The 56776-nt window shown below is 61.7% G+C and carries 52 protein-coding genes (2 of these 52 cut by a window edge); 26 read left to right on the plus strand and 26 right to left on the minus strand.

Annotated elements, in window-relative coordinates:
• The 5 genes from NR126_RS07975 to NR126_RS07995 all read left to right on the plus strand — a co-directional run.
• Positions 1-1448, plus strand: partial view of a PepSY domain-containing protein gene (locus NR126_RS07975; RefSeq protein ID WP_027618592.1) — the 3' portion only. The gene continues 133 nt to the left of window position 1, outside the view; 1448 of the gene's 1581 nt are visible here — the last part of the coding sequence; its start codon lies off the left edge, out of view; its stop codon occupies positions 1446-1448.
• Entirely contained in the window at positions 1449-1766 is a 318-nt protein-coding gene (locus tag NR126_RS07980; protein WP_027618593.1) for a DUF3325 domain-containing protein, read from the plus strand. It begins immediately after the preceding gene.
• 16 nt (positions 1767-1782) lie between these two features.
• A complete protein-coding gene (locus tag NR126_RS07985) occupies positions 1783-2355 on the plus strand; it encodes an RNA polymerase sigma factor (protein ID WP_027618594.1) in 573 nt (190 codons plus the stop codon).
• Positions 2352-3338 carry a FecR family protein gene (locus NR126_RS07990; RefSeq protein WP_256829986.1) on the plus strand — a complete coding sequence of 329 codons (987 nt, stop codon included), beginning with the start codon at positions 2352-2354 and terminating at the stop codon, positions 3336-3338. Before NR126_RS07985 ends, NR126_RS07990 begins: the two co-directional genes overlap by 4 nt.
• Before the next feature lie 248 nt (positions 3339-3586).
• On the plus strand, positions 3587-6019 hold the full coding sequence (locus NR126_RS07995) for a TonB-dependent receptor (RefSeq protein WP_256829987.1): 2433 nt from the start codon (positions 3587-3589) through the stop codon (positions 6017-6019).
• A gap of 9 nt (positions 6020-6028) precedes the next feature.
• On the opposite strand, the gene NR126_RS08000 is transcribed toward NR126_RS07995, so the two are convergent.
• Complete coding sequence (locus NR126_RS08000) at positions 6029-6904, minus strand: helix-turn-helix domain-containing protein (RefSeq protein ID WP_027618597.1); 876 nt, start codon at positions 6902-6904, stop codon at positions 6029-6031.
• A 137-nt stretch (positions 6905-7041) separates the two neighbouring features.
• Here NR126_RS08000 and NR126_RS08005 point away from each other — a divergent pair, with 137 nt between their 5' ends.
• Positions 7042-7944, plus strand: coding sequence for a DMT family transporter (locus NR126_RS08005; RefSeq protein ID WP_027618598.1), 903 nt, complete (start codon positions 7042-7044; stop codon positions 7942-7944).
• Between the two features lie 6 nt (positions 7945-7950).
• On the opposite strand, the gene NR126_RS08010 is transcribed toward NR126_RS08005, so the two are convergent.
• From NR126_RS08010 to NR126_RS08020, 3 genes are all read right to left on the minus strand, one after another.
• Positions 7951-8460: a DUF2165 domain-containing protein gene (locus tag NR126_RS08010; protein ID WP_027618599.1), complete on the minus strand. Its 510-nt coding sequence runs from the start codon at positions 8458-8460 to the stop codon at positions 7951-7953.
• Positions 8461-8652: 192 nt separating this feature from the next.
• Positions 8653-9627, minus strand: coding sequence for a D-glycerate dehydrogenase (locus tag NR126_RS08015; protein ID WP_027618600.1), 975 nt, complete (start codon positions 9625-9627; stop codon positions 8653-8655).
• Between the two features lie 96 nt (positions 9628-9723).
• Positions 9724-10692: a LysR family transcriptional regulator gene (locus NR126_RS08020; protein WP_027618601.1), complete on the minus strand. Its 969-nt coding sequence runs from the start codon at positions 10690-10692 to the stop codon at positions 9724-9726.
• Between the two features lie 176 nt (positions 10693-10868).
• Between NR126_RS08020 and NR126_RS08025 the strand changes: the two genes are divergently transcribed.
• From NR126_RS08025 to NR126_RS08040, 4 genes are read left to right on the plus strand one after another with little or no spacing between them, the layout of a single operon-like run.
• Positions 10869-12380 (plus strand): efflux transporter outer membrane subunit, encoded by a 1512-nt coding sequence (locus NR126_RS08025; RefSeq protein WP_256829988.1) that lies wholly within the window; start codon positions 10869-10871, stop codon positions 12378-12380.
• 10 nt (positions 12381-12390) lie between these two features.
• Positions 12391-14577 carry an FUSC family protein gene (locus tag NR126_RS08030; RefSeq protein WP_256829989.1) on the plus strand — a complete coding sequence of 729 codons (2187 nt, stop codon included), beginning with the start codon at positions 12391-12393 and terminating at the stop codon, positions 14575-14577.
• Positions 14567-14767 (plus strand): DUF1656 domain-containing protein, encoded by a 201-nt coding sequence (locus NR126_RS08035; RefSeq protein ID WP_027618604.1) that lies wholly within the window; start codon positions 14567-14569, stop codon positions 14765-14767. The genes NR126_RS08030 and NR126_RS08035 overlap by 11 nt, the downstream gene beginning before the upstream one ends.
• A gap of 10 nt (positions 14768-14777) precedes the next feature.
• Positions 14778-15629: an HlyD family secretion protein gene (locus tag NR126_RS08040; protein WP_256829990.1), complete on the plus strand. Its 852-nt coding sequence runs from the start codon at positions 14778-14780 to the stop codon at positions 15627-15629.
• 38 nt (positions 15630-15667) lie between these two features.
• Here NR126_RS08040 and NR126_RS08045 read toward each other — a convergent pair whose 3' ends face one another.
• Complete coding sequence (locus NR126_RS08045; protein WP_256829991.1) at positions 15668-16051, minus strand: DUF4440 domain-containing protein; 384 nt, start codon at positions 16049-16051, stop codon at positions 15668-15670.
• Positions 16048-17265, minus strand: a complete 1218-nt coding sequence (locus NR126_RS08050) for an MFS transporter (protein WP_027618607.1) — start codon at positions 17263-17265, stop codon at positions 16048-16050. The genes NR126_RS08045 and NR126_RS08050 overlap by 4 nt, the downstream gene beginning before the upstream one ends.
• Before the next feature lie 110 nt (positions 17266-17375).
• Here NR126_RS08050 and NR126_RS08055 point away from each other — a divergent pair, with 110 nt between their 5' ends.
• Complete coding sequence (locus NR126_RS08055) at positions 17376-18257, plus strand: LysR family transcriptional regulator (protein ID WP_105755105.1); 882 nt, start codon at positions 17376-17378, stop codon at positions 18255-18257.
• 3 nt (positions 18258-18260) lie between these two features.
• Here the strand turns inward: NR126_RS08055 and NR126_RS08060 are convergent, their stop codons facing one another.
• The 15 genes from NR126_RS08060 to yaaA form a co-directional block, all read right to left on the minus strand.
• Positions 18261-19085, minus strand: a complete 825-nt coding sequence (locus NR126_RS08060; RefSeq protein ID WP_105755106.1) for an SDR family oxidoreductase — start codon at positions 19083-19085, stop codon at positions 18261-18263.
• 30 nt (positions 19086-19115) lie between these two features.
• Positions 19116-19580 carry a multidrug transporter gene (locus tag NR126_RS08065; RefSeq protein ID WP_256829992.1) on the minus strand — a complete coding sequence of 155 codons (465 nt, stop codon included), beginning with the start codon at positions 19578-19580 and terminating at the stop codon, positions 19116-19118.
• 171 nt (positions 19581-19751) lie between these two features.
• Positions 19752-21203, minus strand: coding sequence for a mannose-1-phosphate guanylyltransferase/mannose-6-phosphate isomerase (locus tag NR126_RS08070; protein WP_027618611.1), 1452 nt, complete (start codon positions 21201-21203; stop codon positions 19752-19754).
• 168 nt (positions 21204-21371) lie between these two features.
• Entirely contained in the window at positions 21372-22025 is a 654-nt protein-coding gene (locus NR126_RS08075; RefSeq protein ID WP_105755107.1) for an alginate O-acetyltransferase AlgF, read from the minus strand.
• A gap of 14 nt (positions 22026-22039) precedes the next feature.
• The gene (locus NR126_RS08080; protein ID WP_256829993.1) at positions 22040-23218 is read right to left on the minus strand and encodes an alginate O-acetyltransferase; all 1179 of its coding nucleotides are present in this window, start codon (positions 23216-23218) and stop codon (positions 22040-22042) included.
• A gap of 11 nt (positions 23219-23229) precedes the next feature.
• A complete protein-coding gene (locus NR126_RS08085; protein ID WP_256829994.1) occupies positions 23230-24708 on the minus strand; it encodes an MBOAT family protein in 1479 nt (492 codons plus the stop codon).
• Between the two features lie 191 nt (positions 24709-24899).
• Positions 24900-26015, minus strand: coding sequence for a mannuronate-specific alginate lyase (locus tag NR126_RS08090; protein ID WP_256829995.1), 1116 nt, complete (start codon positions 26013-26015; stop codon positions 24900-24902).
• An 8-nt stretch (positions 26016-26023) separates the two neighbouring features.
• A complete protein-coding gene (locus tag NR126_RS08095) occupies positions 26024-27472 on the minus strand; it encodes an alginate O-acetyltransferase (RefSeq protein WP_105755111.1) in 1449 nt (482 codons plus the stop codon).
• Between the two features lie 11 nt (positions 27473-27483).
• Positions 27484-29046: a mannuronan 5-epimerase AlgG gene (gene algG / locus NR126_RS08100; protein WP_256829996.1), complete on the minus strand. Its 1563-nt coding sequence runs from the start codon at positions 29044-29046 to the stop codon at positions 27484-27486.
• A 26-nt stretch (positions 29047-29072) separates the two neighbouring features.
• Entirely contained in the window at positions 29073-30560 is a 1488-nt protein-coding gene (locus NR126_RS08105; RefSeq protein ID WP_256829997.1) for an alginate export family protein, read from the minus strand.
• Entirely contained in the window at positions 30557-32050 is a 1494-nt protein-coding gene (algK, locus tag NR126_RS08110) for an alginate biosynthesis TPR repeat lipoprotein AlgK (RefSeq protein ID WP_256829998.1), read from the minus strand. The genes NR126_RS08105 and algK overlap by 4 nt, the downstream gene beginning before the upstream one ends.
• A 15-nt stretch (positions 32051-32065) precedes the next feature.
• Positions 32066-33235, minus strand: a complete 1170-nt coding sequence (locus NR126_RS08115; RefSeq protein ID WP_027618620.1) for an alginate biosynthesis protein Alg44 — start codon at positions 33233-33235, stop codon at positions 32066-32068.
• A 36-nt stretch (positions 33236-33271) separates the two neighbouring features.
• On the minus strand, positions 33272-34753 hold the full coding sequence (alg8, locus tag NR126_RS08120; protein WP_371321429.1) for a mannuronan synthase: 1482 nt from the start codon (positions 34751-34753) through the stop codon (positions 33272-33274).
• A gap of 174 nt (positions 34754-34927) precedes the next feature.
• The gene (locus NR126_RS08125) at positions 34928-36244 is read right to left on the minus strand and encodes a nucleotide sugar dehydrogenase (RefSeq protein ID WP_027618622.1); all 1317 of its coding nucleotides are present in this window, start codon (positions 36242-36244) and stop codon (positions 34928-34930) included.
• Between the two features lie 756 nt (positions 36245-37000).
• On the minus strand, positions 37001-37780 hold the full coding sequence (yaaA, locus tag NR126_RS08130; protein WP_027618623.1) for a peroxide stress protein YaaA: 780 nt from the start codon (positions 37778-37780) through the stop codon (positions 37001-37003).
• A 153-nt stretch (positions 37781-37933) separates the two neighbouring features.
• On the opposite strand from yaaA, the gene NR126_RS08135 reads away from it, so the two are divergent.
• The 6 genes from NR126_RS08135 to NR126_RS08160 all read left to right on the plus strand — a co-directional run bounded on the left by NR126_RS08135 (position 37934) and on the right by NR126_RS08160 (position 43154).
• A complete protein-coding gene (locus NR126_RS08135; RefSeq protein WP_372826035.1) occupies positions 37934-39058 on the plus strand; it encodes a polysaccharide deacetylase family protein in 1125 nt (374 codons plus the stop codon).
• A 334-nt stretch (positions 39059-39392) separates the two neighbouring features.
• Positions 39393-40787, plus strand: a complete 1395-nt coding sequence (locus NR126_RS08140; protein WP_027618625.1) for a PhoH family protein — start codon at positions 39393-39395, stop codon at positions 40785-40787.
• 129 nt (positions 40788-40916) lie between these two features.
• The gene (moaC, locus tag NR126_RS08145; protein ID WP_027618626.1) at positions 40917-41390 is read left to right on the plus strand and encodes a cyclic pyranopterin monophosphate synthase MoaC; all 474 of its coding nucleotides are present in this window, start codon (positions 40917-40919) and stop codon (positions 41388-41390) included.
• The gene (gene moaD / locus NR126_RS08150; protein ID WP_027618627.1) at positions 41387-41629 is read left to right on the plus strand and encodes a molybdopterin converting factor subunit 1; all 243 of its coding nucleotides are present in this window, start codon (positions 41387-41389) and stop codon (positions 41627-41629) included. Before moaC ends, moaD begins: the two co-directional genes overlap by 4 nt.
• A 3-nt stretch (positions 41630-41632) precedes the next feature.
• Entirely contained in the window at positions 41633-42085 is a 453-nt protein-coding gene (moaE, locus tag NR126_RS08155) for a molybdopterin synthase catalytic subunit MoaE (protein ID WP_027618628.1), read from the plus strand.
• Positions 42086-42377: 292 nt separating this feature from the next.
• Positions 42378-43154: an ABC transporter substrate-binding protein gene (locus tag NR126_RS08160; RefSeq protein ID WP_027618629.1), complete on the plus strand. Its 777-nt coding sequence runs from the start codon at positions 42378-42380 to the stop codon at positions 43152-43154.
• A gap of 75 nt (positions 43155-43229) precedes the next feature.
• Here the strand turns inward: NR126_RS08160 and NR126_RS08165 are convergent, their stop codons facing one another.
• From NR126_RS08165 to NR126_RS08185, 5 genes are all read right to left on the minus strand, one after another.
• On the minus strand, positions 43230-43856 hold the full coding sequence (locus NR126_RS08165) for a transcriptional regulator (protein ID WP_027618630.1): 627 nt from the start codon (positions 43854-43856) through the stop codon (positions 43230-43232).
• A 72-nt stretch (positions 43857-43928) separates the two neighbouring features.
• The gene (locus NR126_RS08170) at positions 43929-45056 is read right to left on the minus strand and encodes an FAD-binding oxidoreductase (RefSeq protein WP_256829999.1); all 1128 of its coding nucleotides are present in this window, start codon (positions 45054-45056) and stop codon (positions 43929-43931) included.
• Positions 45057-45068: 12 nt separating this feature from the next.
• A complete protein-coding gene (locus NR126_RS08175; RefSeq protein WP_256830000.1) occupies positions 45069-46013 on the minus strand; it encodes an ornithine cyclodeaminase family protein in 945 nt (314 codons plus the stop codon).
• Between the two features lie 129 nt (positions 46014-46142).
• Positions 46143-47609 carry an ATP-dependent RNA helicase RhlB gene (rhlB, locus tag NR126_RS08180; RefSeq protein WP_027618633.1) on the minus strand — a complete coding sequence of 489 codons (1467 nt, stop codon included), beginning with the start codon at positions 47607-47609 and terminating at the stop codon, positions 46143-46145.
• A 97-nt stretch (positions 47610-47706) separates the two neighbouring features.
• Positions 47707-48363 (minus strand): alpha/beta hydrolase, encoded by a 657-nt coding sequence (locus NR126_RS08185; RefSeq protein WP_256830001.1) that lies wholly within the window; start codon positions 48361-48363, stop codon positions 47707-47709.
• A 468-nt stretch (positions 48364-48831) separates the two neighbouring features.
• On the opposite strand from NR126_RS08185, the gene NR126_RS08190 reads away from it, so the two are divergent.
• From NR126_RS08190 to NR126_RS08230, 9 genes are all read left to right on the plus strand, one after another.
• On the plus strand, positions 48832-49863 hold the full coding sequence (locus NR126_RS08190; RefSeq protein WP_027618635.1) for an amino acid ABC transporter substrate-binding protein: 1032 nt from the start codon (positions 48832-48834) through the stop codon (positions 49861-49863).
• 65 nt (positions 49864-49928) lie between these two features.
• Positions 49929-51110 carry an amino acid ABC transporter permease gene (locus NR126_RS08195; protein WP_027618636.1) on the plus strand — a complete coding sequence of 394 codons (1182 nt, stop codon included), beginning with the start codon at positions 49929-49931 and terminating at the stop codon, positions 51108-51110.
• A gap of 10 nt (positions 51111-51120) precedes the next feature.
• The gene (locus NR126_RS08200) at positions 51121-52218 is read left to right on the plus strand and encodes an amino acid ABC transporter permease (RefSeq protein WP_027618637.1); all 1098 of its coding nucleotides are present in this window, start codon (positions 51121-51123) and stop codon (positions 52216-52218) included.
• Positions 52219-52248: 30 nt separating this feature from the next.
• Complete coding sequence (locus NR126_RS08205) at positions 52249-53013, plus strand: amino acid ABC transporter ATP-binding protein (protein WP_027618638.1); 765 nt, start codon at positions 52249-52251, stop codon at positions 53011-53013.
• A gap of 142 nt (positions 53014-53155) precedes the next feature.
• The gene (locus NR126_RS08210) at positions 53156-53815 is read left to right on the plus strand and encodes a FadR/GntR family transcriptional regulator (protein ID WP_027618639.1); all 660 of its coding nucleotides are present in this window, start codon (positions 53156-53158) and stop codon (positions 53813-53815) included.
• Positions 53805-55109 carry a CynX/NimT family MFS transporter gene (locus NR126_RS08215; RefSeq protein ID WP_256830002.1) on the plus strand — a complete coding sequence of 435 codons (1305 nt, stop codon included), beginning with the start codon at positions 53805-53807 and terminating at the stop codon, positions 55107-55109. The genes NR126_RS08210 and NR126_RS08215 overlap by 11 nt, the downstream gene beginning before the upstream one ends.
• A gap of 99 nt (positions 55110-55208) precedes the next feature.
• Positions 55209-55679: a nuclear transport factor 2 family protein gene (locus NR126_RS08220; protein WP_256830003.1), complete on the plus strand. Its 471-nt coding sequence runs from the start codon at positions 55209-55211 to the stop codon at positions 55677-55679.
• A 39-nt stretch (positions 55680-55718) separates the two neighbouring features.
• Entirely contained in the window at positions 55719-56030 is a 312-nt protein-coding gene (locus NR126_RS08225; RefSeq protein ID WP_027618642.1) for a GIY-YIG nuclease family protein, read from the plus strand.
• Positions 56031-56118: 88 nt separating this feature from the next.
• A protein-coding gene (locus NR126_RS08230) for a glutathione S-transferase family protein (RefSeq protein ID WP_256830004.1) crosses the window boundary here: on the plus strand, positions 56119-56776 show its 5' portion. 275 nt of this gene lie beyond the right edge of the window; the window shows 658 of its 933 coding nt (coding positions 1-658); the start codon lies at positions 56119-56121; its stop codon lies beyond the right edge, outside the window.

Here is a 56776-nt window from a genome sequence, read left to right on the forward strand (position 1 = left end):
AGCCGGAAGTGCCGCTGCGCTCGGTCAGCAGTGAGGCCAGCCTGACGTTGGCCCAGCACTATCTACAGCAACACGCCGCCGATGCCGGGCGTTGGGTGATCAGCCTGCCGAGCGCGCGCGATCCGGGGCTGTCGGTGTCCTGGCAGATGCCCGGTAACGAGGGCCGGCGTGGCCCACGGGAGAATCGCCAACTCGACCCGCTGAGCGGCGAAGAGATTCAGGTCCGCGATACCCGTGCCGGCGATTTCTTTTACCGCTTCCACTACCAGTTGCAGATGCCTCATCCCTGGGGACGCTGGTTGGCCACAAGTGCCGCGATGCTGATGCTGGTGGCGCTGATCACCGGGATCATTACCCATAAGAAGATCTTCAAGGACTTCTTCACCTTCCGTCCGCGCAAGGGCCAGCGCTCCTGGCTCGACGGGCACAACGCGGTGGGGGTACTGGTGTTGCCGTTTCACTTGATGATCACCTACAGCAGCCTGGTGATCTTCATGTACATGGTGATGCCGGCGAGCATTCTGGTGGCCTACAAGGGCGACACCGACAGTTTTTTCAGCGAACTGTTTCCGGCGTCCACCGATGCGCCAGCGGCGGCGGGTCAGCCCGGTCAATTGCTGGCGCTGGCGCCGTTCATTGAAAAGGCCCAGGCGCATTGGGGCGGTGGACAGGTCAGCCTGGTGACCGTGAGCCAACCGGGCGACCTCAAGGCCACAGTGAATCTCATGCGCAGCAGCGCCGACCGGGTGGCCTACGAGTTTGGCAGCGCGGTGGCGTTCGATGGAGTCAACGGCCAGTTCCTCGGCGCCGACCCGCAACGTTCGGCACCGATGGTGCTGGCCGGCAGTGTTTACGGTCTGCATCTGGGGCACTTTGCCGGTACGGCTCTGCGCTGGCTGTACTTCATCTGTGGCCTGGCCGGCACCGCGATGATCGGCACCGGGCTGGTGATCTGGCTCGGCAAGCGCCAGTTGAAGCATGCAAAAAGCGCGGTGATGCCGTTTGAGTTGCGCCTGGTGGAAGTGGCGAATATCGCCAGCATGTCCGGTCTGGTGATTGCCGTGGCCGTTTACTTCTGGGCCAACCGTCTGTTGCCAGTGGGCTTTGCCGAGCGCGCCGGCTGGGAGGTGAACAGCTTTTTCATCGCCTGGGGGCTGAGCCTGGTGCATGCGGCCCTGCGTCCGGGGCGCGCTGCCTGGGTTGAGCAATTGACGCTGGCGGCGCTGTTGTTCTGCGGCGTGCCGCTGCTCAACGCCCTGACCACCGCGAATGGCCTGATCATCTCGTTGATCCTGGGCGATCGAGCCATGCTCGGCTTTGACCTGACGTGCCTGGGCAGCGGCCTGTTCCTGGCCTGGGCTGCGTGGAAAATGCAGCGTGCCACGGCGCTTGCGCCTAAAGGTGCCGAGCGTGCGCGAAAAGTCCCCCTTGCGCAGAAGGTGATCTGAATGTTGCTCGCCCTGTTGCTGTGTTACGGCGGTTTCAGCGCCCTGTGTGTGTCGATGGATCGGCACCACCGCGACTTGTTGGGACGCACACCGACCACGCGCCAGCGTCATCTGCTCAAAGCCTTGGGCTGGAGCTTGCTGGCGTTGTCGATGTGGCCGGCAGTAGTGGCGGCTGGCTGGAGCCTGGGGCTGGTGGACTGGTGTGCAGCGCTGATGGCCAGCGCGCTGCTGCTGGTCTGGTTGCTGCCGTATCGGCCGCGCCTGGCGCTGTCTCTGGCGGTCGCCGGGCTGCTCGGCAGTCCGCTGGCGCTGTTGTAGTCGAGTCGAATCTGCAATGAACCTCACGCCTCCTGAATCGCAGACCACTGACGTCCCGGACAACCCGGGTGGCCGGGCGCATTTCCTGCAGGTGTTTTTGTCCCAGCGTTCGCAGATGGAGGCGCTGGTCAATCGGCGGGTGGGCTGTCGGGCGACGGCGGCCGATCTGGTGCAGGACCTGTTCCTGCGCTTCTGGCGCCGGCCACTGGTTCAGGTGGAAGAGCTCAGCACGTATTTGCTGCGCTGTGCCGGCAATATCGCCATCGATCATTTGCGCAGCGAAGACGCGCGCGGACGGCTGAGTGAGGCCTGGTTGCCGGAGCAACAGGATCAGTTCGGCGTGGAGCCGCAAGCGGCGCTGGAAGCCGGTAATGATCTGCGCCATGTAGAGGCGGCCTTGCGCAGTCTGCCCGAGCGCAGCCGACAGATTTTCCTGCTCAATCGCATCCACGGTCGCACCTACGCGGACATCGCCAGGGCCATGGGGCTTTCCCAGAGTGCCGTGGAAAAACATATGATGCGTGCGCTCGAAGCCTGTAAGGCCAGCCTGCGAGACCCCCAACCGCGCACGCCAGGGAAAGCCCCGTGAACCCCAGTACCCCCCTCAGTCCGACGCCCGCCCAGGAACAGGCCGCGCTGGCCTGGTTGAGCCTGTTGCACGACCAGCCCAGCAGCGGCGATCAGGCGACCTTCAGCCAGTGGCTGCTGGCCGATCCGGCCCATGCCCAGGCTTATGCCCAGGCCCAGGTGCTCTGGGAGTTGAGTGAGGGGCCGGCGCGAGTCCTCGCTGCTGAGGAGGCGCTGGCGTTGCAAGGTTATCTGGATGCCATGGAGCGCTCCCGTTATTCCCGCGTGCGGCGCTGGTCGGCGGGGTTGGCGATGGCCGCTTGTCTGCTGTTGATGGTCTCGATGGGCGCGGGCTGGCAGCCGGCGCGCTGGTTCAACGACCTCGGCGCCGATTACGTCTCGGCGCCCGGTCAGGTGCGCAGCGTGACCCTGGCCGACCAGTCGCAGGTGACGCTGGATGCCGACAGTGCGATTGCGGTGGATTTCAGCGGCGGCGAGCGGCACGTCGAAGTGCGCCGCGGCGCGGCGTTTTTCAGTGTGACTCACACTGGCGAACCGTTCGTGGTCGAGGCCGAACAGGGGCGGGCGCGGGTACTGGGGACGCAGTTCGAGGTGCGGTTGCAACCGCAGGGGGCGCAGGTGACCGTGCTGTCGGGACGAGTCGGGGTGACCGCGCAGGCGGGTGCCGAACAGCAGGTGCTGGGCGCGGGCCAACAAGTGGCGTATCACGCCGGCCGTGCCGAGCCGCTGCACGCTGTCGACAGTGAGGCGCAACTGGCCTGGCGCCAGGGTTGGCTCAACTACGCCAGGGCACCCCTGGCCGATGTGATCGCCGATCTGCAGCGCTATTACCCCGGACGGATCATTCTGCTCAACGATGAACTGGCCGCCCGCCGCATCAGTGGCAGCTTTCCCAGCAAAGACCCGCGTGCGGTGCTGGCTTCATTGCAAGGCGTGCTGGGGTTTGAGCAGCATGAGTTGGGTAGTCTGATTTTTGTGCGGTGAGTCGAAGGTGCGGTGTCAGGTGGACCGCTGCTGTATCTCCCATCGCCTGCGCCGGCAAGGATTGTGGCAGGCCGCACATAGCGCGAACACCGCAGATTCCCGGTACACCCAGGCTACTTGAAATCAAAAAAATCCCCCCTTTGAAAATTATTTGCAAATCCCCATGAGGTAAACCCGCCCCCCATCCGTGTAGTTGATGAAAGTGCGATTGATTCGCATCGGTGCGTTACTCCACACGGGTCCAAGCAATGAAGTCCAGGTCAGGTTCGGTAGTGTTCAAGCAGCAGTGGTTCGGTGTTTCAGTGTTGGCCGTGTCGGCGTTGGCACTGTTGCCGCAAAGTGTCGCCCAGGCCGCTCAGGTCGGTGCGCAGCACAGCACGCAGTTCAGTTTCAGTATCGCCGCCAAACCCTTGTCTCAGGCCCTGAGCGATTTCAGCCGGGTCACCGGCCTCAGCGTGGTCTACACCGATGAAGCCCCTTACGGCCTGACCGCGCCGGCGATTAACGGCCAGATGAGCGCCGAGCAGGCCATGCAGCGGTTGTTGAGCCAGTCGGGACTGACCTTCCGCCAGACCGATGCCCACACGCTGGCCCTTGAACCGCTGCCGACCACGGGCGCCTTGAACCTCGGCGCGACCACCATCACCTCGACGCTTGATCAGTCGACCAGCTACCAGCCGCCTTCCACCACCTCGATTGCCCGCTCCTCGGCCTCGCTGCAGGAAATTCCCCAGACCATCAACGTGGTCGCCGCTCAGGTCCTGCGCGATCAGGCGCCGCGCAATCTTGACGATGCCTTGGCGAACGTCAGCGGCATCACCCAGGGCAACACCCTGGGCGGAACCCAGGACTCGGTGATGACCCGAGGCTTCGGCGACAACCGCAATGGTTCGATCATGCGCGACGGCATGCCGATCGTGCAGGGCCGGGGCCTGAACGCCTCGGTGGAGCGGGTGGAAGTGCTCAAGGGGCCAGCGTCTCTGCTGTACGGCATCCAGGATCCGGGCGGGGTGGTCAACATGGTCAGCAAGAAACCCCAGTTGCAGAGCTATAACGCCCTGACGGCGCGCGGCTCGACCTATGGTGACGGCAAGAACGGCAGCGGTGGCAGCCTCGACAGCACCGGTGCCCTGGGCGAATCCGGGCTGGCTTACCGGCTGGTGTTGGACCACGAGGACGAAGACTACTGGCGCAATTTCGGCACCCACCGCGAAACCCTGATCGCACCGTCGCTGGCCTGGTACGGCGACAGTACCTCGCTGTTGTTTGCGTACGAGCACCGTGAATTCCTCTCGCCCTTTGATCGTGGCACGGCGATCAATCCGCGGACCTATCACCCGCTGGATATTCCCGCCTCGCGGCGCCTCGACGAGCCGTTCAACAACATGGAAGGGCGCTCGGACCTTTACCACTTCGAAGCCGACCATCAGCTCGACGACAACTGGAACGCCCACTTCGGCTACAGCTGGAACCGCGAAACCTACGATGCCAGCCAGGTGCGCATCACCGCCATCGATCCTGTGAAGGGCACCCTGACCCGCAACATGGACGGTACCCAAGACGCGCTGACGACCGATCGCTTCACCACCCTCAGCCTCGAAGGCAAGGTTGAGCTGGCAGGTATGCAGCATGATTTGGTGATGGGTGTGGACGACGAGTACCGCAAGATTTACCGCGCCGATCTGATCCGCCAGAAGAGCCTGTCACCGAGCTTCAGCTACCTCGATCCGGTGTACGGCCGTGAAGTGGCCGGCACTACAGTGAGCGCCCCGGACAGCGAACAGACCGACCTGCTGCGCAGCGACTCGGTGTTCCTCCAGGATTCGATTCACCTCACCGATCAATGGATCCTGGTGGCTGGTGCACGTTTCCAGGAGTACGACCAGTACGCCGGGAAGGGCCGTCCATTCAAGGCCAATACCGACAGCAACGGACAGAAATGGGTGCCCCGCGCTGGCCTGGTGTATCGCTACACCGATGAACTGTCGTTCTACGGCAGCTACACCGAATCCTTCAAACCCAACTCGACCATCGCCCCGCTGAGCGGCAGCAGCACGGTGCTCGATGGCAGCGTGGCACCCGAAGAAGCCAAGTCGTGGGAATTGGGGGCCAAGCTGGATATGCCGGGCCGGATCACCGGCAACATCGCCCTGTTCGACATCAAGAAGCGCAACGTGCTGGTGGCCAACTCCGAAGGTCCGGTGACGATTTACAGTGCGGCGGGCGAGGTGCGCTCGCGCGGATTGGAAGTCGACCTCAGCGGTCAGTTGAGCGAGCGCTGGAACCTGATCGGCAGCTACGCCTATACCGATGCCGAGGTCACTGAAGACCCGACTTACCAGGGCAAGAAACTGCAAAACGTGGCGCGCAACAGCGGCTCGTTGTCGGCGGTTTATGACTTTGGCAGCCTGATCGGCGGTGACCAGTTGCGGGTCGGCGCGGGGGCGCGTTATGTCGGCGAACGGGCCGGTAACGCGGTGAACGACTTTGACTTGCCGGCCTACACCGTGGCCGATGCCTTCGCCACCTACGACACTCGCCTGGACGGGCAAAAGGTCAAGTTCCAGCTCAACGTCAAGAACCTGTTCGACCAGACCTACTACACCTCGGCGGCGAGCCGGTTCTTCGTGTCGATGGGCGATGCGCGGCAGCTGTCGTTGTCCAGTACCCTGGAGTTCTGACGACTGCGCTCAGGCGCAGAACGCCTGGCGGAATTCGCCGGGCGTGCCGTGCATGGTTTGCCGAAAGCGGTTGGTGAAATGACTGGCGCTGGCAAACCCACAGGCCAGGGCTACTTCGCCGAGGGGCAGGGTGGTGTTGCGCAGCAGGTGCCGAGCATGGGCCAGGCGCCGCGCCAGCAGGTACTGATGGGGCGGCAGGCCGAAGCTTTGGCGAAACATCCGGGCGAAGTGGTACTCCGACAGTGCGCACATCGCCGCGAGTTGTCCCAGGCTGATGGGCTGTTCCAGATGCTGGTCGATGTACTCCACCAGTTGCCGGCGCTGGTAGGCAGCCAAGCCACCTTTGAGGCGCAAGCCCTGGCGCAGGCCGACCTGGTTGAGCAGGGTGTGGCTGAGCATTTCGTGGGCCAGGCTGCTGGTCAGCAGGCGTTCGCCGGGCTCCTTCCAGTTCAGTTCGGTCAACTGGCGAAAGCGTTGAGCCTGCAGCGGGTCGTCGAGAAAGGTGCTCTCCTGCAACTCCACGGCGCGCGGTTCGCGGTCGAGCAGGGTGATGCAGCCGAGGGCGAATTGGTCGGGGCTGAAATACAGGTGGGCGAGGCGGATTTCGCCGTTGATCACCCAGGCTGACTGGTGTTCGGCGGGGAGGATGCAGAGTTTGTTCGGGCCGCCGGTGGTGCCGGGCTGTCCACGACGAAAGGTCCCGGTGCCGCCGGCCAGGTAGCAGGACAGGGTGTGATGCCCGGGCGCCTCGTAGTCCTGAGAGTCGTGATGGTTGTTCCACAGGGCTGCAGCCATGCCGTCACCGAGCTCGGCACTGTGCTCCAGACGAGCATGGGGCGAGCGGTTGAGGGCTTGAAAGACTTGCAGGGTTTCGAGTGCGGGCATGATCGTTTCTCCAACGCCTTGCATCCTACTCCCTCGCCATGGTCGTGCCAGCCCGGCAGCCGACAAAAGCGCAAGTTTATGCAAGCGCGCTTGATCATCACGCCACAGACTGAAGGCCATCTTCAGGAGTGAGCGTGATGAACCTTTCGTTGTATGTGCTGACCGTGCTGATCTGGGGCACCACCTGGATTGCCCTGAAACTGCAACTTGGGGTGGTCGCCATTCCGGTGTCGATCGTCTATCGCTTTGGCCTGGCGGCGTTGGTGCTGTTCGTGATGCTGCTGCTCAGCCGCAAGCTGCAGGTGATGAACCGCCGTGGCCATCTGATCTGCCTGGCTCAGGGGTTGTGCCTGTTTTGTATCAACTTCATGTGCTTTCTCAGCGCCAGTCAGTGGATCCCCAGTGGCTTGGTTGCGGTGGTGTTTTCCACGGCGACCTTGTGGAACGCGCTCAATGCACGGGTGTTCTTCCGGCAGAAAATTGCTCGTAACGTACTGCTGGGCGGCGGGTTGGGTTTAGCGGGACTGGGCCTGTTGTTCTGGCCCGAGCTGGTCGGTCACAGCGCCAGCCCGCAAACCTTGCTCGGCCTGGGTCTGGCGCTGTTGGGCACCCTGTGTTTCTCGGCCGGTAACCTGCTCTCGAGCCTGCAGCAGAAGGCCGGGCTGAGGCCTCTGACCACCAATGCCTGGGGCATGGCCTATGGCGCGGCGATGCTCTCGTTGTATTGCGTATTCAAGGGCATTCCCTTCGATATGGAGTGGAATACCCGTTACGTCGGTTCGCTGCTGTACCTGGTGATTCCGGGTTCGGTCATCGGTTTCACCGCGTACCTGACCCTGGTCGGGCGCATGGGGCCCGAACGTGCGGCCTATTGCACGGTGCTGTTCCCGGTGGTGGCGCTGAACGTTTCGGCCCTGGTCGAGGGTTATCAGTGGACCGCGCCGGCGTTGGCCGGGTTGGTGCTGGTGATGCTGGGTAACGTGCTGGTGTTTCGCAAACCTTCGGCACGCAGCAAAGCGCTGAAGGCCGACCTCGCGTGAGGGTGATCAGTGTTCGTTTTTCAGGGAGACATAGATCAGCGCAGGAAACATGTACGCGAGATTACTGCGGGCCCAATCAAAGGCATTGCGCTTGGTCGAGTATTCGACATCAAACCATTCATTAATGATGACTACATAGAGGATGTAGTAGACAAAGATCGCTGTTGTCAGGCCGATAATGGCGAACTTCTTGGCGCTCTGGAACTCCTTGCGGGGTGCCTCGATAGTTCGGTAGAGCTGATAAGTCCCGATCAGGCAACATATCGTGAAGATGGTCTCGAACGTAATGATCGCCCAATAGAAGCGATGATGAAAATAGCTTGAGGTGACGGCGCGGTAGCGACGTGAATCGTTGCCTTCAGTGGTGGTCATGCTGAGGATCTCGCCAATGTATTCGTAATAGGCGGTGTAGTCCGTGAAGTTGTTGACGAGGGTGACGCAACCAAAGGTGGCTGCCATCAAGACAATCAATATTTTGCTGCGCCTGACTGCGCAAGTGGTCGTGAGTTTCATCATGCGCGATATTCTCCTGATATAGAGCCTGTTATTGAAGTTCTCTAGGCGATTGGCGGAGTCTATAGCGCGTGACTGCAATCAGGTTGTGAGTTGCCGTGCAAGTTTTGTCGCTTGATATTAAGCGTTAGTCTGCAACTAAATAGTAATAAGCGGATTGTCAGCGGCACGTCCGGCAAACGTGCCGCCACTGAATCAGCCTTTCCACACCTGCGGGTTGACCAGATCCTGCGGCCGCTCACCCAACAGGGCGCTGCGCAGGTTGGCCAGGGCGCGATTGGACATGGCATCGCGGGTTTCGTGGGTGGCGGAGCCGATGTGCGGCAAGGTCACTGCATTCTGCAATTGGAACAGCGGCGACTCGGCCAGCGGTTCCTTTTCATAGACATCCAGCCCGGCGCCGCGAATCCGCTTGTTCTGCAACGCTTCGATCAACGCCGGTTCATCCACCACCGGTCCACGAGAAATGTTCACCAGGATCGCCTCAGGCTTCATCAGCGCCAGTTCGCGGTGGCTGATCAGGTGCCGGGTTTTCTCGCTCAGCGGTACCACCAGGCAGACGAAGTCGGCTTCGGCCAGCAATTGGTCGAGCGTACGGAACTGCGCGCCCAATTCTTGCTCAAGCGCCGTCTTGCGACTGTTACCGCTGTACAGGATCGGCATGTTGAAGCCCAGGCGGCCGCGACGAGCGATGGCCGCACCGATGTTGCCCATGCCGACGATGCCCAGGGTCTTGCCGTGCACGTCACAGCCAAACAACGGCGCGCCGACGCTGGCTTGCCACTGGCCGGCCTTGGTCCAGGCGTCCAGTTCGGCGACGCGGCGGGCGCTGCTCATCAGCAACGCAAAGGCCAGGTCGGCGGTGCTTTCAGTCAGCACATCCGGGGTGTTGGTGAGCATAATCCCGCGTTCGTTAAAGTAGGCCAGGTCATAGTTGTCGTAACCCACCGAGACGCTGGACACCACTTCCAGGCGGCTGGCGTTTTCCAGTTGTGCCCGGCCCAGCTTGCGCCCGACACCGATCAAGCCATGGGCATGGGGCAGGGCTTCATTGAACTGTGCATTGATATCGCCCTGCTTGGGATTGGGCACGATCACCTCGAAATCCTGTTGCAGGTACTCGACCATGGCAGGCGAGACACGGCTGAAAGCAAGTACAGTCTTTTTCATCGCGGGAAAGCTCATCGGGCGGAGGACAATGCCAAGCAAGCTATCATTCTTGGCAGGGTCAGCGCGAGTCCCATGGACAAGAACCGCGTATCCGCTTCAATTGGTCAAGCGCGCGCCGCCCAGGGTGCCACTCAACTCATAGGCCGCCAATTCTGCCTGGTGGGCCGAAAGAATTTCCGGCAGCGAGCCGCGCAGGTATTCGACCCAGGTCTTGATCTTGGCGTCCAGGTATTGGCGCGAAGGATAGATCGCGTACAGGTTCAGTTCCTGCGAGCGGTAGTTGGGCATCACCCGCACCAGACTGCCGTTGCGCAAGCCGTCGATCGCCGCATACAGCGGCAGCACGCCAACGCCCATGCCGCTGGTGATCGCGGTTTTCATCGCATCGGCAGAGTTCACCAGGAACGGTGAGCTGTTGATGGTGACCATTTCCTGGCCATCGGGACCGTCGAACAGCCACTTCTCCAGCGGAATCACCGGGCTGACCAGACGCAGGCAGGCGTGGTTCAGCAGGTCGCTGGGCTTGGTCGGGCAGCCGTGCGCCTTGACGTAGGCTGGCGAGGCGCAGGCGATGCTGTAGGTGATGCCCAGGCGCTGGGAGACGAAACCGGAGTCCGGCAGTTCGCTGGCAAGCACGATGGACACGTCGTAGCCCTCGTCGAGCAAATCCGGGACACGGTTGGCCAAGGTCAGGTCGAAGGTCACATCCGGATGACTCTTGCGATAGCGGGCGATGGCATCGATGACGAAATGCTGGCCGATCCCGGTCATGGTGTGCACTTTCAACTGCCCGGCGGGCCGTGCATGGGCATCGCTGGCCTCGGCTTCGGCTTCTTCTACATACGCGAGGATCTGTTCGCAGCGCAGCAGGTAGCGCTTGCCTGCCTCGGTCAGGGCGATGCGGCGGGTGGTGCGGTTGAGCAGACGGGTTTGCAGGTGGGCTTCCAGATTGGAGACCGCGCGCGAGACGTTGGCTGTGGTGGTATCGAGCTGCACGGCGGCGGCAGTGAAGCTGCCAGCCTCGGCGACACAGCTGAAGGCGCGCATGTTTTGCAAGGTGTCCATGGGGTGCTCTCAAGGGAGATGGCAAATTGTGACATGAAGTTACGAGGCAAAGCATTCAACCAAGGGATTATCTCGTTAACGGTAACAAAGATTCACAGGATTCCCAGCTTATCGCCGTACGGCCCCAGCCCTAGAATCATCGCGGTCAAACACCTTTCCCTCAGGAATCTGCAGCAGTGCCGCGTCGCATCAACAGAGAGCTCAAGGCTCTCAGTATTTTGGCTTTATCCCTGGCAATCAGCGGCTGCATCGGAACCGGAGGTATTGCCCCACAGGGCAAGGCACTCGATGTCAATACATTGGCCACGGACGAGGCCATCCAGAGCGCTGCACAGGACGCTCATTGGCCCGTCGCACAATGGTGGCGCGCCTATGGCGATCGCCAACTGGACGCCTGGGTCGAACTCGCCGTGCAGGGCAGTCCAAGCCTGGCCATGGCTGCGGCGCGGGTGCGGCAGGCCAAGGCCATGGCGGGCGTGGTGGAATCGGCGGAGTCATTGCAGATCAATGCCGATACCACCCTCAAGCGCCACAACTGGCCCACCGATCAGTTCTACGGACCTGGCGACCTGGCCAACTCCACCACCTGGGACAACAACGCGGCGCTGGGTTTCAGCTATGCCCTCGACCTCTGGGGCCGCGAAAGCAATGCCAGCGAACGTGCCGTCGACCTGGCGCACATGAGCGCCGCCGAAGCGCGCATGGCCCAGCTGGAATTACAGAACAATGTGGTGCGTGCCTACATCCAACTGTCGTTGCATTACGCCCAGCGCGATATCGTCGCCGCCACTCTGGCCCAGCAACAACAGATTCTCGACCTCGCGCAAAAGCGCCTGGACGGTGGCATCGGCACCCATTTCGAGGTCAGCCAGGCGCAGACGCCGTTGCCCGAAACCCATCGCCAACTGGACGCGCTGGACGAGGAAATCGCCCTCAGTCGCAACCAGCTCGCGGCCCTGGCTGGCAAAGGTCCGGGCGAGGGCGCGCGGCTGCAACGTCCGACCCTGGCCTTGGGTGCCGCACTGAAGTTGCCCTCGAGCCTGCCGGCGCAATTGCTTGGGCAGCGTCCGGACGTGGTTGCCAGTCGCTGGCAGGTGGCTGCCGAGGCACGCGGAATCGACGTCGCCCACGCCGGCTTCTACCCCAATGTCGATCTGGTTGGCAGTCTGGGTTACATGGCCACCGGTGGTGGTGCGCTGGAGTTCCTGACCGGAAAAAAGCTCAATTACAGCGTCGGCCCGGCAATCTCCCTGCCGATCTTCGACGGCGGGCGTCTGCGCTCGGAACTGGGTTCGGCCTCGGCCGGTTACGACCTGGCGGTGGCCAGGTACAACCAAACCCTGATCAATGCACTCAAGGGCATTTCCGATCAGTTGATCCGTCGCGAGTCGATGGACAAGCAGCAGGACTTCGCCGCCGAGTCGGTGGCCGCGGCGCAGAAAACCTATGACATCGCGATGATCGCCTACCAGCGTGGCCTGACTGATTACCTCAATGTGCTGAACGCGCAAACCCTGCTGTTCAAACAGCAGCAGGTGCAACAGCAGGTCCAGGCGGCACGCTTGAGTGCCCACGCCGAACTGGTCACCGCCCTTGGCGGCGGTCTCGGCGCGGGCGACGACGTGCCGGCCGACAGCAAAATCCAGGCACCGAAACCCCCGGCCATTCTCTCCGCCCTCGATCATTGAGCAGGACACCATGACTCCCTTGCCTGCACCGCTGCGCTGGCTTTATAGCCTTGAGTGGCGCCGTGGATTTTTCGACTGGGCACGCAGCGATGGCGTGACCTGGGTCTACATCTTCAAGGTGTTGATCGCGGCCTTCCTGACCCTGTGGCTGGCCATGCGCCTGGAATTGCCGCAACCGCGCACGGCGATGATCACCGTGTTCATCGTCATGCAACCGCAAAGCGGCCAGGTGTTCGCCAAGAGCTTCTATCGCTTCCTCGGCACCCTGGCCGGATCGGCAGTAATGGTCGCGTTGATTGCCCTGCTTGCGCAGAACACTGAACTGTTCCTCGGGGCGCTGGCGATCTGGGTCGGTATCTGCACGGCCGGCGCTGCGCGCTATCGCAACTTCCGCGCCTACGGTTTTGTGCTCGCCGGCTACACCGCGGCGATGGTCGGCCTGCCGGCTCTGGCGCATCCTGAGGGGGCGTTCATGGCGGCCGTCTGGCGGGTGCTGGAAATCTCCCTGGGGATTCTCTGCTCGACCCTGGTCAGCGCTGCGATCCTGCCGCAAACCGCCAGTGCCGCGATGCGTAACGCCCTGTATCAACGCTTCGGCGTGTTCGCGCTGTTCGTCACCGATGGCCTGCGCGGACGCAGCCAGCGCGACAGCTTTGAAAGCCGTAACGTCGGCTTCATCGCCGAAGCCGTGGGCCTGGAAGGGCTGCGCAGCGTGACCGTGTTCGAGGACCCGCACATGCGCCGGCGCAACGGCCGCCTCAGTCGGCTGAACAGCGAATTCATGGGCATCACTACCCGCTTCAACGCCTTGCACCAGTTGCTCGAGCGCTTGCGCGACACTGGCGCAGACCAAGTGCTGGCGGCGATCAAGCCGGGGTTGCAGGACCTGGCGGAATTGCTCGACGGCTTTTCCGGACGGGCCCTGACCCATGCCGACGCGGCGCGCCTGGCCAGTCAACTGGCGGCTTACAAGGACGGCCTGCCAGCACGGGTGCGCAGCCTGCGCGCGGCTTTCGAACACAGCGCGCCGAGCGACGCCGATCAGCTGGATTTCCACACCGCCTACGAGCTGCTCTATCGCTTCGTCGATGAGCTGCACAGTTATGCTCAGACCCACGCTTCGCTCGCCGAACACCGCCATGAACGGGAGCAGTGGGACGAACCTTTCACACCGAAAACCAACTGGCTGGCAGCGGCGGCGTCGGGTATTCGCGCCTCGTTCATTCTGCTGGTGCTGGGCAGCTATTGGGTCGCGACTGCGTGGCCGAGTGGCGCCACCATGACTCTGATCGCGGCGGCGACGGTCGGCTTGTCTGCGGCGACGCCCAATCCGAAACGCATGGCGTTCCAGATGGCCTGCGGCACATTTCTCGGTGCACTGATCGGCTTCGTCGAGATGTTTTTTATCTTCCCGTGGATCGACGGTTTCCCGCTGCTGTGCGTGATGCTGGCGCCGGTGATCGTGCTCGGCGCCTTCCTGACCTCACGCCCGCACTACGTCGGCGTTGGCCTGGGTTTGTTGATTTTCTTCAGCACCGGTTCGGTGCCGGACAACCTGACGATTTATAACCCTTACACCTTCATCAACGATTACATCGCCATGGTCATTGGCATGCTGGTCTGCGCGGCCGCCGGCGCGATCATTCTGCCGCCCAACAGTCGCTGGCTCTGGCGCCGACTGGAGCAGGACCTGCGCGGCCAGGTGGTCTATGCCATCAGCGGCAAGCTCAAGGGCCTGGCGACGAGTTTCGAAAGCAGCACTCGCGACCTGTTGCACCAGGCCTATGGCCTGGCGGTGGGTCAGCCGCAGGTGCAGCGCAATCTGCTGCGCTGGATGTTCGTGGTGCTGCAGGTCGGTCACGCGATCATCGAGTTGCGCAAGGAGCAGGCGATTCTCCCGGTGCACCCGGCCTACGCCGAGTCGCAGCCGTGGCGCCAGGCAATCCGGGTCATGGGCCGCTCGCTGGTGCGCCTGTTCCTGCAGCCGGGGCAGAGCAATCTAGAGCGCGCGCTGATTGCCGTCGACCATGCCATCAGTCGCGTCCAGGCCACCGACGAGCCCTTCGCCCCGCACTTCGACACCTCGGCCCTGCGCCGGGTGAAGAGTTACCTGCATTTCATTCGCACTTCGTTGCTCGACCCGCAATCGCCGCTGGCGGCGCTGACCGCCCCGCAAGGACCTGACCATGCCTCGTGAAATCGCCTTCCACGGCGTGTACATGCCGACCATGACCCTGATGTTTTTCATCGCCGCCGCCTTGGCCTGGGCGCTGGACCGGTTTCTTTCCGGGTACGACCTCTACCGTTTTTTCTGGCATCCGGCGTTGTTGCGCCTGAGCCTGTTCATTTGCCTGTTCGGCGCCCTGGCGCTGACGGTTTATCAGTGAGACCGCTTCGATGAAAAAGCTTTTCAGTCTGCTTGCCACCTTGCTGGTGCTGGCCCTTGCGCTGTGGATCGGCCGCTCGTTGTGGGTGCACTACATGAACACCCCCTGGACCCGTGACGGCCGGGTGCGGGCCGACATCATCAACGTCGCCGCCGACGTCACGGGTGAAGTAGTCGACGTGCCGGTGCGGGATAACCAACTGGTGAAAAAGGGCGACTTGCTGATGCAGATCGATCCTGAGCATTACCTGCTCGCGGTCAAACAGGCGCAAGCGCTGGTGGCTTCGCGCAAGGCCACCTGGGAAATGCGCAAGGTCAACGCCCACCGGCGTGCCGACCTGGACAACCTGGTGATCTCCCGCGAGAACCGCGACGACGCCAGCAACATCGCCGACTCGGCACTGGCCGACTACCAGCACGCCCAGGCGCAACTGGAAGCCGCGCAATTGAACCTCAAGCGCACCAAAGTGCTGGCGGCAGTGGACGGTTATGTCACCAACCTCAATGTGCATCGCGGCGACTACGCACGCATCGGCGAACCGAAAATGGCCGTGGTCGACATGAACTCGTTCTGGGTCTACGGCTTCTTCGAAGAAACCAAGCTGCCTCACGTGCGGGTCGGTGACCAGGCCGAGATGCAATTGATGAGTGGTGAAGTGCTCAAGGGTCACGTGGAAAGCATTTCCCGCGGCATCTACGACCGCGACAACCCCGAGAGCCGCGAACTGATCGCCGACGTCAACCCGACCTTCAACTGGGTGCGCCTGGCCCAACGGGTGCCGGTGCGCATCCATATCGATGAAGTGCCGGAGGGCGTTCTGCTGGCGGCGGGGATTACTTGCACGGTGGTGGTGAATCTGTAGAAGCGAGCAAGCTCGCTCCACAAGGTGGGGTGGGGCATTCAGCAAAACGTCTCATGCAGATGCCGCCACGCCAGCGCCCCTGACGCCTGTCGTTCCAAAACCGCAGTGGCGCGCCTGTCGTTGAGCACCCCGCTGGCATCCGACTGCAGTTCGCGGTAGCTGACGCTGGCGCCATCGGCATGCCGGTCGATGCTATGCCACTCGCTCAACTCGATGCGCAACCCAGGGCGGGCGCCGCCGAGTTTTTCGAACAACGCTTGCAGGCCTGCAAAGTCCAGCGCGTCACCATTGGGCGTGATCATCGAGAACTGCGGCGAGAATCGCGCGAGCAGACGCGTTAGCACCTTGCGATCATCCGTGCCGGCGAACCATTGCTCGATGTCGGCGAGGGTGTGGCTGACTTCAGCGAAATAGTCATTCATGGGTTTTTCTCCAGTTTGGGGTGGGGAGTGATTAGGGCCTTCACCGGCGTGGCATCGAAGCGCCAGACGGCGAGGAGCGGGATCAGGGTCAGCAGGGCGGCGATCTGGAAGCAGCGCTCGAAGGCGTGCAGCGATTGCGGGCCCAGGGCATCGAGCAGCGCACTGAGAACTGCGGCGCCAAGGCCGAAGCTCAGTTGGCGGTTGATGTTCCACAGGGCGCTGGCGTGGTTCATGCGCTCGGCACGGATGTCGAGAAACGCCAGGGTTTGCGCGCAACTGCTGCATAAGCTGCCCCCCAGGCCCATCAATCCATAAGCGAGGATCGGCAAGCCACCCTGGGGTTGCTCGATGAGTATCAACAAGCCAATCCCGACGCTTTGCAGCAGCGCGCCGAGTATCAGGAGCGGCTTGGGGCCGTAGTGTTGGAAGGCGCGTTTACCGGCGATGATCGCCAGTGCCGAACCCATGGCCCAGGGCAGCATCAGTGCGCCGATCTGCGCGACCCCCCAGCCGCGTTGATTCAGGTACAGCACGGCGATCAGGCTGGTGCCGATGAACACCCCGGGAATCAGCAGGTAGACCCACATGGCCAGGCGCAATGCCGGATTGCGCAGTAATTGCAGGTCGAGCAAGGGGCGTGTCGTACGCTCGACGACCGCGTTATCGGTCTTCAACCAAAGCGCCGCCAGCAGCAGGGCCAGCAGGACAAACGGCAGATTCAGGTAAAACACCCAGCGCCACGACAGCGCTTGTACGATCAGCCCGCCCAACGCCGGTGACAATGCCGGGACCAACAACGCGACCGACATCACCCAAGTCGTCAGTTGAGCGCGCTGCTGCGCCGGGAATTGGCGGAACGCCAGGGCCTGGCCGATGGGGATCAGCAGGCCGCCGCTGAGCCCTTGCAGCAGTCGCCAGCCGATCAAGGCTTCAATCGACGCGGCTTGTGCGACCAGCAGCGAAGCGCAACCGAACGCCAGCAGTGAAGCCAGGATCAGGCAGCGCTCGCCAACCTTGGCCGCCAGCCACACGCTCAGGGGAATGACCAGGGTCAGGCCGAGCATGTAAGCGTTGCCGATCCATGCCAGTTGGCTCACCGAGGCTCCCAACTGATGGGCAATGTCGGGGTAGGCGATGTTCGCGACAAACATGTTCAGCAGGTCCAGGGCGAACCCCAGCAGGTACACCAGCGCGACTTTCCAGCGATAGGCCATGACGATTTTCCGGTCAATGAGCGGTGCAGGGTAGGGCGCGCAAAGGTTTGGAAAAACAGCGAATTGGCTGCTAGTTTGTCAAAATTATTTTGACAAGGAGCGCCGCCGAGATGGTCAGCCTGGACCGATTCGATACCTTTAAAGCCGTGGTCGAGGCTGGTTCGCTGACCGCAGCGGCCGACCTGCTGGGGCAAACCCGGGCGGTGGTCAGCTTCAACCTCAAGCGCCTGGAGGCCGAGCTGGGCGTCACCCTGTTGACCCGCAGCACCCGCCAACTGGCCCTGACCGATGCCGGCGAGCGGTTTTACCAGCGCTGCGTGCGCACCCTCGACGAAGCGCGCCTGGCTATCGAGGATGCTCGCTCGGAGCACAGCCAGCTCAAGGGCACGCTACGCATCACCACCACCCTGGAATTTGCCCTGGCCCAGGTGGTGGCGGCCTTGCAGGTGTTCCGCGAGCAACACCCGCAATTGAACATCCATCTGTCGACTTCATCGACACACGCGGACCTGATCTCCGAGCGCTTCGACGTCGCCCTGCGGCTGGGGCGCATGTACGACTCCAACCTGCGCGCCGTGCAGTTGTCGACGTTCGACATTCATGCGGTCGCGGCACCGGCGCTGCTGGCGCAACACCCGCCGGTGCAGACCCTGGAGCAGTTGCAGGCACTGCCGGCGCTGGGCCACGGGCGGGTGCCGGAGTTGACGGTGGAGGACCCGGAAGGCACGGAACACGTCTATCAGCCACAGCCCGGCAAGACCACAATCATCGCCGACAACTCGGCCACGCTGCGGGCCTTCGCGTTGTCTGGTCAGGGCGTGGCGATCCTCCCGGAATGGCTGGTGGCCGATGACCTGAAAAGCGGCACCTTGCAACGCCTGCTGCCCGGTTACCGCTTCGCCCGGCAAGGTGTCTATGCCCTGTACCCGGACACCCGCCACCTACCGCTGAAGGTACGGGCGTTTATTGATTTCATGAAAGAGTGGAATTGAATTTCAGAGCGAACCGCGCAGACCAAAGCGCTTCATCAGCACCCACTCCAGCAAGCCTTTGGGCAACAGCGCGGCGAGCAGGGGAAGGGCGCGGCTGCCGTTACCCAGGCGCAGCAGGCGCGGTGGCTGATCTTGCTGCGCAGCCTTGAGCAGGTCGGCGGCAAATTCGCTGGCGGGTGTGGGCTTGTCCTGGGAGGCCTTGGCCCGTGCCCTAATGCCTTCGCGTAGCGGCCACCACGGCGATTGCTCGCTGATCAACTGCTCGGCCTCGGCGCCGGCGTTCTTTGCAAAGCTTGAGGCAATCGCACCGGGCTGCACTTCCATCACGCGGATGCCGAATGGCGCCAGCTCCATGCGCAGTGCATCACTCAGTGCATGGACCGCTGCCTTCGAAGCGCAATAGGCGCCGGCGAATGGCGTGACCAGCACACCGGAGACGCTGCCGATATTCACCACCAGGCCCTTGCTGCGACGTAACACGGGGAATAGCGCGCGGGTCACGCCAACGATGGAAAACACGTTGGTTTCGAATTGACGCTGCATCGCCGCCACGCCGCCATCGAGCAGTGGCCCCATGGCGCCGTAACCGGCATTGTTGATTAACAGGTCGAGGCCGCCGTGCTGCTGGTTGAGGCGTTCACTCAACTGCTCGAGTGCCGGTCCGTCGTTGACGTCCAGTTGCACTGCGGTGAAGCCGGCGGCCGCCAGGAACGCCACGTCTTCAACCTTGCGCGCCGTGGCCCAGACCTCGTAGCCGGCCTGTTTGAAGGCATCGGCCAGGGCGCGGCCAATGCCGCTGGAACAACCGGTGATCAACGCAACGGGCATGGCGCATTCCTTGTGCAGGGAAGAGGAAAGTCAGTCGGAGAAACTACCCTGCAATCGCTCGGCGCGAAACTCCAGGGTTTGCGGGCGGTAGCCGGGGCGCAGGGGTGGCATGGGCAGGCAATCCTGCCAGTTGGCGCCGGCCTGCAGTTCGCCAGGGCCACGGTAGCGTGGCGCGGCGTATTGATTGTCGGCCAGGTTGACCGTATCGCCCGGGGCATAGGCGGCGATGCGCCAACGCAGCTCGGTCAGCGGAACGTCGTTGCCGTTGTTCATTTTCAGCAACAGCGGCCGGTCAGCCGGGCACTGCTCGGGGGCATAACTGATCCGCAACTCAAGGCGCGCCAGTTGCTTGACCTCGCGGTTATCCAGCCACACCACCCAGGCGGCTACCAGCCCCAGGCCCAGCGCGGCGGCCAGGGACACAGGCAAGGCTTTACTCGGATAGCGCAGTAACAGAACCAGCCAGGTAATGATCAGCAAAACGCCAATGAACATGACGTACAACCTCGGGAACAGAGATCAGCATCCTACCGAAGCATAGGGGAGGTTGGCGAATGGGGGAGGTCTTGTTGTCGCCCTCAGGAGCCCCCGTGGGAAAGCCCCTGTCCAACCCACTGCGGATAGGGGACGCAGTCGGCTGGACAGGGGCTTGTTCTTGCCGGGCAGTTACTGCGCGATGGTTTTTACCGACACCCCACGCTCCAGCGGTGTCGAGCGCCCATAGATATCCTCAAACCGCTCAATATCATCCTCGCCCAGGTAACTCCCCGACTGCACCTCAATGATCTCCAGGGGAATCTTCCCCGGATTGCGCAAGCGATGCACCGAGGCAATCGGAATGTAGGTCGACTGGTTCTCGGTCAGCAGGAACACGTTCTCATCACAAGTCACCTCCGCCGTGCCGCTGACCACGATCCAGTGCTCGGCACGGTGGTGGTGCATTTGCAGCGACAGGCAAGCCCCCGGTTTGACCGAGATGTGCTTGACCTGGAAACGCCCGCCCATGTCCACCGAATCGTAGGAGCCCCACGGACGATAAACCTCGCAGTGATTCTGAGTCTCGCTGCGGCCCTGTTCGTTGAGGGTGTTGACCATCTGTTTGACGCCCTGGACCTTGTCCTTGTGGGCAATCATCATCGCGTCTTTGGTTTCGACCACGACTATGTTCTCCAGGCCGATCACCGACACCAGTTTGCCGTTGCCGTGGATCATGCAGTTGCGGCTGTCCTGGATCACCACGTCACCTTTACTGACGTTGCCGTTGACGTCTTTTTCATGCACGTCCCACAGCGACGACCAACAACCGACATCGCTCCAGCCGGCGGTCAGCGGCACCACGCAGGCGCGCTGGGTTTTTTCCATCACGGCGTAATCGATGGAGTTGTCCGGGCAGCAGGCGAAGGTGGCTTCGTCGAAGGTGATGGTGTCGGCGTCCTGGGCGCTGCGTTCGAGGGTCAGCAGGCAGGTGTCGTAGATGTCCGGATCGTGTTTTTTCAGCTCCTCGAGGAAGCGGCTGGCGCGGAACAGGAACATGCCACTGTTCCAGAAATAGCCGCCCGTGCGGACGAACTCGGTGGCGCGCTTGACGTCGGGTTTTTCGACGAATTGCGCGACCCGGCTGATACCTTCCGGCAGCAGCGCATCGTTGGTCGACTTGATGTAGCCGTAGCCGGTTTCCGGCTTGGTCGCCGGCACCCCGAACAGCACCATCTCGCCGCGCTCGGCGGCGACTGTGGCCAGGGCCAGGGCGCGTTGCAGGGCCTTCTGGTCTTCCAGCACGTGGTCGGCCGGCAGCACCAGCATCAGCTCGTCGCGACCTTCATTGACCAGCATCATCGCGGTCAGGGCCACGGCCGGTGCGGTGTTGCGGCCGAACGGCTCCATCAGGATGCGCTGGGTTTCCAGCTTGCGGCTGCTCAGTTGCTCGTTGACGATGAAGCGGTGGTCCTGGTTGCAGACCACGATCGGGTTGTCCATGCCGTCGAACACCAGGCGTTCGAGGGTTTGCTGGAACAGCGTGTGCTCGCCGGTCAGGGCCAGGAACTGCTTGGGGAACTGTTTGCGGGAAAGCGGCCAAAGACGTGAACCGCTACCGCCGGAGAGGATGACTGGGATCATGGTGTAACTCCTTCAAAATTTTTAAGTCGGGGCCGCTTGTAGGAGCGGGCTTGTCGGGCCGCCGCATCGCAGCGAAGGCGGCGTATCAGACACATCAATGCCCAATGACACACCGCAATCGCCAGCCAGCCGGCTCCTACAAGGAACTGCATCAATTCGGAAAATGGCTTAGCGAGTAGAAACCGGACGTTTCACCCACACCGGCGACAGGCTGCTGCCGCTACCCGTGACGTACAGCACCGCCGCTTCACCGCGCTCCAGGGCAACGGGTTTGACGTCGCCGACTTTGGTAGCACCGTCGTACAGCGCCAGGCTGACTTTCACCGGGTTGATCTCGCGTTCGCCACGGCCTTTGGCGGCGACGGTCTTGACCACTTCGGTCTTGCCGTCGGCGGTCTTCAACGTCAGCGCCTTGTCGCTGAGGTTCTGTACCCGCACCAGGGATTTCTGCTTGTTCTTGAACGGCGGTTCTTCGATCAGTTGCGGCTGGCCGCTGGCGTTGTTGACCAGGGTGTAATAGTGGTCGGCGGCGAGTTTCACCGGCAGGCTCTGGCTGCCAACCTTGGCGCTGTAGTCGCCGCCGGGCATGAAGCTGAAGTCGCTGCTGGCCAGCGGCGCAACATCGTTGAGGGCGGTGCTGCCGACGGTGGCGCTGACCTCGGCGTTGCTGGCGTTGTAGATCCGCACGAAGCTCGAGCCTTTCGGCGCGGTCGGGCCGTAGAGCGCGGCGTCACCGGCGAAGGCCTGCAGAGACAGCGCGCTCATACCAGCGACGAGGGCGATGGTCTTGGCGAGACGACGAGGAGTGGAAGTGCAAGTCATGGGAGTTACCTCTTTCAGTTTTGCGCCCGGTCGGGCATCTCGGATTTACGGATGTTGAGTGCAACGTTCTGTTGGCGCGCACCGGCTTGCTTGAGTTCGGCGACCCATTGCGGGTCGGCGTCGCCGATTTCGTTGTTGACGGGCAGATAGCGTTCGGGGAACTCCCAGATCAGCACCTGGGGCGGGCTGTTCTTGAAGTCATCGCTTTTCAGGTAGCTGAGCATCGGCAGGATCGGCCCGTGGCCGTCCTCGGCGTAACTGAGCACATCGCTGTTCAGTGCCTGCTTGAGTGCGCCGACGAAATTCCAGTTTGGGTTGGCGCTGTAGCTGGTACCGACCAGGGCGACGGGCACCTCGCTGTTGGCGAACAGCGCGTCCTCACCTTCAGCAGGTTGCTCGGCAGCAACGGTGGTGCGCTTTTGCAGCGGTTCGGTGGCCGGCATCAGGTTTTCGAACAGCGGATCCAGCGGCAGGAACAGGCGCAGGTCGCCCTTGTGACTGACGTTCTCGCTGGCCTGGGTGACGAATTGCTGAGGTTGGCCGCTCAGCGGGGTTTTCTCGGCAATGGTCCGCGCCAGTTGCTCGGCGGCGATCTGCGCGCCTTCCGGGGTCCAGTGAGTATCGGTGCGCAGGAACACTTGCTGCCCGGCATTCTTGGCCTGTTGCAAGGGGCCCAGCAGGTCAGGCGCGGGGATCCGCTCGGCGGCCACGCGCTGGTGGAAATCCTGGTACAGGTCGGCATGGATGCTCGCCGGCTTAACCTCGGCCAGATGCTCCGGATACAGGCGCACCTTGGCCGGGACGATTGCCATCACCAGTTCGACGCCACGGGCCTTGAGAGTCTGGCGTACGCCTTCGACCAGCGCGTAGTTGCCTTGCAGGTTCAGCTCTTCGTTGACGATCGGGTTGAACTCTTCATCGCTGTATAGCCATTGATCGCGACCGAGCACCACGCCCGGACGCCCCTCGTTGAACAGCTTGAAATCCAGCGCCGCCCACAGGTTGGTGCCCAGGCGCTTGATTGGGAATTCATCGTCGTAGTGGGTTTCCACGGCCTTGGACCAGCGGCCGTTGAGCACGGTCGCCTCGTTGTTGGTGCTGAAGCCGAAGAAGCTGCGTACCGACCACAGGCCCAGGACCATCAGGGTCACCAGGAACAGGGCGATGTAGAACACGCGTAATGAGCGGGTCATGGTCAGATCCCTCAGAACTGGAAGTAAAGGAACGGCGAGAAGCTTTGCGCCGAAAGTTTCAGGATCGAAGCGATGAACAGCAGCAGCACCAGCGCGCGCATGGCGTAGCGCGGCCAATCCACCACGGCGCCACCGGCCAGGCTCAGGGCACCGCCGTCGACCGCTTGGCTGGGTGCGGCGCTGTCCTTGGTCGGCGGACGGTTGCGGTAGAAGTCGCGCAGGCCGAAGAACGCCAGGGTTGTGTAGGCCACCACCAGGGTTGCCACTTGCAGACCGGTGAGGCTGGCGCGGTTGAGCTCCGAGAGCGACCAGTCGCTGAAGCTGAACATGGCGCCGTACATGCGGGCGGCGACGTGCAGGTTTTCCGCGCGGAAGATCACCCAGCCCATCACCACCAGCAGGAAAGTCAGTGCCCAGCGGATCGGGTTGAAACTGCGTGGCGAGGTGTTGAGGCCGATGGCTTTTTCAATCGCCAGCCACATGCCGTGCCAGGCGCCCCAGACGATGTAAGTGATGTTGGCGCCGTGCCACAGGCCACCGAGCAGCATGGTCAGGAACAGGTTGCGGTAGGTGGTCAGGGTGCCTTTGCGGTTGCCGCCCAGGGTGATGTACAGATAGTCGCGCAGCCAGGTCGACAGGCTGATGTGCCAGCGTCGCCAGAACTCGGTGATCGACTGGCTGATGTAGGGTTGCTTGAAGTTTTCCATGAAGCGGAAACCCATCATCAGGCCCAGGCCGATGGCCATGTCGCTGTAGCCGGAGAAGTCGAAGTACAGCTGCGCGGTGTAGGCCAGGGCGCCGAGCCAGGCGTCGCCGGTGGTCGGGTTCTGCAGGGCGAAGCAATGGTCGGCGACCACCGCCAGGGTGTCGGCGATGAACACCTTCTTGATGAAACCCTGCATGAACCGCGTGCAGCCTTCGGAAAACTTGTCGAGGGTATGGGTGCGGTGATTGAACTGGTCGGCCAGGTCACGAAAACGCAGCACCGGGCCGGCGATCAGGTGCGGGAAGATCGCTACGAACGCGGCGAAGTCGATCAGGTTGCGGGTGGCTGGGGTGTCGCCGCGGTAGACGTCGATGATGTAGCTGATGGACTCGAAGATGTAGAACGAGATCCCGATCGGCAGCAGCACGTGGGTCAGGATGAAAGGTTCCAGGCCCACTGAGGTCATCATCGCGTTGATGCTGTCGACGCCGAAATTGGCGTACTTGAAATAACCGAGGATGCACAGGTCGACGGCGACGCCGAGCAGCAACCAGCGCTGAGCCGGTTTGGTCCTGACCCCGGCGGCACCGACTTTCAGGCCGATCCAGTAGTTCCACAGCGTGACGGCAGCGAACAACGCGAGAAAGTCCACGCGCCACCAGGCATAGAACACGTAGCTGGCAATCAGCAGCAGCAAGTTGCGATAGCGTTGCCCGCTCAGGTAGTACAGGCCGAGAAAGATCGGCAAGAACAAAAACAGGAACACGTTGGATGAAAACACCATCCCGGTTTCTCCTTGTGTACATCAACAGTCAAGGGCCAACGGCCCCCCCAACCCCCCCAGTGAAATGGAGGGGTAACGCATTCACCCTTGTAGGAGCGAGCCTGCTCGCGATGACGGTGTATCAGTCGACATCAATGGTGAATGTCAGACCCTCATCGCGAGCAGGCTCGCTCCTACAGGGGGTGTGTTGTTCATGAGCCTTTTTCATTCCTCGGGTCATAGACCTTGGTCAGATCCCCACCCAGGCGAAAGGACTTGAACGGCTGCATGTCGTGCTTTTTCTCCAGCACATCCGCCGAGCAGCTGTAGAGCGAGCAGTAGGGTTCGAGCCAGGCGAATTTGGAGTCGACCTTGAGGTCGGTCATGTCCTGCTCCTTGCCGTTTTTCTGCTCGAACTCGTCCGGGTCCTTGACCCCGGCCAGCACCCGCTCACCCAGGCGCTTGAGCGCGCTGTTGTTTTCCTGACGCAGGTCGACACCGTTGACCTGGGCGAAGCTGGCGATCATCGCCAGGGGTGGCAGGGCGTAGTTGTGATAGGCCAGCGCCCGTTGCTCGCGCTTGAGTTCATTGGGAAGGTAGCCCTGGGCGTCGACCTGGTTGGCGCCGACCTTGAACTCCTTCACGGCCCAGTCGAACAGGTCGCGGCGGTTGGTCGCGACCGAGGTGGCCATCACCGACCAGGCAGCCCAGTACGAGTGGTTGTTGGTTTTCTCCAGCGGCAGGTCGTTCCAGTCGCTGACCACCTGATCGGCCATTTTGCTGAACCAGGCTTCGATCTGCTGCGCTTGCTGCGGGTGATTCGCCAGCGGATGGGAGTCGGAGAACTTCAGGCGGATGTAGGCCGAAGCCATGCTGCCCAGCGCCCATTTGCGCATTGACTTGCCGGTGTGGTTGAAGTCCCTGGACATCAGCGCATCGGCCTGGGCCCAGGCGGTCAGCCAGTTCAGCGTGCATTCCAGTTGCTGCGGGCGACCGTCGCGCATGAACTGCATGACCCGCTTGCTGGTGCCGCGCTCGATTTTAGTGATGTCGGCGGTGGTGTCGCGGAAGGCTTTTTCCGATTGCACATTCAGGGTCGAACGGGCCTTGTCGGAGCCTTCGTATTTGCTGCGAAATTGCAGGGCACCGGTGTACGGCGTCGGCACCGCGTCGCAGCCTTCACTGCTGTCGCCAGTCTTGAATTTTTCCACCGGGGCAAAGTAACCCTGGGGCGGACGCAGTGGTGCGGCGGCCTGGGTGGCGCCGGCGAACATCGCCAGGCTGAGCAGGGCTGGTACCCAGAGCTTTTTGCGTTGTGCAGTGTGCATGGCAGACCTCATTGCCCGAGCTGGGCGGTACGTGGACCGGCGCCCGGGAATACGTTGCGTTTGCAGATTTTCGCTTCGACTTTCTGTGGCGCGGCGCCGGCTTCGGGACCCTGGACTTCGACCGCCAGCAGGTTCTGCGAGGCCCAGTCTTCGTCGGTGCGCAACTCAAAGGCGAAACGACCGTCGGTGTCGGAGGTTTCCGGTTTGTCGATCTTGATGTCCTCGTGGCGCCCGTTCATGTACCAGAGGGTGGCTTGCAGGGTTTTCACCGACGGGTCGGCGAAGCGGATATCGATCTGATGACTGCTGTTGCGCAGGTCCATGTTGCGGCTGTTGACCATCAACTCGTTCTTGCCCGGCTTGAGCGTCGAACTGCTGCTCATCAGCGCGTCCTTGCCTTCGCAGCCGTTGTCGAGCAGCGCCATCATTTGCCGGTAGATGGTTTCCTGGTCGAGGCGGTACAGCGGCGAGAATTCCCAGATGAGTATTTTCGGCGGGCTCTTCTGGAAGTCTTCACTGCCCAGGTACTGCAGCATCGAACCTTCGAAGCCACCGCCGGGGAAAGCGACGTTGAGAATGTCGGCGCCAATCGCCTCTTCGAGAAAGCCGGCGAAGTTGTAGTTCTTGCCGCTGTGGCTGGTGCCGACCAGGGTGATCTGCGGGTTGCCGGAATCGCCGAACAGGTCGCCGTCGGAGGCTTCGCCCTTGGGTTCGGTGGTGAACTGGTCCATGTACTGAATCGCATAGCTGGTGCCGCAGAGTTGCCCGGCCATGTTGTGCAGGGTGCCGGTCTTGCCCATGCGTCCGGATTTTTTGGTCTCGAACTCACGCTTGGGGATGTCGGCGAATTGCGGCAGCTGGCGGACTTTCTCGGCAACGATTTTTGCCGTGCGTTGGGCGCCGTACGGGGTCCAGTGCTGATCACCACGGAAGTAGAAATCGTGGGCGGGCAGGGTCTCGGGCAGCGACTCGTTGGTCAATGGCGAGAGGTCCGGCACCACGTATCCCATCTCGGCGAAACGCCCGAGCATGCCCTGGTAATTCTTCAACGCCTTGTCGTAGTCGAACGCGGCTTTTTCCTGCGGGTTGAGCTTGTTGCGATTCACCAGACCACGGGTTGGCTGATAGACCACCACCAGTTCCACGCCCTTGCTCTTGAACGCCTCGTGCAGTTGCTTGAGGCGGCGGTAGCCGGCGGGCGTGGTGTTGAACTCGGTGCGCAGATCCTCCTGGGTACGGAACAACCAGTCGCCCTGGGCTTGCACCAGGGTGGTGAAGTTCTGCTGGTAACGCGTGGTGTAATTCTTTGCGTCATGGGCTTCGGGGCACAGGTTGCAGCACGGCTCGGCGCTGAAGGTTGGCGCCGTGGCGGTGGCGGCACTGGCGGCGTCGCTGACGGTCAGCAGGGCGGCGGCGATGCCGGTCAGGCCGAGCAGTTTGATCAGGTGGGGCTTCATCAATGTCATCCTCAGTCGCGCATTTCGGTCTGGCGTTCGACGGGGTCGATCAGCACGGCTTTTTGCTGGCGCACCAGCAGGTCGAGGATTTCGTCCTGGCGTTCGCCGAGGATCCCCGAGAAGCTGATGCCACTGGATTTGGTCGGGGCGAGCATCGACACCCGATACAGCTCGATACTCAACGGCGAGTCGATGGACATCGGCCCGCTGCCGTTGGCCGCCAGCTCACCGCCGACCACGATCAGCGAGACCTGGGCGTCGAACGGGTCGAGCTTGATGTCGCGGTCGGTGTCGGACAGGTCCTTGATGTGGCCGTAGAGGCCGGTCAGGCCGTTGGCCATGGCGATGTTTTCGTACAGGCGAATGTTCACGCTATTACGAATGCGAATGCCATGGCGGCGGTTGCTGATGACCTTGTTGCCCCACAGCAGGTTGTCGGCACTCTCGTAGAGGGTGATGCCGTCGGTGTGGTTGCGGTAAATCTCGTTGTAGGCGACCAGGTTGTTGACGCTGTTGCGGTCGATCACCAACCCCGAGAGTTTGTTGTCGTAGCTGCGGTTGTTGAAGATGAAGCTGTCGTTGACCTCACGGGAAATGATGATGCCGTGCTTCTTCTTCGTGCCGTAGACGGTGTTGTCGGCGATGATCAGGCGATGAGAGCGGTCGTGAGGGTCGATGCCGTAGACGATGTTGTCTTTGTAGGTGTTGCCCTTGACCACGAAGTCGCTGGTTTCATAGCAGTAGAAGCCGTACCACATGTCGGAGAACTCCGAACCGATGATCCAGCCGGTCGGTTCCGGGCGCTTGAGGACCTTGGCCATGTTCGGCGTGTACTGGGAAATACTCACCCCGTAGGACTTACTGTTGGCGTAGCCGAAACTGGCCATCTTGCTGTTAACGATGTAGGTCTGGGTGCCGCCCCAGGCCAGCAGGAACGGGCGGAAGTCCTTGGGTGAGCGGAAGCTCGCCGGGCCGTTGTCCTTCTCACGCCAGCCGGTGATCTTGCTGTCACGCACGAACAGTTGGCCGTCGTTGACCAGGAACGAGCCGGCTTCCTCGGACAGGCGCAGTTCCTGGGTCTGCTTGTCGATCTCGAGAATGCCCTTGGCCCCGACCACGATCGGCAGACGCGCAAGGAACACCCCCGGCGACGTCTCGCTGAAGTACTGCTTGGGCAGCTTCTTGCTCAGGTCCTTGAGGTTCAGGTAACCGTCATCGATGAAGATCGCCTGGGGTATGCCGTGCTGACGGACCACCCATTCGGCCATCTTGTTGTCACCACCGATAAAGTCCTTCAGCGCGTCTTCCTGCATCATCCGCCGCACGCTGACCTTGCCGGCCTTGCTGCGGACGATCTTCGCCTCGGCCGCTTCGGCGGTGTAGCCGGACAGGTCGGGCAGCTTTGGCAGGGCCAATTCCAGCGGCCCGGTCGGCGCGCTGCTGACGGTATAGGTCTTGGCCTGCTGCAGCTCCTTGGCCATGGTCACCGGCTTGGCCGACTCGACGCTGGCGCAGGCGGCATGGGCGGCCAGCAACAGGGCGGCGGCCAGCAGGCTGATCGCGGGGTTGTTCATCCGGGGCACTCCCTTGGCGGCTCGCATCAGAAGCGCCAGATCACGTCGACGAATGCGCGGTGCATGTACGAGTCGACCTGGTTGCCGTAGGCATCGCCTGGCTTGAACACACCGCCGCGAAAGCGCACCAGCGCCGCCGGCTCGTCGATCGACTTGCTCAGGCTGGCCGGCAGCAGGCCTTGCTTGAAGTACTTGGTGACCACCAGGTCGACTTCCTGGCCGAGGTCTTTGTTGCCGTCTTCCAGCGGCAAAGAAGTGCTGGAGAGTAGGGCGCCGGTGACGTCGTCGTAGTTGTTGTCGACGGCGTTGATGCCATTGCTGCCGACCGGCTTGTTGCCGTCGACGCGCCAGAATTTGTGGTAGACCAGGCTGGCGTCGTAGTCGTCCTGGATCATCCAGGAGCCGAACAGGGTGGCGCTCTGCATGTTGTTCATTTCGCCACGGAAGGCCTCGCCGAAACGATGGACCCGGGCGCGGGTGCCGGTGTAGTTCGAGCGGTTACTTTGCAAGCCGTTCTGCTCGTAGTCGGCACTGGCGCGGGCATAGGCGGCGCCGACCTGCCACTTCGGATCGAGGCGCAAACGCACGCCGAGGTCGGTGGCCCAGCCGTCGACGTCGCCGCTGCGCTTGGCTTGCGCCGGCTGGCTGCCATCGGCGTTCAGCGGATTGACCGTGTCGCGGTCGCCGCTCATGCCGGTGAGGCTGGCCCAGTAATTGACGGTGTTGGTGTTGCGCCAGTTGTAAGCGTCGCTGTTGGCCTCCAGGCCGACCCAGCTGAGGTCGCCGTTCTGTTTTTTATCGGTGGCTTCTGGCGCTTCGCCGGGCGTCGGGTAGTCGAGCTTGCCGTTGTCGTGGGTGTGGTGGGCGCGCAGGCCGACCCATTGCCCCGGAGTCCACTGGGTGGCGATGTCGCCGAAGATATGCAGGCGGTCCTTGTCTTGCGGCGATAGCTCGGTGAGGTCGGTGCGGTACTCGCTGAAGCGCTCGGCGACCCCGACATTGGCTTTCAGCAGGGTGGTGTCGAAGGTCCAGTTAAGGGCTTCGATGTTGGTGTCGCGCCATTGCCCGTCATCGTTGCGCAGGCGTTGGCGACCGAGCTTGAGGATCTCGCCGGGGTAGGGCGTCAGGCCGCTGTAGCCGACCCAGAATTCGCGCATGGCCAGGTAGTTCTTCTTGCTCTTGCGGCCGTCGTCGTTGCTACTCTGGCTGCCTTCGGTGTCGGACTGCTGCAGGGTGTCGGTTTCGATGATGTCGGTGGAGGTCACGGCCTGACCCATGGCGTAGGCGCTCCAGTTGCCGCTTTCGCCGTACACCCACGGACGCAGGTCGAGGCCGACGCCGTTGACGTCGCCACCCCTGGCGGTGCCAAGGTCGCGGTCGTCTTCGGATTGGCCGGTGATCTTCACGTCGAGGCCGAAGTTCTTGGTCTCAGTCATCGCCGCCAATGTCGGGCACGACCACAGCAGGGCGAAGCTCAGGCCAATGCCGGCCTTCACAAAGGGATTCAACTTCATAGGGATTCCTCACCATCTTGTTCTTGCAGGGCCTGGGCGCTGATCGGGTTCTGGCTCACGGCGCCGCGCGTCGCCTGTTCCTGTTGCAGCAGGCGTTGCGCTTCGGCCAGTTGTGCTGGCGGCAGCTGGGCTTCGAGGGTCTGCGCCAGCTCGTTGGCCTGCGGGGTGTCCTGGGCCTTCGCCAGTTGGCTGAAGACATAGGCGTTAAGCGGGTTGGGCTTGGTGCCCTTGCCTTGGGAGAACAGCTGGGCGAGGGCGAAGTCGGCGCTGTTCTGGCCATTGCGTGCAGCGGTCAGCAGGTGGTCGACGGCTTTCTGTGAGTAGACCTGGCCGAGGTAACCACGGCGATAGATCTGACCCAGGTAGTAGTCGGCGGCAACTTCCTTGCCCACGGCTTTCTGCAAATGCGCCTCGGCGACCTTGGCGTCGGCCGGCACCCATTTGCCTTCGTAGTACAGCTTGCCCAGCAACAGCTCGGCCCGTGGCTGGTCGGCGGCGCGACCGTTCTCCAGGTACTTCATCAGGGTGTCGACGTCGCCCAGTTCGGGGAAGTCGTAGAGCAACTGAGCGAGGCTGACCCAGGACGCCGGATAGCCGGGGGCGATTTTTTCGAGCATGGCTTGTGCGGTTTTTTCATCCGGCTGGCCGAGGCTGGCATCGCCGAGCACCCGCGCCACGCTGTCGACGCGTTGGGCCGAGACGGCGCCGCGACTGAAGCTGGCCTGCAACTGCTTGAGCAGCTCGGCCTGTTGTTCGGGTTGGGCACGTTTCTGGTAGACCGTGGCCAATTCGGCGTAGCAGATGTCGGTGCTGTTGAGGGCGGCCTTGCAAATCTTCTCGACGTCGTCCAGGTGCTGGTCGTAAGTGCCCTGGGTGCGATACAGCAGCACCTGGGCCAGGCCGGCCTCCGGATAACCGGCGCTGCGCCATTGGCTGATCTGCTGCTGGGCGTTGATGTTGGGGAAACTCTGCGGGTATTGCAGGTAGAGCATCGCCAGCGGGATCAGGGTGTTGCCTTCACCACTGGCAGAGGCTTTTTTCAGCAGGGTTTCGGCCTCGTGGCGCTCGGCTTCGCTGGCACCCGGCTTGGCCACCAGCAGGCGACCAAGGCGCGCCTGGGCCCGCGGTGAAACGCTGGCGGCAGCGCGGTAAGTGGCCTCGGCCTTTTGCATCTGCGCCGGGTCGCGGCTGTCGACCTGGATATCAGCCAGACCGACCTGGGCTTCGCTGTAGCCGAGGTCCGCCAGTTGCTGATAGTTCGCCGCCGCAGTCGTGGTGTCGCCGCGCTTCAGTGCTTCATTGGCCAGGCGTTGATCAGGCAGGCCGGCGCAACCGGCAAGACTCACCGCCAAAGCCAGCCCACACACATAATGACCCCTGTAGGAGCGAGCCTGCTCGCGATGCGATGAGTCAGACACACCGCATGGACTCAATCGCTGGCAAGCCAGCTCCCACAGGGTCCGTCGTGTATTGAGGAGTGGAGTAGTCACAGGCATTTCCTCGACTTAAAGACCATTGGCCATGGCTTTGTCGATCAGCCAGCTCAGGTTCGGGCCACGATCGCTGTTCACTTCCACCGGACGCCCGGCGAGAGCGCTGTCGAGGGCTTCATCCGGTTTAATCTGCACGCGAATGTCGGAGGACAGGTCGGCGCTGTTGAGGCTGGTACTGCTGACGATCTTGCCGCTGCGCACACTGTCGTCGCCGGCCACCTGGAAGCTCACGGCAGTGCCGGGACGGACGTCGGCGAACTGGCGATAGGAGAAGCGCGCCTCGACATTGGCCTCGCTGTTGCGCGGCACCAGTTGGAAGATCACGTCGCCCTTGCTGGCGTACTGACCGTCGGCAACCATCTGCTGCGCCACGATGCAGTCGCAAGGCGAGGTGAGGGTGCCGGTCATTTGTTTGCCAAACAGTTCTTCGACCTTGGCTGGCTGCAACTGGTCTTCGTCCAGATGACCCTTGAGCACGTCGAGCATGCTGGTGCTGAAGGTCGCCAGCGGCGCGCCCTTGGCGGCCACGCCGTCGGTCTGGATCAGGCTTTGCACGGTGCCGTCGCGGGGCATGGTGACGTTCATTCCCGGCACGCTGACCAGACCGGCCTGGGCGTGGCTGACGAAGTACATGCCGTACACCGATTTGAGAATGAAGCCGAACGCAGCCAGGCCGACGATGAAAATGCCGGCGCTGAAGGTCACCGCACGCAGACGGCCGAAAGCGGTCATGCCGGTGCCGCCGTCCTTGTTCTTGCGCGCCTTGGTGAAGTTGTCCCGTTGCAGGGTCGCCAGCACGTCACCCATGGTCACGATGTCGCCGGACAGGTGCGAGGTGATCAGGTGGCGCAGGGTGGAAATGTCCTGCGGTTCGAGGTTCTGGAATTGGCAGCCGACACGGCCGGTTTGCTGGTCCCAGGAGCGCACCATCAACTCGACGTCCATGGCCAGGCCGAGGTTGTCGATGAGGAACTGCAACCGGCCCTTTTTCACTTCGCCGACCTTGAATGGGATCTGCCCGCCATTGAAGCTCAGGCCACCCGCCGACAGGTCGATCAGGCGCGCCTCGACGGGCGTGCGGTCCGGACCGAAGAAACGCAGCTTGGCCGGGATCTTGACCCGGGCGTGTTGGCGTTGGGCTTCGGATTCATGCACTACGTTGACATTCACGGCGGTATTCATAGGGGGCGATTTCCTAGTTAATTCAGGCAAGGTGGGTCAGACCATCAGCAGCAGTGCGGCGACAAAAATGCTGCCGGCGGAGAAGGTCATGGTCCGAGACGACCAGGTGTTGAACCAACGTTGAAAGCTGGCGAGATCACGGGACAGAGCAGTGGGTTGGCGCGTCCAGGACTGTTGGTCGAGGCGGAAGAACACGTAGATCTTCACCAGCGCGCCAACGATCTGGTTGTAATAGAGGATGGCCGGGTAGGCCGGGCCGATCCGGTGCCCGGAGCACGACAGCAATAGGGTCAGGATCAGCCGAGTGATGCCGATCCACAGCAGATAGACCAGGATGAACGCGGTGCCGTACTTGAAGCTGGCGATGATTGCCACGGTCAGGCCCAGCAGCGACGTCCACATCGACACGCGCTGGTCGAACAGCACCACCGAGGTGAACAGGCCCAGGCGCTTGATCCCCAGGCCGAGGGCGCGGGAGTTCTGCCGCAGGTTGTTGCCGTACCAGCGGAACATCAGTTTGCGACTGGCCTTGATAAAGCTCTTTTCCGGCGGGTGCTCCACCGTGTTGATCGCCGCATCCGGCACGTAGAAGGTGTCGTAGCCCAGGCGCATCAGGCTGAACCAGCTGGACTTGTCGTCGCCGGTGAGAAACTTGAAGCGGCCCAGGCGCCAGTGCTGCAGCGAGTCGCTTTCCACGTCGGCGATGAATTCCGGGTTGGTCACCACGCTGGCGCGGAATACCGACATGCGCCCGGTCATGGTCAGCACGCGCTTGGACAAGGCCATCGAGCACATGTTGATGTGGCGCTGGGCGAAGCGCAGCTTGTGCCACTCGCTCATGATGTAGCCGCCACGCACTTCGCAGAATTCGTTGGTGGTCAGGCCGCCGACGTTGTCGAACAGCTGGAACCAGGGCACGGTCTTGCGCACCACGCCTTCGGCGAGCACGGTGTCGCCATCGATCACGGCGACCACGGCGCGGTCGTCCGGCAGATGGCGGGAGATGGCGCGGAAGCCGAAGGCCAGGCCATCACGCTTGCCGGTGCCGGGGATGCGCACGAAATCCAGTTTGACGTGGTTCGGCGGATTCATTTTTGCCCACAGGCTTTTCACCAGCAGCTCATCGGACATTTCCACGATCGAGCACACCACTGTGGTCGGGAAGCCACATTCGATGGCTTCGCGGATCACCGAGCAATAGACCTGGGCGGTGGTCAGCGCGTCGATGCGAAAGCTGGTGACCATCAGGAACACATGGGACGGGTCAGCCGCCTTGCCCAGTTTGCGCACCTTGCGCCGCAGGTGCGGGTAGACCACGTAGAGAAACAGCATGCCGCGCAGGAAGTGCGTGGCACCCATCGAGTAGCGCCAGATGCCCACGGCGCCAATCAGGAAAATAAAGTCCTTCGACTCGGAGTCGAAGGTGGACGCGGGCAACGCCAGGGCGAGGCCCATCAGTAAACATAAAAACAGCAGCCAACCGGCGGCCTGGAGTAGGCCGTGCTTTAGCCTGTGCATAATCTGCATCCGTCTCGATCTCGGGCGCGCCGGCGGGGCCGCCCGATGGGGTTAAGGCTGGCGAACGACGCCGGTGTGGCGTGCGACGCCATCGCGAGCAAGCAGGGCCCTGTGGGGGCGAGCCTGCTCGCGATCAACCGCGAAGTGGTTGCGGTGTGTCCCGGATCTGCCGCCTTACCAGCAAATCCCTTCCGTGCGCGCAGCCGGGTTGGTGGCCTTGGCCATGAAGCCGACCAGGTCGATCACCTGTTTGCCGTGAGGGACGGTGTGCGCCAGGCTGCGGAACTTCTCGTCGCGGTTGCCGAGGATGATCACGTCAGAGTTGTTGATCACTTCGTCGAAGTCCGAGTTGAGCAAGGACGAAACGTGGGGGATCTTCGACTCGATGTAGTCCTTGTTGGCGCCATGCACCCGGGCGTACTCGACGTTGCTGTCGTAGATGCTCAGGTCGAAGCCTTTGCCGATGAGCATTTCCGCGAGGTCAACCAGCGGACTTTCGCGCAGGTCGTCGGTGCCGGCCTTGAAGCTCAGGCCGAGCAGGGCGACCTTGCGCTTGTCATGGCTGGAGACTATGTCGAAAGCGTTCTGCACCTGCGACTCGTTGCTGCGCATCAGCGAGTTGAGCAGCGGCGCCTCGACGTCCAGGGAACCGGCGCGGTAGGTCAGGGCGCGTACGTCTTTCGGCAGGCAGGAACCGCCAAAGGCGAAGCCGGGGCGCATGTAGTACTGGGAGAGGTTGAGGGTCTTGTCCTGGCAGACCACGTCCATCACTTCACGGCCATCGACCCCGACGGCCTTGGCGATGTTGCCGATCTCGTTGGCGAAGGTCACTTTGGTGGCATGCCAGACGTTGCAGGTGTACTTGATCATTTCGGCAACGGCGATGTCCTTGCGGATGATCGGTGCGTCGAGTTCTTCGTACAGCGATTGCAGGACGTCACCCGAGGCCTTGTCGAATTCGCCGATAACGGTCATCGGTGGCTGGTCGTAGTCGGCGATGGCGGTACTTTCGCGCAGGAACTCCGGGTTCACCGCCACGCCGAAATCGACGCCGGCTTTCTTGCCCGAGCAGTCCTCGAGAATCGGGATTACCACGTTGGCCACAGTGCCCGGCAGCACGGTGCTGCGTACGACGATGGTGTGGCGGGTGGTCTTGTCGCGCAGCACGAAGCCGATTTCGCGGCATACCGCTTCGATGTAGTTGAGTTCCAGGTCGCCGTTTTTCTTGCTCGGCGTGCCGACGCAGATCATCGACAGGTCGGTATCGCGGATCGCTTCGGCGAAGTTGGTGGTACCGCGCAGGCGCCCGGTCTCGATGCCCTGGGCGAGCAACTCGCCCAGGCCCGGCTCGACGATCGGCGAACGCCCGGCATTGATCATGTCGATCTTGTCCTTGGCCACATCGACACCCACAACGTCATGACCGCGGGCCGACAGGCAACCGGCACAGACTGCGCCGACATAACCCAAACCAAATATGCTGATGCGCATCGCAATTACCTCTGTGTTTATCACGCCATTAAATGGCCGAAGTTAATGAAGTTCATGGGGCGAACTGCACTCGCAACTTTCCCGCAGGCGCAAAACTACCCGTAGTGGCATGTTCAATTGCGAGTGGCTAAATAAGTGCACTCAAGTTGTGCGTAACTATGACCGTTTGTCCCAGCCCGCCCTGATAGGCAGCCAAACCCCCGCTGAGGAGGCTGTGGTGCAGGCGCCTGGTGCTCGTGTGAGCACGGTTCGGGGGGCGAGACGCCGGTCTTATGGGGGAGCGCGAAGTGAAGGAATGTTCCGCCATTCGCTGTTATCCCCAAGCACTGCTGCCCATGATCAAGTTCAATGTGACAACTTGGTTATAGGGCGGTTGCTTTTCGTAAGTCATCTCCTACGTATTCGTGAAGAATCGTTACCGGTGGTATGAGCGGCGCATTTTCAGATAGTTCATGGCCACTCATCCTGATTTTTGAAATCTCTTGAAATATAGCCAAAGATGGCACTGCTCTCAAATTGATAGCACTTACCGTTTGGCCCTTTATATATGGGGAGCTAATAAGGGAGGATAGTTTTGTGCCACTACCGAACAAAAAAATCGGTGCCACTAGTGAAAAAAATCACCCCTGTCGAGTGAAATTAAAGTTAGCGGAATGTGGGGGTGGTTTTTTGACGTCATGAAAGCGACGTATTTGGCGGGAGTCAACGAGGGTGTTGGCGCATCAACAGCCGAGGCTGTCGTGCGCCCTTTTTGCCTTATTCCGGTGCGTGGTCGCGCAAGAACACCAGGTTGTCGGGTTTCGACTGCTCCGCGCTGTAGCGATAGCCCTGCAGGTCAAAGCCGGTGAGGGCTGCCGGGTCGTTGATGCGTTCCTGGATGACGAAACGGCTCATCAGGCCCCGGGCTTTTTTCGCGTAAAAGCTGATGATTTTGTATTGGCCGTTCTTCAGGTCCTTGAACTCGGTGTTGATGATCCGAGCGTTCAGGGCGTTGCGCTTGACGGCCGAGAAGTACTCATTGGACGCCAGGTTCAGCAACACATCGTCGCCTTGCTCGGCCAGGGCCTCGTTCAGCCATTCGCTGATCTGCGTGCCCCAGAAGGCATACAGATCCTTGCCCCGGGCATTGGCCAGCTTGGTGCCCATTTCCAGGCGGTATGGTTGCATCAGGTCCAGCGGGCGCAGCAGGCCGTAAAGGCCGGAGAGCATGCGCAGGTGCTGTTGCGCGTAGTCGAAGTCGGCTTCGCTGAAGGTCTGGGCGTTCATACCGGTGTAGACGTCGCCTTTGAAGGCCAGCAGCGCCTGTTTGGCGTTGTCCTGGGTGAAGGCCGGGGTCCAGCTGCCGAAGCGCGCGGCGTTGAGTCCACCGATCTTGTCGGAAACGTGCATCAGCTCGCTGATCTGCGCCGGCGTCAGTTCGCGCAATTGCTGGATAAGCTCCTGGGAGTGGTCCAGGTACTGAGGCTGGGTGAAGCGCTGGGTGGCCGGCGGTGTTTCATAATCGAGGGTCTTGGCGGGGGAAATCACCATCAGCATGAAGTCGTCTCCTTTGAACGTGCGGGGATTCTAGGGGGTTGGGCGGCTGGACTCCAGCTATCGGGTTCATAGCTGATCGGCGGTGTGCGCAATGGAGGAGGCGGGCGGCGAATCGGCTATAGTGCCGCGCGGGTTTTCCGAGGAGTCATCCCTGTGCGTAGCGCTTTACTGTTTGCGGCCTGTCTGTTCAGCCTTGCGGCCACCGCCGCGCCTGTGGGGCCGGCAACGCTGGACCGCAGTACCTGGCCGGAACAGCTGTCAAATCCGACACTGTTCGATGTTGCTTCGCGGGCGGAGATTCTGACGTTCGCCCGGGCGCTGCTTGCCAGTGAGGCGCTGGATGAGGCTGCCTTGAAGCAGCGTCTGGGGCTGCGGATGATCAACCTCGACGCGATCAACCGCCTGCGGGAACGGATGTGGCAGCGCTTGCTGGCCAACTATAACTTTGCCCAGCAAAGCTGCGATCAGGATGCCTCCTTCTGCTTCCTGGTGGAGGACCGCGACACCCTGCGCGAGCAGGCGGGCAAGTTCGAACTCGGCGAAAACTCCTATTACGCCCGTTGGGCCGAGCCGAGTCGGCAGTTCCATGAGCGCTATCTGGACGAACAGTTGCGCAAGGCCGCGCTGCTGCCACAAACCAGCAGCGAAGTTGAATTGCTCGGTGATCACGAGCGCAACGGTGAGCAACTGAATGACCGGCTGTTTGTCCTCAGTTTTGACAGTGGCGCCAACCTGATACCGGATCACAGTGCCTGGCTGGGCGAGTACCTGCGTGAGGCAAAACTGACGGGCACTTTCTTCGTTCTTGGCAGCGAAATCCAAACCCGCCTGGCCCAGGGCTCTGTAGCGCAGTTGCAGGAACTGTATGCCGGGCAGTGCGTCGGCGTCATGGGTTGGGAGTTTCGTGCTCACAGTCATTGGCAGGATTGGCAGTATTCGATCACCCGCAGTGTCGACCTGGTGAAGAACAGACTGCCGGAGAACTTCGTCCCGCTGTTCCGGCCGCCCAATGGTCAGCGTCGGGCCGAGGGGGCGAGCTTCTTCAAGGCGCAAGGGCTGCAAGTGGCGCTGTGGGACATCGACCCGCAGGACAGCAACCGCCAGATGAGCGGTGAGGCCAGTGCGCAGCGGGTGCTGACGCTGATGCTGTTATGGCGCCACGGGGTGATCAACTTCAATAGCCGGCAAGATGCGGTCACCACGGCATTGCCTTGGTTGATGGCGCAAACGGCGCAAAGCGGGATCGGTTGGGAAGATTGTCAGGACGCGTTTCGTTGAAACGCCAAAACCCCGTAAACATTGGCTTTGGGGTGATTTTTGCGAAGAATTCGCTGCAGGCGGACTTACGACTTTAACGGTGCGTGAGTCACCCGCCAAGCGCTTTTTAGCGCTGTGAAAAATAAATATCAAAAAAGTGTCAAAGTGCTTTTTCCTGTCATGGGTTTTGGAGTATTACGAAGACAGACCGCCGAAACCTGCAGCACAGGTGGCGTCTTCCAAGACCCGCTTGTGTGCAATTCTCCGGACGCCCCCCCGGGGAATTCGGTGGCCACTTCGAGGCGCAGCACTGTCACGGTATTGCGTCGACTGGCTCCCACAAAGGTGACCGAGTATGGATGATCACGGACGTAGCCCTTCTTCCAACCAGCCAATCCTTTATGTACTCGATACCAACGTATTGATTCACGATCCAAACGCGCTTCTGAACTTCGAAGAACACCACGTCGCCATCCCCATGACCGTGCTTGAGGAGCTGGACAAGCTCAAGAGTGGGCATCACAGCGTCGCGGCCGAATGCCGTCAGGCTATTCGCCTGATCGACAAGACCCTGGGCGAGGCGTCACCGGAAGACGTTGAACTGGGTGTGCCGATCCAGCGTGGCAAAGGCGGTCCAAAAGGCTTGCTGTCGATTCTGATGAGCAAGCGCGCCGAGCCGAATATCATTCTGCCCGAGCACCTGAACGACAACATCATCATCAACCAGTTGATCGACCTGCATGCCCGGGAGCCCAAGCTGCCCGTGGTGCTGGTCACCAAAGACATCAACATGCGTCTCAAGGCCCGCGCCTGCGGGATCGCGGCCGAGGACTACAGCACCGACCAATTGGTCGACGACGTCTCGCTGCTGCCCAACGGCTACCACAACATGAGCGGTTCCTTCTGGGATCGCGTGAGCAAGGTGGAGACCCGCCAGGACCATGGTCGCACCTGGCACCAGGTGCAACTGATCGACAACCTGCCGGCAGTGCACATCAACGAATTCATCATCGATGAGCAGGGCTTTGTCGGCTGGATCAAGGAGATCGAAGACGCCAAGCTGCTGATCCTCGACCTGCATCAGGAACCCCTGTTGCACCAGGAAGCCTGGGGCCTGAAACCGCGTGACATCTACCAGAGCCTGGCGCTGTATGCCTTGCTCGATCCGGACATCCACCTGGTCAACCTGTCAGGCGCCGCCGGTTCCGGCAAAACCATCCTCGCGCTGGCAGCCGCTATCGAGCAGACCATGGTCAGCAAGCGTTACCGGCGCATCATCGCGACCCGTAGCGTGCAGGGTCTGGACCAGGAAATCGGCTTCCTGCCGGGCACCGAGGCGGAAAAAATGGAGCCTTGGCTGGGCGCCATCACCGACAACCTCGAAGCCTTGCACATGGACGACGAAAGCACCCATGGCAGCGTCGACTACATCCTTAGCAAAGTGCCACTGCAATTCAAATCCCTCAACTACATCCGGGGCCGCAGCTTCCAGCAAAGCCTGATCCTGATCGACGAATGCCAGAACCTCACCCCGCACCAGATGAAAACCATCATCACCCGTGCCGGCGCCGGTTCCAAAGTGGTGTGCCTGGGCAACCTGGCGCAGATCGACACCCCTTACCTGTCCGCGACCAGCTCCGGGCTGACCTACCTGACTGAACGCTTCAAGGATTTCCCCAACGGGGTGCACATCACCCTGCAAGGGGTGCCGCGTTCGATTCTGGCCGAATACGCCGAATCTCATCTGTAACTTTTCACACACACCGGGCGGCCTCGAAAGCCGCCCGGTTTTTTCTGTGTGACGGATAACCCTACAAACAAGGGTGCTTAATTCTGACCGGCAGGTTTACAATCGGGACTCCTGATCAGGAGTAACCCTGTGCTGACTCATCTCGATTCCCAAGGTCGCGCCAATATGGTCGACGTCACCGAAAAATCCGTGACGTTCCGTGAAGCCACGGCCGAAGCGCGCGTGCGCATGCTCCCCGAAACCCTGCAAATGATCGTCAGCGGCGGCCACCCCAAGGGTGATGTGTTTGCCGTGGCGCGCATCGCCGGGATTCAGGCGGCTAAGAAAACCTCGGATCTGATCCCGCTGTGCCACCCGTTGCTGCTGACCGGGGTCAAGGTCGAGCTGAACGCCGAAGGGCTCGACACCGTGCATATCACCGCCCGCTGCAAGCTGTCAGGGCAGACCGGCGTGGAAATGGAAGCCCTGACCGCCGCCAGCGTCGCGGCGCTGACCATTTACGACATGTGCAAGGCGGTGGACCGCGGCATGGTCATCGAGAACGTGCGCTTGCTGGAGAAACTCGGCGGCAAGAGCGGGCATTATCAGGCGGACGAGCAATGAAAGTGACAGTCAAATACTTTGCCCGTTACCGCGAAGTCTTGGGTAAGGATTCAGAGCGGGTCGAGGGTGAATTCGCCACAGTCGACGATGTTCGTGCTCTGCTGGCCCAGCGTGAGGGTGCCGAGGTGCTGAGCGAGCAGAACCTGATGTGCGCACGCAATGAAGACCTTTGCCAACTGGACGAGCCGCTCAGCGATGGCGACGAAGTGGCGTTCTTTCCGACCGTGACCGGGGGCTGAACCATGGCCATCCGCGTGCAATCGGCGGCGTTCGATCCGGGAGCTGAAGTCAATGCACTGCACGACGCCAATGTCGGCGTCGGTGCGGTGGTGAGTTTTGTCGGCTATGTGCGCGACTTCAACGATGGCCTCGATGTCGCCGGCATGTTCCTCGAACATTATCCGGGCATGACCGAAAAAGCCCTGGGCAAAATCGCCGTTGAAGCCGAGCAGCGCTGGCCGCTGCTCAAGCTCGAAGTGCTGCACCGCATCGGCGCGCTCGAGCCGGGCGAGCCCATCGTGTTTGTCGGCGCCACCAGCGCCCACCGCCAGGCGGCATTCGACGCCTGCGCCTTTGTCATGGACTACCTGAAGACCCGCGCGCCGTTCTGGAAGAAAGAAACCACCAGTGATGGCCCGCGCTGGGTGGAAGGGCGTGACAGTGATCATGCGGCGGCGGATCGCTGGAAGCAGTAAGTCTGGCGTTTCTTTATCGCCACTGCTGGCCTCTTCGCGAGCAGGCTCGCTCCCACATTGGGTTGGTGTACTCCGTACCCTGTGGGAGCGAGCCTGCTCGCGATGGCGGCCTATGCCCCACAAAAATCCTCAATGACTGCCCACCCGACCACCGGCCGGCCCAGCCTGCATTTGCCCGATTGACGCCAAATACATAAAAGTCCAGTATGGAATTATAAGTACAAAAAAGGCTCCACCGATTGACGCTTTCTTCTCTCTTGCCAAACCAACAACAACTCGCGAGAAAACCAACATGAAGAAATTCCCCCTCATCACCGGTCTGGCCCTGAGCCTGCTCGCGTGCAGCTCAGTGTTCGCCGCCGAGAAAACCCTGCGTATCGGCATCGAAGCCGCCTACCCACCGTTCGCCTCGAAAACCGACAAGGGCGAGATCGTCGGTTTCGACTACGACATCGGTAATGCCTTGTGCGCCGAGATGAAGGTCAAGTGTGTGTGGGTCGAGGGCGAGTTCGACGGTCTGATTCCGTCGCTGAAAGTGAAGAAAATCGACATGGCGCTGTCGTCCATGACCATCAACGACGATCGCAAGAAGTCGGTGGATTTCACCCACAAGTACTACTTCACCTCATCGCGGCTGGTGATGAAGGAAGGCGCGACGGTGGATGATCAGTACGCCAGCCTCAAGGGCAAGACCGTCGGCGTGCAGCGCGCCACCACCACCGATCGTTATGCCACCGAGGTGTTCGAGCCCAAGGGCATCAACGTCAAGCGCTACAGCAACAACGAAGAGATCTACATGGACCTGGCGGCCGGGCGTCTCGACGCGATCTTTGCCGACACCATCCCCCTCAACGATTTCCTGTCGATGCCTCGTGGCAAGGGCTATGCCTTTGTCGGGCCAGAACTCAAGGACCCGAAATACGTGGGCGAGGGCGCCGGGATTGCGGTGCGCAAGGGCAATGCCGAGCTGGTCAGCCAACTGAACAGCGCCATCGATGCGATTCGCGCGGATGGCGAGTACCTGAAGATTTCCGAGAAGTATTTCAAGTCTGATATCTACGGCGATTGATTAATCAACATCGTCGGAGCGCCGCCCGGAGCCGGCTCGCTCCGACGATGAGGCCAGATCAATCGCGGAAAATCTTCAGCCCTTCAACTCCTTCAAATGCTTGTACACCGTCGCCCGCCCCATGTTCAGCACATTGGCCACGTAGTTTGACGCGCTTTTACCCTTGAAGGCGCCTTCGGCGTGCAAGGCCAGCACCAGCTCGCGCTTGTGTTCGCGGGTCAGCACGTTCAAGCCCAATTGCCGCTCCCGCAGCCAGTTGTGCAGGAAGGTGTTGATGCGTTCCTGCCAGTCATCGCGGAACAGCGCGTCGGGTTGCGGGATCAGTTTGCTCGGCGAGAGAAACAGGTCCAGTGCGGCCTTGGCATTTTCGAACAGGGAAATGTTCAGGTTGATGCACAGCACGGCCAGCGGGTGGCCCTGGCTGTCGCGCAGGACACTGCTGAGGCTGCGAATCTTCTGTCCATCCCAGTTGAGCTTTTCGTACGGGCCGATGTTGCGCTCGCTGACCTCGTCACTGAGCATGTCTTCCAGTGCGGCATCGTCACCAATTTCGCGCTTGGACAGGTTGTTGGCGATGTAGTCGATCTTCTGCGTACGCAGGTCGTGCAGCACCACCTCGGCATGGGGGAAAAACAGCGTGGCGATGGCGTCGGCGATCGCCCGGAAGTTATCCAGTGCAGGATCGGGTAGAGGTGGGGTCATCGGTGGTGCTCCAGGCAATCGGCGCCCCGTGGACGAGGGGCGCAGGAAGTTTGCCGCAAACGGGGTCGGGTGTCAGCCGAGGCGTGAAGGCGAGAGCATTTCAGCGCTGAGGCCGAATTCGCACAGGTGCTGAGGAAGAGTCTCGCCGCGAACCAGCGCGGCGCTGGCCTGCCCCATGGCGGGTGAGGTCTGGATGCCATAGCCGCCTTGTGCGGCAACCCAGAACAACCCGGGCACCTGTGGATCGAAGCCGCTGATCAAGTCGCCGTCGGCGACAAAGCTGCGCAGGCCGGCCCAGGTGCGGGTCGGGCGGCGGATGGTCAGGGTGGTGGCCTCTTCGATCTGGTAGATGCCCATGGCGATGTCCAACTCTTCCGGCTGCACGTCATGGGGTTCGACCGGGTCGGCGTTGGCCGGTGAGCCGAGGAACATCCCGGCGTCGGGCTTCATGTAGAAGGACTCGTCGAGGCTGACCAGCATCGGCCAATTGTGGATGTCCATGCCTTCCGGCCCGGCAAAAATAAATGCGGCGCGGCGCTTGGGTTGCAGGCCCAGCGGGCGGGCGCCTGCCAATTCACCGAGCTTGTCGGCCCAGGCACCGGCGGCATTGATGATGATCGGTGCGCTGAAGGTCTGCGTGGCAGTTTGCACTTGCCAGTGGCCGGTGGCATCGCGTGTCAGGCCGAGTACTTCGCTGTCGGTGTGCACTTCGCCCTGGTTGCGCCGGATGCCGCGCAGGTAGCCCTGATGCAACGCATCGGTGTCGATGTCGGTCGCGGTGGGATCGTAGAGCGCGCCGAAGACTTTTTCCCGACGCAGGATGGGCAGGCGCGTGCAGGCTTCGTCGGCACTGAGCAATTGCATCTGCGGCACGGTGGCTTTGGCGCTCAGGTATTGGTTGTTGAGCTCGGCCGGGTCATTGCTGAAGTCGACGGTCATCTCGCCGCGCGGGGTCAGCAACGGGTGTTCGCAGAAGCCTGGCGGCGGCGCATCGAAGAATTCGCGGCTGGCCTGGGTCAGGGCGCGCACCTGTGGCGTGCCGTAGGCTGCTGTGTAGAGCGCCGCCGAGCGTCCGGTCGAGTGATAGCCGGGGTGAGACTCGCGCTCGAGCACGATCACCCGACCATGCCGGGACAGCCAGAAACCGGTGGAGGCACCGGCGATACCCCCGCCGATGATGATGAAGTCTGCCTGGGGCATGAACGGCTCCTGTCAGTGCGCCAACGGGTAAATGGCATTGGCCAGCGCAATGTCTTCCAGGCCCAGACCGATCGAGCGGAAGAACACATGGCGCTCGTAGTCCGGACGCTGCACCTTGCCACTGATCAGGTCAGGCAAATCGCCGAGGATTGCCGTCGGGTTCCAGCCATGCTGCTCACTGGCGATCAGCATTTCGCCAGCCGAGCCCGGTGTGGTCAGGCGGTAGTCGCAGAACACCTGCATGTCCTTGAGGCTGTGCGGTGGCACTTCGTGGGCGTGCGGGGCATTGGTGCTGATGGAGGTGATCAGAGCCGGTTTGCTCAACTCGGCGGGGTCAATCACCGGGCCTGCGGAGGAGGTGCAGAGCATGATCACGTCGGCATCGGCGACGGCAGTCTCGCGGCTGCTGGCGATGTTCACGCGTGGCTCGATGGCTTTCAGCAGGGCGATGGTCTCAGCGTCGTCGGCCAGGTTCGGCGAGTACAGGCTGATGCTCTGCCAGTCGCGCAGGCCTCGGACGTAATACAGGTGCGCCTGGGCGACCTTGCCGCGGCCGATGATCGCCAGTCGTGTCGCCTGCTGCGGGGCCAGTGCATCGACCGCCACCGCCGTTGTCGCCGCCGTGCGCGCGGTGGTCAGTTCGCCGGCATCGCACAGCAGCAGGGGCTGGCCGGTGTGCATCGACATCAGCAAGGTCCAGGCACTGACCAGCGGGCTCTGCTCGCGGACGATGTAAGGCGAGGTCTTGATTCCGTACACGCCGTCCTCGGCCAGCACTCCCAAGTAGTTGATGAAGTCGCCGGCACCCTGGGGGAACTCCACCAGTTGCTGGGCCGGTTGCACGGCTTGGCCAGCCGCCAGGTCTCGAAACAGCTTGCGCAGGATCTGCGGTACGTCGACCCGGGCGAGCAGTTCGCGGGCCTGGGCTTGGGCGATCACTAAAGGGGTGCTGGACATGCAGGGACTCCATGAAGTCGCAACTAAACTAATTTGTCCATTGTGGACTTATTCATCTATTTGGCAATATCCGGGCGTAAAAAAAGCGCAGTCCGTGGCCGGGTGCGCTTCTTTAATCGTGAACCTATCTTACGGGCGTTTGCGCTCTACAGGCCGCAGCAGATGGGTTGGCGGGGTTTCGCAACTGATCTTGCGGCCCAGCAGCTCTTCGATAGACGGTAGCTGGTAGGAGTCGTCTTCACCGGCGAAGCTGATGGACACACCGTCAGCGCCTGCGCGACCGGTACGGCCAATACGGTGCACGTAGTCGTCCGGCACTTCCGGCAGGGTGAAGTTAATCACGTGGCTGATGCCGTCGATGTGAATGCCGCGGCCGGCCACATCGGTGGCCACCAGCACGCGGATCTTGCCTTCGCGGAAACCTTCGAGGGTCTTGATGCGCTTGTGCTGTGGCACGTCGCCAGACAACTGCGCCGCATTGATGCCGTCGCGCACCAGGCGTTCTTCGATGCGGCGTACTTCGTCCTTGCGGTTGGCAAACACGATGACCCGCTCCCAACCGTTGTCGTTGACCAGGTTGTAGAGCAGTTTGTATTTGTCGGCGCCGGCCACCGCGTAGATGTGCTGCTCGACGTTTTCGTTGGCGACGTTGGCCACTTCGATTTCGACGATGGCCGGATCGGTGGTCCACTGCTTCGCCAGGTTCATCACGTCTTCAGTGAAGGTGGCGGAGAACAGCAGGGTCTGGCGTTCGCTTTTCGGCGGAGTCTGGCGAATGATCTGACGCACTTGTGGGATGAAACCCATGTCGAGCATCCGGTCGGCTTCGTCCAGCACCATCACTTCGACCATGTCCAGGTGCACGTCGCCGCGCTGGTTGAAGTCCAGCAGGCGGCCCGGCGTGGCGACGAGGATGTCGCAATGGCGGGCTTCAAGGTGCTTGAGCTGCTTGTCGAAATCCATGCCGCCAACGAAGGTCATGACGTTGAGGCCGGTGTACTTGGTCAGGTCGGCTGCGTCTTTGGCGATCTGCACCACCAGCTCGCGGGTCGGCGCGATGATCAACGCCCGTGGCTCGCCCATGTAGCGCTCTTTCGGCGGCGGGGTTTGCAGCAGTTGGGTGATGATCGACACCAGGAACGCGGCGGTTTTGCCGGTGCCGGTCTGGGCGCGACCGATGGCGTCCTTGCCGGCCAGGGTGAAGCCCAGTACTTGCGCCTGGATTGGCGTGCAGTACGGGAAGCCCAGGTCCTGGATGGCATGCATCAATTCCGGGGCCAGCTTGAAGTCGTGAAAGCGGGTTTTGCCTTCCTGGGGTTCGACCACGAAGTCTTCGAGTTTCCAGGTCACTACCGGCGGTTTTGGTGCACGGGGGCGACGCGGTTTCGGCGTTTCGCTGCGTACGGGGCCCGGGGGCGTTTCGATGGCAGGTGTGTTCACCGGCTCGATTTTCGCTGCGCTGCCCGCTGCGGTTAGACCAGGCTGATGACCGTCGGTGCGGTGGCTGGTAGCAGGAGTGGGGGCGCTGGAGCTGGGCGCGAGCTGCTCAGCCTCGCTTTTACCGAACATTTTCTTGAGTGCTTTGAGCACGGTCATCTCATTAATTGGTTAAGGAATGTACGCCGGCCAGTGTAATGCAAGAAACGGGCGCGGCGTAGTACGTTGGTCATACGGCGACACAGATGTGCCGGTATCAGCGCAAACGGTCGGCAAGCCAGGTGCCAATGTCGCGAATTTCCTCGGGTAACACTTCGTGCCCCATTGGGTATTCCTGCCATGTCACGGTGACACCACGGTTCTTCAGGTGCTCGTAGGCGCTACGGCCCATCGAGTTCTGCACCACGTCGTCGTACTGGCCGTGCAGGCACAGCACCGGAATCCGCTGCTGGCTGGCCGACAGTTCGAGTGTCTCGCTGAAAGTCGGGGCATAGGTGGAGAGGGCCAGGACACCGCCCAATGCTCCCTGCCATTTAAGAAATGCCGTGTGCAGGACCACGGCGCCGCCCTGGGAAAAGCCCGCGAGGAAAATCCGCGAAGCGTCTATTCCGCTGGCGCGCTGTTGTTCGATCAGTTCGATGACGCGATCGGCGGAAGCTTCCAGTTGTTCGCGGTCGATTGCCCGGGCCGGACTCATGGCCAGGATGTCGTACCAGCTCGGCATCTCGTAGCCGCCATTGATGGTCACGGCGCGGGTCGGCGCCTGGGGCAGGACGAAGCGCGTGGTTTGCAGGGTTTCCTGCAGGGCTTCGGCCACCGGCAAGAAGTCGAAGCGGTCGGCGCCCAGGCCATGCAGCCAGATGACGCAGGCGTCTTCGGCCTTGGCAGGGTGAAGAATCAAGGGCTCGCTCATGTTTGCTCCAGTCTTGTGCGTGCGCCCGCATTCGGTGCGGGGCTGAGGTGCACGTTCGGTCGATCAGTTAAGAAGATGTCGCACGGTTGCAAGTTTTGCTCTTGACCTCACGCTGAATCGCTTTAGCGAGCAGTGTGGTACGGGCCTTGCTATGGGGAATCCCGTGCAATCAATCCTGCGCCTGGCGGTAACACTATCAGGCTAACGTCGGCGACGGGAATGCAAAAAATCCGGTGATGGACGTTCGCCACAGGCCGCTACGGGCTGGGCAGACAGGAAAGGGCTACAGCCCGTTCGGCCGATTGGTGAGAAGTGAGTTTTCCATTATGTGGATTTTCTCCTACTAGACTCATAGCGAAAGTCTGACGCCGCTTGACCCTATAACAAGCCAACACGGGTCAACAGCGCCTCATAAGGGTGCGGCAGGACTCAAGCTCCGACACAACAAGAGCAAAACTGGAGGTTTGAATGAAGATGTTGAAATCCACCCTGGCAGTCGTGACTGCGGCCGCAGTACTCGGCGTCAGCGGGTTTGCCCAGGCGGGCGCAACCCTGGATGCGGTGCAAAAGAAAGGTTTCGTACAGTGCGGTGTCAGCGATGGCCTGCCAGGCTTCTCGGTTCCAGACTCCACCGGCAAGATCGTCGGTATCGATGCTGACGTCTGCCGTGCGGTAGCCGCTGCAGTGTTCGGCGACGCGACCAAGGTCAAATTCAGTCAGTTGAACGCCAAGGAGCGCTTCACTGCGCTGCAATCCGGTGAGATCGATCTGCTGTCGCGCAACACCACCATGACCAGCTCCCGTGACGCGGGCATGGGCCTGAAATTCCCGGGCTTCATTACCTATTACGACGGCATCGGCTTCCTGGTGAACAACAAGCTGGGCGTGAAAAGTGCCAAGGAACTGGATGGCGCAACCATCTGCATCCAGGCCGGTACCACCACCGAGCTGAACGTTTCCGACTACTTCCGCGGCAATGGCCTGAAGTACACCCCGATCACCTTCGACACCTCCGATGAAAGCGCCAAGTCGCTGGAATCCGGTCGTTGCGACGTGCTGACCTCCGACAAGTCGCAACTGTTCGCCCAGCGCAGCAAGTTGGCCGCGCCGAAAGACTACGTGGTCCTGCCGGAAACCATTTCCAAGGAACCACTGGGCCCGGTCGTACGTAATGGCGACGACGAGTGGCTGGCCATCGTGCGCTGGGTGGGCTACGCCATGCTCAACGCCGAAGAGGCGGGCATCACGTCGAAGAACGTCGAGGCTGAAGCCAAGAGCACCAAGAACCCGGACGTCGCCCGTTTGCTGGGTAGCGACGGCGAGTACGGCAAAGACCTGAAAGTGAAGAAAGACTGGGTCGTGCAGATCGTCAAACAGGTCGGCAACTACGGTGAAGTGTTCGAGAAAAACCTCGGCAAAAGCACTCCACTGGAAATCGACCGCGGCCTGAACGCGCTGTGGAACAACGGCGGCATTCAGTACGCACCACCAGTGCGCTGATGGTTCTATCACCCGGCGGGCCAACCGCCGGGTGATGTTCTGTTCCATTCTTTGCGGGGCACTTCATGCAAAATTCTATCGGCGCACCAAAGCAGAGGTTCAGCCTCAGCGATCCAAAAGTGCGTGCGTGGCTATTCCAGATCATCACCATCGTGGCGGTGGTCTCCATGGGCTGGTATCTGTTCGATAACACCCAGACCAACCTGCAGCACCGGGGCATCACCTCCGGCTTCGACTTTCTCGAGCGCAGTGCCGGTTTCGGCATCGCCCAGCACCTGATCGACTACACCGAATCGGACAGCTATGCCCGGGTGTTCGTCATCGGCTTGCTCAACACCCTGCTGGTGACTTTCATCGGCGTGATCCTGGCGACAATCCTCGGTTTCATCGTCGGCGTCGCGCGCCTGTCGAAGAACTGGATCATCGCCAAGCTGGCGACCGTCTATGTGGAAGTCTTCCGCAATATTCCGCCGCTGCTGCAGATCCTGTTCTGGTACTTCGCGGTATTCCTGACCATGCCGGGGCCGCGCAACAGCCACAACTTCGGCGACACCTTCTTTGTCAGCGCCCGTGGCCTGAACATGCCAGCGGCGAAAATGGCTGAGGGATTCTGGCCGTTCGCCGTGAGCGTCCTGGTGGCGATCGTCGCTGTGGTGCTGATGAACCGCTGGGCTAACCGTCGCTTCGAAGCAACCGGTGTGCCCTTCCACAAGTTCTGGACCGGCCTGGCGTTGATGCTGGTGATTCCGGCGTTGTGCTCCCTGGTGTTCGGCGCGCCGGTGCACTGGGAAAAACCGGAGCTCAAGGGTTTCAACTTCGTCGGTGGTTGGGTACTGATCCCGGAACTGCTGGCCCTGACCCTGGCCTTGACCGTGTACACCGCGGCGTTCATCGCCGAGATCGTGCGTTCCGGGATCAAGTCGGTGAGCCACGGCCAGACCGAGGCCGCTCACTCGTTGGGACTGCGCAACGGTCCGACGCTGCGCAAGGTGATCATCCCGCAAGCCCTGCGCGTGATCATTCCGCCGCTGACCAGCCAATACCTGAACCTGGCGAAAAACTCCTCGCTGGCAGCCGGTATCGGTTATCCGGAGATGGTCTCGTTGTTTGCCGGTACGGTGCTGAACCAGACCGGGCAGGCGATCGAGGTGATTGCCATCACCATGAGCGTGTACCTGGCGATCAGTATCAGCATTTCCCTGCTGATGAACTGGTACAACAAGCGCATTGCGCTGATCGAGCGGTAAGGAAAAGCGCATGAGCACTCATACTTTCAAACCTGACATGCCACCGCCGAGCAGCAGCATCGGCATCGTGGCGTGGATGCGCGCAAACATGTTCTCCAGTTGGCTCAACACCCTGCTGACCCTGTTCGCGTTCTACCTGATCTACCTGGTCGTGCCGCCGATCCTGCAGTGGGCGATCCTTGACGCCAACTGGGTCGGCACCACTCGCGCCGACTGTACGAAGGAGGGCGCCTGCTGGGTGTTCATCCAGCAGCGCTTCGGCCAGTTCATGTACGGTTACTACCCGCCGGAACTGCGCTGGCGTGTCGACCTGACGGTGTGGCTGGCGGTACTCGGCGTGGCGCCGCTGTTCATCTCGCGTTTCCCGCGCAAAGCCATCTACGGCCTGAGCTTCCTGGTGCTCTACCCGATCATCGCCTGGTGCCTGTTGCACGGCGGCGTGTTCGGCCTGACACAAGTAGCGACCAGTCAGTGGGGCGGCCTGATGCTGACCCTGGTGATCGCCACCGTCGGCATTGCCGGCGCCTTGCCGCTGGGGATCGTCCTGGCGTTGGGGCGGCGCTCGAACATGCCGGCGATTCGCGTGGTCTGCGTGACCTTCATCGAGTTCTGGCGCGGCGTGCCGTTGATCACGGTGCTGTTCATGTCCTCGGTGATGCTGCCGCTGTTCCTGCCCGAAGGCATGAACTTCGACAAGCTGCTGCGGGCACTGATCGGGGTGATCCTGTTCCAGTCGGCCTACGTCGCCGAAGTGGTGCGTGGCGGTCTGCAGGCGATTCCAAAGGGCCAATACGAAGCGGCCGCGGCGATGGGCCTCGGTTACTGGCGCAGCATGGGCCTGGTGATTCTGCCGCAAGCCCTGAAGCTGGTGATTCCGGGCATCGTCAACACCTTCATCGCGCTGTTCAAGGACACCAGTCTGGTGATCATCATCGGGCTGTTCGACCTGCTCAACAGCGTCAAGCAAGCCGCCGCCGACCCCAAATGGCTGGGCATGGCCACTGAAGGCTACGTGTTCGCGGCCCTGGTGTTCTGGATTTTCTGTTTTGGTATGTCGCGCTATTCCATGCACTTGGAACGCAAGCTCGACACTGGCCACAAGCGCTGAAGCGCCGTACCTAATTTAGGAAGTTCTCTTATGAGCGAAGCAATCAAGCAACCGTCCAGCCCTGAAGGCATCATCCAGATGCAGGGCGTGAACAAGTGGTACGGCCAGTTCCACGTGCTGAAAGACATCAACCTCAACGTCAAGCAGGGCGAGCGCATCGTCCTGTGTGGCCCGTCGGGTTCCGGCAAATCCACTACCATCCGTTGCCTTAACCGCCTGGAAGAGCACCAGCAGGGCCGCATCGTGGTCGATGGCGTGGAGCTGACCAACGACCTCAAGCAGATCGAAACGGTGCGTCGCGAAGTCGGCATGGTGTTCCAGCACTTCAACCTGTTCCCGCACCTGACCATCCTGCAGAACTGCACGCTGGCGCCAATGTGGGTGCGCAAGATGCCCAAGCGCAAGGCCGAGGAAATCGCCATGCACTACCTGGAGCGCGTGCGCATTCCGGAGCAGGCGCACAAGTACCCGGGGCAGCTGTCCGGTGGTCAGCAGCAGCGTGTGGCAATCGCCCGCGCATTGTGCATGAAGCCCAAAATCATGCTGTTTGACGAACCAACCTCGGCCCTCGATCCGGAGATGGTGAAGGAAGTACTGGACACCATGATCGGCCTGGCTGAAGACGGTATGACCATGCTCTGCGTGACCCACGAAATGGGCTTCGCCCGCACCGTGGCGAATCGAGTGATCTTCATGGACAAGGGTGAAATCGTCGAGCAGGCGGCGCCGAACGACTTCTTCGACAACCCGCAGAACGACCGCACCAAACTGTTCCTGAGCCAGATCCTGCATTGATCGAGGTGTACAGTTAAAAAACCCGGACTGAGTTCCGGGTTTTTTTATGCCGGCAGAAAACGGGCGCTCTGTTGCTCTCCAGGGGCAAGCTGACTAACATGTCAGAAAATTCATCCCATGATTGGATGGCAGGGCGAATTCCATGTCTGAAATATCTCCGCTTATCAAACGCTCCCTGGTCGATCAGGCCCTCGAGCAACTGCGTCTGCGCATCAGTCAGGGCCAGTGGGTCGTGGGCCAGCGCCTGCCGACTGAGCCCGAGTTGTGCGCCGAACTTGGCATTAGTCGCAACACCGTGCGTGAAGCCATGCGAGTGCTGGCGTTTTCCGGATTGATCGAGATTCGCCAGGGCGATGGCAGCTACGTGCGCGCAGTGGTCGATCCGCTGGATACCCTGAAGGCCTTGTCCCGCTGTTCCCATGAGCAGGCCCGAGAGACCCGGCACATCCTCGAAGTCGAGGCCATCGGCCTGGCGGCGCTGCGGCGTACCGACGATGACCTGCTGGCCTTGCGCCAGGCACTTGAAGTCAGCGGTGGTCATTATCACGGTGACCTCGACAGTTACATTGCCTGCGATATGGCATTCCACCGGTTGCTGGTGGACGCCGCGCATAACCCCACCCTCAGCGAGCTGTATCGCTATTTCTCCAGCGTCGTCGCGGCACAGTTGCGCGAGACACTGAACGTTATCCCCAGGCGTCAGGAAGTGTTCGATCTGCATATCGACCTGCTCGATGCCGTCGAGCAGCGCGACCCGGAACGGGCGAAAGCCATTTCCCGGCAGTTGATCAATGAACCCTGATACCGAGAGCCTTATGTCCAACCACTCTGAAACCCTTGCACCGAAGCGCTCGGCAGAGCTTGAAGAACTGCTGATCGATGCCGAGGCCGACGACGAGCAGGTCCAGACCAGTCACCCGTCGTTGCGCCGTCCGTGGCTGCTGTTGCTGGGCCTGGTCCTGGTGGCGCTGAACCTGCGCCCGGCGCTGTCGAGCATGGCGCCATTGCTCAGTGAGGTGTCCCACGCGCTTGGCCTTTCGGCTGCCAAGGCCGGTTTGTTGACCACCTTGCCGGTGCTCTGCCTGGGGCTGTTTGCACCGCTGGCGCCGGTCCTGGCGCGGCGTTTTGGTGCCGAGCGCGTGGTGCTGGGGATTCTGCTGACGCTGGCCGGCGGGATTATCCTGCGCAGTTCGTTCGGTGAAGTCGGGCTGTTTGCCGGGAGCGTCCTCGCCGGTGCCAGCATCGGTGTGATCGGCGTATTGCTACCGGGGATCGTCAAGCGCGACTTCGCCAAGCATGCCGGGACCATGACCGGGGTCTACACCATGGCCCTTTGCCTGGGCGCGGCCATGGCGGCGGGCGCCAGCGTGCCGTTGAGCGAGCATTTTAACCAGGGATGGACGGCGGGTCTGGGCTTCTGGGTCATTCCGGCGTTGCTCGCGGCGGTGTTCTGGTTGCCGCAAGTTGGGCCCAAGCACGGCGCGCACAATGTCGCGTACCGGGTTCGCGGCTTGCTGCGCGACCCGTTGGCCTGGCAAGTGACGCTGTACATGGGGCTGCAGTCCTCGCTGGCCTACATTGTGTTCGGCTGGTTGCCATCGATCCTGATCGGTCGCGGCCTGACGCCAACCCAGGCCGGGCTGGTGTTGTCCGGCTCGGTGATCGTGCAACTCGCCAGTTCGCTGGCGGCACCCTGGCTGGCCACGCGGGGCAAGGATCAGCGTCCGGCCATTGTGCTGGTGATGCTGATGACCCTGGGCGGCTTGTTCGGCTGTCTGTACGCGCCGATCGAAGGTTTGTGGGGCTGGGCGATCCTGTTGGGCCTGGGGCAGGGCGCGACGTTCGCCCTGGCCTTGACCCTGATCGTCCTGCGTTCGCGCGACTCCCACGTGGCGGCCAACCTGTCGAGCATGGCTCAGGGATTCGGTTACACCCTGGCGTCGATGGGGCCGTTCGCGGTCGGCCTGGTGCATGACTGGACCGGCGGCTGGGGTGCCGTCGGCTGGATCTTCGGGGTGATTGGCCTAGGGGCGATTATCGCCGGGTTGGGAGCGGGCCGAGCGCGCTACGTGCAGGTTGAGAGCGAACGGGTCTGAGTCGAGCGCACCCACAGTATTTGCGTGGCGAATGCCGGTGGTGTTCCGCGCTGGCGCAGACTATCGTGCAGCGATCTTTCGATTGTCCGGAGTCTGCCCATGAGCGAAACCAACCGCGCGTTGATCACCACGTTCTACCAAGCCTTCCAGCGCCTGGATGCCGAGGCCATGGCGGCCTGCTACTGCGACGATGTGTTGTTCAGCGATCCGGCCTTTGGCGAGCTGCGTGGCCGTGATGCCGGCGACATGTGGCGCATGCTCACCACCCGGGCCAAGGATTTCTCGCTGACCTTCGACAGTGTTCAGGCCGACGAGCGCGCAGGCAGCGCCCATTGGGTCGCCACCTACCTGTTCAGCCAGACCGGCAACACTGTGGTCAACGACATACACGCGCGCTTCGTGTTTCGCGACGGCAAGATTTGCGAGCACCATGACGCCTTCAGTCTGTGGCGCTGGTCGCGTCAGGCATTGGGTTTCAAAGGCCTGCTGCTGGGGTGGACACCGCTGGTGGGCAACGCAGTGCGCGGTCAGGCGTTGAAGGGGCTGAAGGCATTTCAGGCCGGTCGCTGATAAGATTGCGGCCTGTTTCCTACAAGTCCTCATTGTTACGTGACCACCCTCAGCGAAAGCACTGTCGACGTCGACACTCCGGCAAGCAAAACCTGGTTTGTCTACCTCGTGCGTGCCGCCAATGGTTCGCTCTATTGCGGGATCAGTGATGATCCCGAGCGTCGTTTCGCCAAGCACCAGAGCGGCAAGGGAGCACGTTTCTTTCTCTCCAGCCCGGCGGTGGCGCTGGTCTACACCGAGCGCTGTCGTGACAAGAGCGATGCACTGCGCCAGGAACGGTTGATCAAAAAGCTCAGGAAGAGTGCCAAAGAGTGCCTGGTGGCCAGCGCAGTGACAGGCCCATCAATCTGACTGATCAGTTCTCATCAGGGTGCATGGGTAGGCCATCACTCGATTGCGCGCTAAGCTGCGGGCTCCTCACTCAAGCGGCGGGACCAGCATGTCAGAGTTGATTCTTCACCATTACCCGGCCTCCCCATTCGCCGAAAAGACCCGCCTGATGCTGGGCTTCAAGGGGCTGTCCTGGCGTTCGGTGCACATCTCACCGGTCATGCCCAAGCCCGATCTCACGGCGTTGACCGGCGGTTACCGCAAGACTCCGGTGCTGCAGATTGGCGCCGATATTTACTGCGACACCGCGCTGATTGCACGACGCCTGGATCAGGAGAAGGCCCTGCCGGCGTTCTTTCCAGAGGGCCAGGAATTGGTCAGCGCGACTTTCGCCGCCTGGGCCGATTCGGTGCTGTTCCAGCACGCGGTGAGTCTGGTGTTCCAGCCTGAGTCGATTGCTGTGCGTTTTGCCAAGCTGCCGCCGGAAGCGGTGAAAGCCTTCGTTGCCGACCGTGCCGGATTGTTCAGTGGCGGCAGCGCGACGCGGTTTTCGGCGGAGCAGGCTCGGCATCAATGGCCAACTTTTATGGCGCGGCTGGAGCAGCAATTGCAGCGCGATGGCGATTACCTGTTCGGCGAACCTTCGATTGCCGACCTGGCCCTGGCCCATCCTCTGTGGTTCCTCAAGGCTACGCCGGTGACGGCACCGCTGGTGGATGCCTATCCGACGGTTTCGGCCTGGCTGACGCGGGCGCTGGGCTTTGGTC

The sequence above is a fragment of the Pseudomonas sp. Pse1 genome (assembly GCF_024519635.1).
Taxonomy (GTDB): Bacteria; Pseudomonadota; Gammaproteobacteria; order Pseudomonadales; family Pseudomonadaceae; genus Aquipseudomonas.

Excerpts from the sequence above, each read along its gene's own strand:
- NR126_RS07980 (WP_027618593.1), top strand. The coding sequence starts at position 1,449 with ATGTTGCTCGCCCTGTTGCTGTGTTACGGCGGTTTCAGCGCCCTGTGT.
- NR126_RS07985 (WP_027618594.1), top strand. The coding sequence starts at position 1,783 with ATGAACCTCACGCCTCCTGAATCGCAGACCACTGACGTCCCGGACAAC.
- NR126_RS07995 (WP_256829987.1), top strand. The coding sequence starts at position 3,587 with ATGAAGTCCAGGTCAGGTTCGGTAGTGTTCAAGCAGCAGTGGTTCGGT.
- NR126_RS08000 (WP_027618597.1), bottom strand. The coding sequence starts at position 6,904 with ATGCCCGCACTCGAAACCCTGCAAGTCTTTCAAGCCCTCAACCGCTCG.
- NR126_RS08005 (WP_027618598.1), top strand. The coding sequence starts at position 7,042 with ATGAACCTTTCGTTGTATGTGCTGACCGTGCTGATCTGGGGCACCACC.
- NR126_RS08010 (WP_027618599.1), bottom strand. The coding sequence starts at position 8,460 with ATGATGAAACTCACGACCACTTGCGCAGTCAGGCGCAGCAAAATATTG.
- NR126_RS08015 (WP_027618600.1), bottom strand. The coding sequence starts at position 9,627 with ATGAAAAAGACTGTACTTGCTTTCAGCCGTGTCTCGCCTGCCATGGTC.
- NR126_RS08020 (WP_027618601.1), bottom strand. The coding sequence starts at position 10,692 with ATGGACACCTTGCAAAACATGCGCGCCTTCAGCTGTGTCGCCGAGGCT.
- NR126_RS08030 (WP_256829989.1), top strand. The coding sequence starts at position 12,391 with ATGACTCCCTTGCCTGCACCGCTGCGCTGGCTTTATAGCCTTGAGTGG.
- NR126_RS08035 (WP_027618604.1), top strand. The coding sequence starts at position 14,567 with ATGCCTCGTGAAATCGCCTTCCACGGCGTGTACATGCCGACCATGACC.
- NR126_RS08040 (WP_256829990.1), top strand. The coding sequence starts at position 14,778 with ATGAAAAAGCTTTTCAGTCTGCTTGCCACCTTGCTGGTGCTGGCCCTT.
- NR126_RS08045 (WP_256829991.1), bottom strand. The coding sequence starts at position 16,051 with ATGAATGACTATTTCGCTGAAGTCAGCCACACCCTCGCCGACATCGAG.
- NR126_RS08050 (WP_027618607.1), bottom strand. The coding sequence starts at position 17,265 with ATGGCCTATCGCTGGAAAGTCGCGCTGGTGTACCTGCTGGGGTTCGCC.
- NR126_RS08055 (WP_105755105.1), top strand. The coding sequence starts at position 17,376 with ATGGTCAGCCTGGACCGATTCGATACCTTTAAAGCCGTGGTCGAGGCT.
- NR126_RS08060 (WP_105755106.1), bottom strand. The coding sequence starts at position 19,085 with ATGCCCGTTGCGTTGATCACCGGTTGTTCCAGCGGCATTGGCCGCGCC.
- NR126_RS08065 (WP_256829992.1), bottom strand. The coding sequence starts at position 19,580 with ATGTTCATTGGCGTTTTGCTGATCATTACCTGGCTGGTTCTGTTACTG.
- NR126_RS08070 (WP_027618611.1), bottom strand. The coding sequence starts at position 21,203 with ATGATCCCAGTCATCCTCTCCGGCGGTAGCGGTTCACGTCTTTGGCCG.
- NR126_RS08075 (WP_105755107.1), bottom strand. The coding sequence starts at position 22,025 with ATGACTTGCACTTCCACTCCTCGTCGTCTCGCCAAGACCATCGCCCTC.
- NR126_RS08080 (WP_256829993.1), bottom strand. The coding sequence starts at position 23,218 with ATGACCCGCTCATTACGCGTGTTCTACATCGCCCTGTTCCTGGTGACC.
- NR126_RS08085 (WP_256829994.1), bottom strand. The coding sequence starts at position 24,708 with ATGGTGTTTTCATCCAACGTGTTCCTGTTTTTGTTCTTGCCGATCTTT.
- NR126_RS08090 (WP_256829995.1), bottom strand. The coding sequence starts at position 26,015 with ATGCACACTGCACAACGCAAAAAGCTCTGGGTACCAGCCCTGCTCAGC.
- NR126_RS08095 (WP_105755111.1), bottom strand. The coding sequence starts at position 27,472 with ATGAAGCCCCACCTGATCAAACTGCTCGGCCTGACCGGCATCGCCGCC.
- algG (WP_256829996.1), bottom strand. The coding sequence starts at position 29,046 with ATGAACAACCCCGCGATCAGCCTGCTGGCCGCCGCCCTGTTGCTGGCC.
- NR126_RS08105 (WP_256829997.1), bottom strand. The coding sequence starts at position 30,560 with ATGAAGTTGAATCCCTTTGTGAAGGCCGGCATTGGCCTGAGCTTCGCC.
- NR126_RS08115 (WP_027618620.1), bottom strand. The coding sequence starts at position 33,235 with ATGAATACCGCCGTGAATGTCAACGTAGTGCATGAATCCGAAGCCCAA.
- alg8 (WP_371321429.1), bottom strand. The coding sequence starts at position 34,753 with ATGCACAGGCTAAAGCACGGCCTACTCCAGGCCGCCGGTTGGCTGCTG.
- NR126_RS08125 (WP_027618622.1), bottom strand. The coding sequence starts at position 36,244 with ATGCGCATCAGCATATTTGGTTTGGGTTATGTCGGCGCAGTCTGTGCC.
- yaaA (WP_027618623.1), bottom strand. The coding sequence starts at position 37,780 with ATGCTGATGGTGATTTCCCCCGCCAAGACCCTCGATTATGAAACACCG.
- NR126_RS08140 (WP_027618625.1), top strand. The coding sequence starts at position 39,393 with ATGGATGATCACGGACGTAGCCCTTCTTCCAACCAGCCAATCCTTTAT.
- moaD (WP_027618627.1), top strand. The coding sequence starts at position 41,387 with ATGAAAGTGACAGTCAAATACTTTGCCCGTTACCGCGAAGTCTTGGGT.
- moaE (WP_027618628.1), top strand. The coding sequence starts at position 41,633 with ATGGCCATCCGCGTGCAATCGGCGGCGTTCGATCCGGGAGCTGAAGTC.
- NR126_RS08160 (WP_027618629.1), top strand. The coding sequence starts at position 42,378 with ATGAAGAAATTCCCCCTCATCACCGGTCTGGCCCTGAGCCTGCTCGCG.
- NR126_RS08165 (WP_027618630.1), bottom strand. The coding sequence starts at position 43,856 with ATGACCCCACCTCTACCCGATCCTGCACTGGATAACTTCCGGGCGATC.
- NR126_RS08170 (WP_256829999.1), bottom strand. The coding sequence starts at position 45,056 with ATGCCCCAGGCAGACTTCATCATCATCGGCGGGGGTATCGCCGGTGCC.
- NR126_RS08175 (WP_256830000.1), bottom strand. The coding sequence starts at position 46,013 with ATGTCCAGCACCCCTTTAGTGATCGCCCAAGCCCAGGCCCGCGAACTG.
- rhlB (WP_027618633.1), bottom strand. The coding sequence starts at position 47,609 with ATGACCGTGCTCAAAGCACTCAAGAAAATGTTCGGTAAAAGCGAGGCT.
- NR126_RS08185 (WP_256830001.1), bottom strand. The coding sequence starts at position 48,363 with ATGAGCGAGCCCTTGATTCTTCACCCTGCCAAGGCCGAAGACGCCTGC.
- NR126_RS08190 (WP_027618635.1), top strand. The coding sequence starts at position 48,832 with ATGAAGATGTTGAAATCCACCCTGGCAGTCGTGACTGCGGCCGCAGTA.
- NR126_RS08195 (WP_027618636.1), top strand. The coding sequence starts at position 49,929 with ATGCAAAATTCTATCGGCGCACCAAAGCAGAGGTTCAGCCTCAGCGAT.
- NR126_RS08200 (WP_027618637.1), top strand. The coding sequence starts at position 51,121 with ATGAGCACTCATACTTTCAAACCTGACATGCCACCGCCGAGCAGCAGC.
- NR126_RS08205 (WP_027618638.1), top strand. The coding sequence starts at position 52,249 with ATGAGCGAAGCAATCAAGCAACCGTCCAGCCCTGAAGGCATCATCCAG.
- NR126_RS08210 (WP_027618639.1), top strand. The coding sequence starts at position 53,156 with ATGTCTGAAATATCTCCGCTTATCAAACGCTCCCTGGTCGATCAGGCC.
- NR126_RS08215 (WP_256830002.1), top strand. The coding sequence starts at position 53,805 with ATGAACCCTGATACCGAGAGCCTTATGTCCAACCACTCTGAAACCCTT.
- NR126_RS08220 (WP_256830003.1), top strand. The coding sequence starts at position 55,209 with ATGAGCGAAACCAACCGCGCGTTGATCACCACGTTCTACCAAGCCTTC.